Here is a 57,120-nt window from a genome sequence, read left to right as displayed (position 1 = left end):
GCCTGCGGCCCGCTGCGACGGCCCCGGCGGGTGGGTTCCGCGACGACTGCCACGGGGATCTCCTTGCGGTACGGGGGAATTGCGGGGGATCAGGGGGGTATGGCCCCTGGGGGCTGCGGTGCCGGGGTCCGGGTGCGGCCGGCCCCCGGCACCGCGGCGGTTCAGCGGCCGAGCATCGCCTGCGCGGCCTTCTGCGCGGCGTTCAGCGCGTCCTGCGGGCTCTTCTTGCCGAGCAGGGCCGCCTGGATCTCCGGGGCGAGCACGCCCTGGACCTCACGCGCCTTGTCCTGGAGCGGGCCCACGTCCATGCTCGGCAGCGTGGCGCCGACCGCCGTCTGCAGGGCGTCGTCCGGGTACAGGTCGCCGCCGGACTCGCGGGCCGGGAAGTAGCCGGCGGCCTTCTGCAGCCCGGCCACGTTCTTCGACTCGGCCACGAAGTTCAGCCAGTCGCCGGTGTTCTTCTTGTCGGCGCCCTTCAGCATCGCCAGCGCGCCCACGGTGCCGTAACCGACCGACGCGGTGTCCTTCAGCGGCGGCTGGACGACGATGTTCTCCTTGCCCCAGAAGGGCTCGACGTCCGCCGGCGTGTTCTGCCAGGTGCAGGCCACCTTCCCCTTGGCGGTCGGGGTCTGCTCCAGCTTGGGGGTGGTCGTGACCAGGTCACGGTCGGTGTAGCCGTCGTTGACGAGCTTCTTCAGGTACGTCAGGGCCTTGACGCCGGCGGCGTCGTTGAAGGTGACGTTCTTGCCGTCCTCGGAGAAGACGTCGCCGCCGGCCTGCCAGAGCAGCGGGTAGAAGGTCACGTTCAGCGTCTGCTGGGTGTCACCGCTGTAGCTGGTGGCGTAGTAGCCCTTCTTCTTCAGCTTCGGGGCCAGTGCCTCCAGATCCGCCCAGCTCGACGGGTAGGTCTTCTCACCGATCGCGGCGAACACGCGCTTGTCGCAGATCAGCGGGTTGGCGCTGGTCAGGATCGGGGTGGCGATCGGCTTGCCGTCGTACGTGACGGACTTCAGCGCGAAGTCCGTGTAGTCCGACTTGGCGGAGGCCGGCATGTAGTCGTCGGCCGGGACGATGCTCTTGGCGTACTTCGGCAGCTGGTCCGGGATCAGGTAGACCGCGTCGGGGCCCTTGCCGGAGGCGATCGCGGTGGCCAGCGCGGTGTCGCGGTTGGCCCAGGGGAAGGTCTCCACCTTCACCTTGACACCCTCGTGCTTCTTCTCGAAGGCCTTGACCAGGCCGTCCCAGTACGCCTTGTTCTTGGCCTCGTCGAAGATGACCGGGTAGGTCCACATGGTCACGGTGTTGTCGTCGCTGCCGCTGGAACAGCCGGCCAGCACACCGGCGGCGAGCGCGGTGGCCAGAACGGGGGCGGCGAGGGCGCGGACTCTGGAACGGCGGGTGAGGAGACGGGACATGAGGTGGTCCTCCGAGGACGTGAGGGTGTGGCGGGAGAGAAGGGGTGTCACGTGGCCGGGACCGTCTGGACGGTGCCGGTGTGCCGGGCGCGTTCGGCGGCGAACGCCGCGAGGTGGCTGCCGAGCGAGGTGGCGGGACCGGAGCGGACGGCCCCGGCGTCACCGGTGGCGACCGCGGTGACGAACGCCTCGACGAGCGCGGCGTCCCCGCCGCCGTGCCCGTCGGCCGCGTTCGAACCGGACGCGCCGAGTTCGTGGACGGCCGTCTCGCCGGTCCGGAAGTCCTGCACCGTGACCCGCTCACCGTCACCGATGAGCCAGCCGTGCGAGCCGAAGATCCGGGTCTGGCGGTGGGTCTGCTCGGTGAACGCGACCATCTGGAAGGTCGCGGTCACCCCGTCCGTCAACTGCATGGCGAGGACCTGGTGGTCCACCACGTCGTTGTCGCTCCGGTACACGCAGACCCCGTACGGGCCCTCGCGCAGGGCCTGGACGAGACCGGCCTCGTCGGTCGCCTCGGTGACATGGGTGACCGGCCAGACCGCGCCCTTCTCCCGAAGCGTCGGCATGTACAGCTTCAGCGCGCTGTACGGGCAGCCGGACTCGACCGCGCAGTCGAGACAGCGGTCGGCGGACCCGGCCGGGGCGCTCGAAGGCCGGAAGTGCTTCAGCCCGCCGAAGCCGGTCACCCGCTCGATCCGGCCGCCCATGATGTACGTGATCCAGTCCAGGTCGTGGCAGGACTTGGCGAGCAGCATCGGGGAGGAGTCCTTCTCGCTGCGCCAGGGCCCGCGCACATAGCTGTGGGCGTAGTGCCACCAGCCGACCGGCTCCAGATGGTCGAGCGAGACGAGCTGCCCGAGCACCCCGGAGTCCACGACCTCCTTCACCAGGTCGGTGTACGGGGTGTACCGCATGACGTGGCAGACGGCGAACAGCACCCCGGCCCGCTCCACCCCCTCGACGATCCGCCGGGTCTCCTCCTCGGTCGGGGCGAGCGGCTTCTCGGCGAGGATCGCGTAACCGGCCTCGGCCAGGGCCAGCACCGGTTCCACATGGAAGCGGTCCTGGGTGGCGACGATGACGGCGTCGGCGAGGCGGTTCTCCACGAGCGGCCGCCAGTCGTCGAACTCGACGGGTGCGCCGGCGGCCGCCCGCGCCGCGGGGCGCGGATCGGCGACGGCGACGAGCTCGGCGCGCTCCGGGTGCGCCTTGATCCACTCGGCGTACGTGAGACCGCGGTTGCCGGCGCCGACGAGTGCGACGCGTACGGGCCGGCCGGTGATCGGGGTATGCGTGGACACGGGGAATCCCTGGTACTCGATGGGCGGGGTGTTCAGAAGCGCAGCGTGGCTGCGGTGTGGGCGACGCGGTCGCCCTCGTCCGGGAGCGCGGTGCGCTCGGTGCCGTCCTCGACGCAGCCGGTGTGCAGCAGATGGCTGGAGCCGCCGAACGCCGAGGGCCGCAGTTCGAGCCGGCCGCCGGTGAAGGTGGAGCCGGTGGCCCGGTAGCGGTTGGGGCCCTCGGTGAGCAGCACATGGGCGGTGCCCTTGGGCGCGGTCGAGTCGAGGCCGCCGAGCTGCCAGTCGACGGTGCGTCCGGAGCCGGTACGGGCCAGCAGGGCGCCGTCCTTGTTGGTGCCGGACAGCCGCGTTCCGTCGATGCGCAGCCGCTGGTCCTTCGCCGAGGTCAGCATGAGACCGGTGTCGCGGAGCTCGCCGCCCAGGACGGTGACGTCGGTGTGGGCGAGCGAGACCGGGGCGGTGTCCGCGGAGCCGGTCAGCGTGCACTGGTCGACGACGAGCGGCCCGGTGCCGTTGAACACCGCGCCGTCGACGCCCTTCAGCGTGGTGCGCTGGAGGGTGAGCGGGGCGGTGACGCCGGCCTGGGTGATCTCCGCGCCCGCCGTGAAGGCGAAGGAGGAGTCCGCGATCACGTTGGGCCGCGCGGACAGGTCGGAGGCCTGCGAGACGATCAGCGGACCCGTCGCCGTACAGCCCCGCATCTGCACGCCGTCCGCGTTGACCCAGAGCATTCCGGAGCCGTCCAGGGACTTCTTGCCGACGACCAGGACGTCCTCGAGCGTCAGGTCGGTGATCTTGACGCGGGCCACGAACCAGGAGCAGGCGTGCCGGCGCACGGTGATCCGCTTGGCCCGGCCGCCCCAGGCCGCGCCCGAGTTGGCGAAGGTCATCAGTCCGGAGTTGCCGGTGTACGTGAGGTCGTGCTCGAACTGCCCGTGCGTCACGAAGGGGCCCTCGTCGTCACCGTCGCCGTGGCAGTTGGTGACGTAGCAGTAGGCCGAGGCCGTGAAGTCGTTGAGATGGCGCGCGTTGGAGGTGTGGCAGTCCTCCACGTGCCCGTACAGGCAGTAGATCTGCTGGGTGAGGTAGCCCGCGCCGCCGTAGGTGACGGACTTCGGGTTGGTCAGCGAGCACTGCTCGGTGCGGTAGTACGTGCACCAGCGGCGCATCACCACCGGCCAGAACGTGCCGATGGCCTCGATCCCGGAGACGTCGCAGCGCACCGCGTACTCGTAGGCGACCGGGTGCGATCCGGTCATCTCGTCCTCGCCCCAGCCCTCGAAGACCATGTTGCGCACATGGGCGCGGTCCACGGGCTCGATCCGGGTCCAGGTCAGCGTGCGGCCGGCGGCCAGGTCCCAGCCGATCTGGTAGTTGACCCGGATGTGGGCGGCGTCGACGACGTCGGTGACCTGGACGAGCCGCTGGATCTCCTTCTCGTACTGCCCCGACAGGGCGTTGATCTCCACGGACCACCACTGGCCGACCGCGAACCTCGACGAGTCACCGACCTCGAAGAGGTCCGACAGGTCCGGCATCGCCGCACTCAGGCTGTGCTTGACGGTGGTGTGGGTGACGGTGCCGCGGAAGGAGAGGACGGCGCCGAAGGGGTTGTCGTGGGTGTTCTTCTCGATGCCTGTGGTGTGGATGTGGTGGCCGCCGAAGTCGAGTTCGATGTCGGAGCGGTTGAAGAGGTGGCGTTTGGTGAACAGGAGGTCGGTGTGGGCTTCGATGCGGTGGACGGTGGGGTCGTTGACCATGGTGTCGAGTGCGGCGTCGGCGGGGGTTTTTGCGTCGTGGTGGCCGAAGGTGCGGAAGTCGAGGGTGCCGGTGTGGAGTTGGTGCCAGCGGCCGGCCCTGGTGGTGCGGGTGGGGGCGATGACGGTGCCGCCGTTGTGGGCGGTGGTGGACTTCTTGTCCCAGCGCAGGGCCATGGCGCCGCCGTCGCCGGGGGTGTGGTAGCCGGCCAGGAGGATCTGGGTGCCGTGGTCGAGCGGCTTGGTGTTCAGGGCGCGCAGGGCGGCGACGGTGTCGAGGCGCAGTACGTCGCCGGTGTGTGCGGGTGCGGCCTGGGCCGGGGCGGTGGCCACGGCCGAACCGGCCATGACCAGACCGGCGAGACCCGAAGCCCGCAGCACATTACGGCGGGACGACGCGGATGCGTGGTGGTGCGGAACGCTCATGCGGACTTCGCCTTCCGAGAAGCGCGACAAGTGAGGGAGCGTTCCTGCGGTGGACTGCCATGAGGCGGATGGCTGAAAAGGGTCCGGCCGTCGGATGTTCACGACGCGGTGGGCAGGCGTCGGAATCGGACCGGGAGGGGTAAATCGGCGGTGACGGGTGAGTGTCACCGCGGTTGGCAGGGAACCTACGGCGGGTTGTGCCGATCGGTCAAGACCCGATTTCGTCGGAATGCGACGCGGCGGTGTCCGAAGTGTCGTCCTCCGGCTCGTCGACCCAGCCCAGGGAGACGCTGATCCGGCGGGCCGAGTCCCGCACCTGGCCGCCCAGTTCCTGGTAGCGCCAGGCCGGCAGACCGAGCTTGAGACCGGTGATGGAGACGGCCCCGGCACACACCGAGCGGTCGTCGAAGACCGGTGCGCCGATGCAGATGATGCCCTCGGCGTCCTCCTCGTCGTCCAGGGCGTAGCCGACCCGGGCGATGTCGCGCAGATGGGACAGGAAGGTCGCCGGGTCGGTGATCGTGCGGGACGTGCGCCGGGGCAGCCCGAACCGCTCGATGATCGAGGCCGCCTCGCCCGGCGGCACCGCCGAGAGCAGCGCCTTGCCCAGGCCCGTGCAGTGCGGCAGCTCGCGCTGGCCCATCCGCAGATCGAGCCGGACGCGCTGGTCGAGCTCGACCTGGTCCACCACGACCGCGTGGCCGTCCTCGGGCACGGCGAGCCTGGAGGCCATGCCGGTGGCCCGGGAGAGTTCGCGCAGGACGGGGTGGGCGACCCCGCGCAACGAGACCTGGGACCTGGCCCGGTCGCCGAGCCTGGCCAGGCTCATGCCGAGCCGGTAGCGGCGGTTCATGCCCTCGCCGTCGTCCGAGACGAGGCCGTAGGCGCGCAGGGTCTGGAGCATGCCGAATGCGGCGCTCTTGGAGATGGAGCAGACCTGGCCGACCTCGGTGACGCTCAGGCCGTTCCCCTGCGAGGGGGCGGCGAGAGCTTCGAGGATGTCGGCTGCCCTGGCCACGCTCTTGACCCAGTACTTCGGTTCTTCAGGGGCAGCACTGTTCGTCATAGCAGAACAGCTTAGTGCCTTTGGGCCCCCAGAATGTACGTCCGAGCCAAGGAAAGCCCGGAATCAGGGCCTTGAGTGGCCGGAAGGGGGTTGACCGGCTCCGGGGGCGGACGTAATATCCAGGCACTGTTCTGCTCTACAGAACAGTGTTCTGAAAAAGCGAAACGCAGTACCGAGCACCACGGATCACCTCTTCCTGCGGCGACTGCCGGGCGGATGGCGCCAGGGACTCACGGGCCGGGCAGGGCCCGCGAAAACCGACGACTCTCGACGCAAGGAGCAAGCACCATGAGTTCAGGCCCGGTAGGCAACGAATCCGGAGCCCGACTCGCCGAACGCGCCCGCCAGGTCGTACCCGGCGGCGTGAACAGCGGTCAGCGCAGCGTTCCCGGACTGACCGATCTGGTCGTCACCGGAACCGACGGCGCACGGTTCCGTACCGCCGACGGACGCGAGTACACCGACTTCCACTCGGCGTTCGGCCCGCCGCTGCTCGGCCACAACGACCCCGACGTGGCCCGCGCCACCGCGGAGGCCGGCGCCACCCTCGGTCACATGGGTGTCGGCGTCACCGAGGGCGAGGTACTCCTCGCCGAACAGCTCACCGAACTGATCCCCTCGATCGAGAAGGTGCTGCTCACCAGCACCGGCAGCGAGGCCACGTTCCACGCGCTGCGGGTCTCCCGCGCCGCCACCGGCCGCCGCCTCGTCGTCAAGTTCCAGGGCTGCTACCACGGCTGGCACGACTCGGTCAGCCTCAACGTCATCTCCGCGCCCGAGAAGGTCGGCGGCCACGACCCGATCTCGACCGGCATCCTGCCCGAGGTCCTCGAAGCCACCCTCGTCCTGCCGTTCAACGACAGCGAGGCCGTCCGGCGCACGTTCGCCGAACACGGCTCCGACATCGCCGCCGTCATCGTCGAGCCCGTCCCGCACAACGTCGGCGCGCTCCTGCCGTACCAGGAGTTCCTCACCACGCTGCGCGAGGAGACCACGAGGGCCGGCAGCGTCCTGATCTTCGACGAGGTCATCACCGGCTTCCGCCACGCCCTCGGCGGCTGGCAGCAGATCTCCGGCGTCACCCCCGACCTCACCACCCTCGGCAAGGCCATCGCCAACGGCGCCCCCGTCGGCGCGATCGGCGGCCGCGCCGACCTGATGGACCTCTTCTCCACCCGCCCCGGCGCCCCGGCCTTCTTCGCCGGCACGTACAACGGCCACCCCTCCGTCGTCGCCGCCGCCCTCGCCACCCTGCGCAAGCTCCGCGAGGAGCCGGTCCACGACCACGTCTTCCGGCTCGGCGGCCGCGTCCGCAGCGAACTGACCGGACTGTACGAGCGCCTCGGCGTCCCCGCCGTCGTCACCGGCTACGGCTCCGTCTTCGTCAGCTACTTCATGCCCGGCGAGGCCCCCCGCACCTACGCGGACCTGCTGAACAACGACGCCTCGCTGTTCGTCGGCTACCGCCGCAAACTCCTGGAGCACGGCCTGTTCGAGCTGCCGCTCAACCTCAAGCGCAGCCACATCAGCTACGCGCACACCGACGCCGACGTGGACCGCCTCGTCGAGGGCACCGAGGCCGCGGTCAAGGCCGTCCTCGCCGACGGGGGCGCCCGCGACCTGGAGAACACCTCCACCATGGGCGGGGCGACCCGCTGATGCTGACCGTCAACCGCACCCGTCCGCAGGGCCCCGCCGGACGGATCACCCGCGTCGAGACCCTGATGCTCGGCACCTCCTGGCGCGACTTCGGCTACGTCCGGGTCCACACCGACGAGGGCCTGTCCGGCATCGGCGAGATCACCCACCCCTACCGGGTGAGCGAGGTCTGCGCGCTCACCGAGGCCATCGCCGGGCGGCACCTGATCGGCGCCGACCCCTTCGACATCGAGGAACTCTGGCTCCGCGTCTACCAGGGCGACTTCCTGCGCGGCGGGGACATGGGCGGCATCGCCCTGTCCGGCCTCGACCAGGCGATGTACGACCTGATGGGCAAGGCGCTCGGCGTCCCCGCCTACCGGCTGACCGGCGGCGCCTGCCGGGACGACGTCCGGGTCTACGCCAACGGCTGGTACACCGGGGAGCGCGAGCCCGAGACCTTCGCCGCCAAGGCGAAGGAGACGGTCGCGAAGGGCTTCACCGCCCTCAAGTTCGACCCGTTCGGCCCCGGCCTGCACGATCTGGAGCGCGCCGAACTGCGCCGCTCCATCGACCTCGTGGCCGCGGTCCGGGAGGCCATCGGACCCGATACCGACCTCTTCATCGAGGGCCACGCCCGGTTCGCCATGCCGACCGCCGCCCGGCTGGTGCGGGAGCTGGAGCCCTTCGACATCGGCTGGTTCGAGGAGCCGATGCCCTGGACCCACATCGAGCGGTACGCGGAACTGCGCCAGCGCGCGGCGTTCCCCATCTCCGGCGGTGAGCACTTCCACAACCGCTACGAGTACAAGCAGCTCTTCGCCACGAACGCCGTCGACATCATCCAGCCCGACCTCTCCATGGCCGGCGGCTTCACCGAGGTCAGGAAGATCGCCGCGATCGCCGACACCCACGGCATGCTCGTGGCCCCGCACAACTCCAACTCCCCGCTCTGCACCACCGTCTCGGTGCACGCGGCACTCGGAATCCCCAACTTCAAGATCCTCGAAACCTTCGACGGGCTCCTGGAGCCGTTCGTCTTCGACGCCCTGAAGGGCACCCTTGCGATGGAGGGCGGCCGGATCGGCCTGCCGACCGCGCCGGGGCTCGGCGTCGAACTCGTCGACGAGGTATTCGAGGAACACCCGCCCAGCCACCGCTTCTGGAACATGTTCGCGGACGGCTGGGAGAAGCGGAACCGCACATGATCGTCGACGTCCACTCCCATCTCTTCCGGCACAGCCACGACTTCACCGACCCGTTCAGCTCCGACTCCGCCCGCGCCCACGCGGGCGAGGTCGACCTCACGGTGAAGTGGGAGGAGTACGCCGCCACCGCACCCGAGTCCACCCGCACGATCGTCGTCGGCGGCAAGGCGCGGCGCAGCGGGCTCTGGGTGGACGACGCCGCCGTGGCCGCGTACGCCGGAGAACATCCCGACCGGCTCATCGGCTACCTGGCGCTCGACCCCACCCAGCCCGGCTGGCAGGAGGAACTGCGCCACGGCCACCAGGAGCTGGGCCTGCGCGGCATCAAGCTGATGCCGATGTACGCGGGCTTCGACCCGGCCGCCGAGGAGTACGACGAGCTGTACACGTACGCCGAACGGCACGGGCTGCCGCTCCTGGTGCACACCGGCACGACCTTCGTGTCCAGCGCGCCGCTGGAGTGGGCGATGCCCCGCCACCTGGACGCCGTCGCCATCCGCCATCCCGAGCTGCGGATGGTCCTGGCCCACCTCGGCCACCCCTTCGAGGGCGAGTGCATCGCGGTCATCCGCAAGCATCCGCATGTGTACGCCGACCTCAGCGCCCTGCACTACCGGCCCTTCCAGCTCTGGCACAGCCTCCGGCTGGTCCAGGACTACGGGGTCTTCCACAAGGTGCTGTTCGGCAGCGACTACCCGTTCACCACGGTCGACGACTCGGTGAAGGGACTGCGGGAGATCGCCCGCATCCCCGGCATTCCGGGGCTGCCGCCGCTGGACGCGGACGCGATCGAGGAGATCATCCACCGGCCCTCACTCGATCTGCTGGGCCTGAACGGCTGACCGGGCCGTTCCCACGAACCGCCGGTACGGCGCCCGGGTTCACCCCCCTGTCCACGGGCGCCGGCCGGCACCCGGGCCGCCGCGCATCACCCAAGTGTCCCCGCGCGGCGGTCCGGACCCTTTCGTTCCGGACCCGCACCGTTCGGCTCCGCATCCGCGCCATTCGGTTCCGTACGTCTCCGCCTGGAGGATCCCGCCATGACCGCAGCCGTCCCGCCCCGCGGAACCGACCGCTTCGACCTGACCGGCCGCACCGCGGTCGTGACCGGGGCCGCCCGGGGCCTGGGCCGGTCCTTCGCCGTCGGGCTCGCCGAGGCGGGCGCCGACCTGGTGCTCGTCGACCTCCCCGGCGCCGAGGGCGTCACCGAGACCGCGGCGGAGGTCGAGGCCCTCGGGCGGCGCTGCCGCGCCTACGGCCAGGACCTCGCGGACATCGAGGCGCTGGCGGGCTTCGTCGACGCCGTACGCGCCGAGACCGGGCCGCTGCACATCCTGGTCAACAACGCGGGCACGGCGGCGCTGGAACGCTTCAACGAGATCACCCCGGCCAGTTGGTCGCACATCATGCGGGTCAACGTGGACGCGGTGTTCTTCCTCAGCCAGCGCATCGCCGAACACATGACGGCGGACTCCGTCGCCGGCCGCATCATCACCATCACCTCGAAGAACGCCCTGGTGGCCGAGGCCGGACTGGCCCACTACAACGCCTCCAAGGCCGCCGCCCAACTGCTCACCGAGACCCTGGCGGTCGAACTCGCCCCGCACGGCATCACCGCCAACACCCTCGCCCCCGGCATGGTCGAGACCCCCATCGACGGCGAATTCCCCTTCGACCGGGAGGCCTTCGAATCCGCCTACCGGCAGCGCATCCCGCTCGGCCGGTACGCGCGGCCCGACGAGTGCGTGGGCGCCCTGCTGCTGCTCGCATCGGACGCCGGGGCGTACCTCACCGGGGCGCGGATCGTCGTGGACGGCGGGGTGCTGGCCGACCAGATGCCGCGGATGCGCTTCATGCCGCCGTACCGCAACACGGTCTGACCGCGACCGGGCGGCAGCCGGTTCCCTTCGAGTCCCATCGAGCACGCACCGACCACGCGAGGAGCACCTCCGTCATGTCCGCCTCCGCATCGTCCCGTCGCAATGTGCTGCGGGCTTCGGGTCTCGCCGGTCTGGTCATGGCCGGTTCGGCCGTGGCCACCGCCCCGGCCCAGGCCGCACCCGCACACACCGGCGACGTACTGCGCCTCGACACCGTCGCCGCCCTGCGCGCCCTGAACACCAAGCCACTCGACCACGGCACCCAGATCCTCCTCGCCGGCTACCACACCCCCGGCGACGGCGGCGCCATGGCCCTGCGCTGGGACAAGAAGTCCACCACCGCCCACAACGGCGGCACCGTCATCGCCCCCACCCGCACCACTAGGGCCGGCCGCTGGCACCAACTCCACACCGGCACCCTCGACTTCCGCACCTTCGGCCACCACGACGCCAAAACCCCCGCCGACGCCGCACTCGACACCATGGTCAACGACCCCACCGTCCACCGCATCGAAGCCCACACCGACCTCCTGTTCACCAAACGCCACCTCTTCAACCGCTCCGACATCGAACTCGACTTCGGCGGCCACCACATCCACACCACAGGCATCGAGAAAAACACCCACGACAACCCCTTCGGCGCCGTCCTCTCCTTCCGCGGCACCGTCACCCACACCACCGTCAAGCACGCGCTGTCCGGCAAGGTCATCGAACTCACCGACACCTTCCCGGTCCCGGACGCGAAGGCGTTCGCGGTGGGCCAGTGGTGGTCGGTGCAGGTCGACCCGGTCGAGGGCGGCGGCGGTGACGAGCGCGAGCTCCAGAAACTGGTCGAGATCACCGAGATCATCGACGCGGGCCACATCCGGATCGGCTACCTCAACGGCTGGGAACTCGCCGCGGGCCGCAAGCTCACCTGGACCCGCGTCGAACCGGTCCGCAACACCCACATCCGCAACATGGTCTTCGCGGGCGCCGGCCCCGACGAGTACACCGGCTCCCACCCCGTCAGCTTCGAGTACGCAGTCGGCTGCGACGTCTCCGGAATCCACGCCACCGGCACCTTCTGGCCGGTCGTGATGCGCCGCTGGTGCACCCGCTTCCGTACCGAGGACTGCTCGCTGAAGAACCCGCCCACCGTCGAGTACGGCGGCGCGGGCTACCTCACCCAGCAGATCTACTGCCTGTACGGCCGGGTAGCGGACTGCACGACCAGCAATGTGCGCCACCTCAACGACCTCACCGCCTCCGCCTACTGCACCGTCGTGAACTGCCACGGCGACGGCGACGACGCGGGCGGCAACCCCTTCACCACCCACGGCCAGTACGAGCACGATCTGCTCTTCGACGGCAACTCCGGGCTGATGGACATAGCCAACTCCGGTGCCCAGTGGGGTATTTCCGCCAAGCGGATCACCGTGCGCAGACACGTCTGCTCCTGGTTCACCGCCAATACGAAGATCACCGATCTGACCCTCGAAGACGTCACGGTGATCGCGCGCCCCACCTTCGACCAGGCCGGCACCCTCACCGTGAACGCCGACGGGGCCCAGGTGCGCGGCTGCACCGCGAAGACCTTCGCCGTCGCCCAGCGCTCGGACCGCTCCACCCGGCCGACCACCATCAGCGACTGCTCCTTCGAACCGCCCGCCGGCGCAGTCCTCGTCCAGACCCCGGTCACCGCGCCCGTCCACTTCGTGCGCTGCACGTTCAAGGGCGTCGACGGCGTCGTCCTGCGCGGTGCGGGCCCCGTGCACCTCACCGACTGCACCGTCACCGGCGCCGACGACGCGGCCCCCCTCTCGGTGGGGTCGGCGGACCTGCGGCTGGACGGCGGTACGTACCACGACACCGGCATCGAACTCAGCGCCGTGCGCGACCAGCGGATCACCGTCACCGCAGGCACCAGGCTCACCGGCGGCAACAAGGCCAAGGCGCTGCTCGGCCGGGCGGCCGGCTCCGGGAGCACCACCTGGGACCTCACCGGCCTCAGCAGCACCGCCTCCGGGGCGGACACCGCGCATGTCCGTATCGCGGACGGCACCAACCACTACGCGGCGACCGGGAGCCGCTTCACCGGCGGGGTCCTCCACCTCGCCCCGGACGCCCTGGACTCGGTCCTGCACACCGCGTGCGTGGAGGACGGTACGCGGCGCGAAGCGATGCCCGAGGACGGCGACCGGGTGCGCACGGACGGGAACCTGATCCTGTGAGCGCCACCGTCCGCACCGCCACGGCGGCCGACGACCCCGGGCTGTCGGCCCTGTGGAAGCGGTGCTTCGAGTCCCCGCACCTCGCCGCCCTGCACGCGCTCGACCCGGACCGCCACCGGCACACGTTCGTCGCGCGGAACGACGCGGGGGAGGGGATCGACGCGGTCGTCGTCTATGTGCCGAGGCTCATCCGGGACGCGGACGGCACCCCGCGGCGCGTCGGCGGCATCGGCAGCGTGGCGACCCGCCCCGAGGCCAGGGGGCAGGGCCTGGTGCGCCGGCTGCTGATGGCGGCGGAGCGCACCATGACGGCCGAACAATGCGCCTGGTCCCTGCTGTTCACCGGGACGCCGGGCGTCTACCGGGGCTCGGGATGGCAGGAGTTCGCAAGCACCTACACCGAGGGCACGCTCGTCCCCCCGTCCGCCGCCGGGGCGTTCCGGGTCCGCGGCGCCACCGCGCGGGACGCCGCGGAGGTGGCCGCGCTGCACCACGCGTACAACGCGAAGCGGCCGCTCAGCTCGCTGCGGACGCCGCAGGACTGGGCGGTGCGGATCCCCGCCTGGTACGGCCCGGCCGACCGGTCGCTCGTGGCGGAGGACCCCGTTTCCGGCGCGCTCACGGGCTGGATGGTGGCCGGGTACGAGGGGGACCGCGTGGAGGTGCGCGAGTTCGCGGGCGCGGACGCGTGCCTGGGGTCGCTGTTCGCCGCTGTCGGTTCCCGGGGCCGGGCGGCGGGGCTGCCCCGGGTCCGGGTCCGGATTCCCGTCACTCCCGGCGTGCGGGCCGCGCTCCCCACCCTGCTGGCGGACGCCCGGCAGGTCACCGAACACGTGGGGATGGCACGGCCGTTGCACGCCTCGGCCGAGTCGGTGCGGGCCACGGTCACGGCGCCCGGCGCGGTCCACTGGTACGGCGACTGCTTCTGAGCCCCGGCCGGGACCCGCGGGGCGCCGCCGACTCCTCCGGCCGCGCCATGGGAGCGGCCTCCCGCCCGTAGGCGCGCGGTGGCGCCGGCACCTCCAGCCCCGACCACGCGTACCGGCCGGCGACGGGTTGAGCGCTCAGGCCCCGTCGGCCGGCGGCTTCTCGTCGTAGTCGGACGTCCCCGAGTCGAGCAGGGGCTCCTGGGTCTTCAGATGGGCGGGCGCGAAGGCCCGCAGCACGTGGTAGCCGGTGATCACGACGATGGTGCCGAGCGCGATACCGCTCAGCTCGAAGTTGTCGGACACCTTCAGGCTGACCCCGCCGACCCCGATGATGATGCCCGCCGCGGCCGGAACCAGATTCAGCGGGTTGCGCAGATCGACCTTGGCGTTCAGCCAGATCTGGGCACCGAGGAGGCCGATCATGCCGTAGAGGATCACCGTGATGCCGCCGAGGACCCCGCCGGGAATGGCGGCCACGACCGCACCGAACTTGGGGCAGAGCCCGAACAGCAGGGCGAAGCAGGCGGCGGCCCAGTAGGCGGCGGTGGAGTACACCCGGGTCGCGGCCATCACGCCGATGTTCTCCGAGTACGTCGTGTTCGGCGGGCCGCCCACCGCGGTCGACAGCATCGACGCGGCGCCGTCCGCGGCGATCGCAGTGCCCAGCTTGCCGTCCAGGGAACGGCCGGTCATCTCGCCGACGGCCTTCACATGGCCGGCGTTCTCGGCGATGAGCGCGATGACGACGGGCAGCGCGACCAGGATCGCCGACCACTCGAAGCTCGGCGCGTGGAAGCTCGGCAGCCCGATCCAGTCGGCCTTCGAGACCCCGCTCAGGTTCAGCCGCCAGTGGTCCACGGCCTCGGCGCCGCCAGCGGGGGAGTGGATCTTCCCGAAGACCCGGTCCAGGACCCAGGACAGGACGTAGCCGAAGACCAGGCCGAGGAAGATCGCGATCCGGGAGAGGAAGCCGCGCAGACAGACCACGGCCAGTCCGGTGAACAGCATCACCAGCAGGGCCGTCCACTGGTCCTGCGGCCAGTACGTGGCCGCGGTCACCGGCGCCAGGTTGAAGCCGATCAGCATCACCACCGCACCCGTCACCACCGGCGGCATCGCCGCATGGATGATCCGCGCGCCGAACCGCTGCACCGCGAGACCGGCGAGGAAGAGCACCGCACCGACCACGAAGACCGCACCGGTGACCACGGCACTGCTGCCGCCACTCGCCCGGATCGTCGCGGCCACCCCGACGAACGAGAGCGAGCAGCCCAGATAGCTGGGCACCTGCCCGCGTGTGGCGAGCAGGAAGATGGCCGTGGCGACACCCGACATCATGATCGCCAGGTTCGGGTCGAGCCCCATGAGCACCGGAGCGACGAAGGACGCCCCGAACATCGCGACCACGTGCTGGGCGCCCAGCCCGAACGTACGGGGCCAGGTGAGCCGTTCGTCCGGGCGGACCACGGCTCCCGGTGCCGGGGTCTTCCCGTCGCCGTGCAAGGTCCAGCGCACGCCGAGGCCCATGGTCGCTCCCTGTAGGTAGGTGCGGAGGACCGGTGCCTCGCGGGGCACGGCGCTGACCGCGGAAATGATCAGCGTCATGTTAGTGCCGGTTCCTGGCGTTCCCGCGGCCGGGATCCGGGCGCGCGCCGGGCGTCCTCCTCACCGGCCGGCCCGTGGGCCGACCGCTCAGGCGCGCGGCTCGACCGCAGCGGTGCCCGGAACGCCGGCGTCCGGGGACGACACCGTTTTGCGGTCGCCCGCCCGCAGCACACCGGCTCCGAGCACCAGCCCGAAGGCCAGCACCGACACCAGGCCGAAGGAGACGATCAGCGAGGTCGCCTCGGCGAGCGAGCCGATCGCCGACGGGGCGATCAGGCCCGAGGTGTAGGTGATCGTCGCGACACCCGCGATCGCCTGGCTCGGGTTCGGTCCGCTGCGCCCCGCCGCCGCGAAGGCGAGCGGCACGACCACGGCGATTCCGAGGCCCATCAGGCCGAACCCGCACATCGCCAGGGCCGCGTTGGGCGCGGTGACCACCAGCACCCCGCCGACCGTGGCGAGGACGCCGCCGGTCCGTACGGTCCGCACCGCGCCGAAGCGGTCGACGACCCGGTCGCCGGCGATCCGGGCCACCGCCATGGTCAGCGCGAACGCGGTCGTCGACGCGGCCGCCAGACCCGCGGAACTGTCCAGGACGTCCCGGAGGTAGATCGCCGACCAGTCCAGGCTGGCGCCCTCCGCGAACACCGCGCAGAAGCCCACCGCACCGATGATCAGGGCCGACTTGGGCGGCAGGGCGAAGCGCGGCGGTGCCTCCGCGTCCGGCTCGCTGCGCAGGTCCAGCACCCGCCGGCAGGCGATCAGGCCGAGTGCCGTGAGGACGAGCGCGGCGATGGTGTGGTGCAGTCGTGCGTCGGCCCCCAGATGGGCGGCCACCGTGCCCGCCGCCGAACCGATCAGGGCGCCCACGCTCCACATCCCGTGCAGCCCGGACATGATCGACTTGTTGAGGCGGTTCTCCACCTCGACCCCGAGCGCGTTCATCGCCACGTCGGACATGCCCGCCGACGCCCCGTACACCAGGAACGCCCCGCACAGCGTCAGCAGGTTGGGGGCCAGGGCGGGCAGGATCAGCGCCAGGGTCCACAGCATCAGCAGCCCGCGCAGCGCGGTCCGGGCGCCGAAGCGGTGGCTGACCGCACCGGCCAGCGGCATCGCGAGCGAGGCGCCGATCGCAGGGAAGGCCAGGGCGATACCGAGCTGTCCCGCGCTGACCCCGGCGTGGTCCTGGATCCACGGCACCCGGGTGGCGAAGCTGCCGGTCACCGCGCCGTGCACGGCGAAGACCGCGGCGACGGCATACCTGGCGCGCCTCACCTGCTCCGTGCTGAAGACCGTTGTCGTGGAATCCGTCGTCATACCGCCGTGCCCTCCCCTGGGAACTCTCCGATGCCGCGGTTCCGGCGCTCCCCGGCGCCCTTCTCCACGATGCGGGCAGTAAACTATCAGGAACCCTGCCTGATAAATAGGCCGTGCCGGCATCGCCCGCGGCGGCGGTCTGGAAGGATCCCGGCATGCCCGCATCACCGAGCACCGCCAGGGCCATCAACGACCGGCTCGCCCTGCGGCTCCTCCAGCAGGACGGGCCGCTGACGGCCACACAGCTGAAGACCTTGACGGGGCTCTCCCGGCCCACCGTCGCCGACCTGGTCGAACGGCTTCAGGGGGCGGGCCTGGTCCGGGTGGTGGGCGAGGCCGGGGCCGAGCGCCGCGGACCCAACGCCCGGCTCTACGGGATCGTCGCCGACCGCGCCCACCTGGCCGCCCTCGACGTACGTACCGACAGCGTCGCCGTGGTCGTCGCCGACCTCCTGGGCGCGACACTGGCCGAGGCCACCCTGCCGATCGGCAGCGAGACCGCCACCGACGACGCCGTCGAACAGGCCGTCGGCCTCGTGGAACGCACCGCGCGCCGGGCGGGCACCGCGCCACTGCACAGCGTCGGCATCGGCGCCCCCGGCCTGATCGACCCGGTCACCGGGGAACTCCGCGACACCACGGGTCTGCCGGCCTGGCACCGCACCCTGGTCCGGGCGCTCCAGCAGCGGCTGCCCGCGGCCGTGCTGGTCGAGAACGAGACCAATCTCGCCGCCGTCGCCGAACACCGCGTCGGTGCGGCCCGCGACCACGACACCTTCGTCCTGCTGTGGCTCGGACACGGCGTCGGGGCGGCCGTCATGCTGGACGGGAAGCTGCGCCGCGGAGCCTCCGGCGGCGCGGGCGAGATCGGCTTCCTGCCGGTCCCCGGCACCATCGGTATCCCCTCGGCCGTCAACTGCGACGGCGGGTTTCACTCCCTGGTGGGCTCGGTGCCGCTCTGCGAGCTGGCCGCCGCCCACGGCATCGCCGCCCCGGCCGGCGGCCAGGAACCGGGCGCGGCGGTCGCCGTGCGCTCGGCCCTCGCGGGGACGGGCGACAGCGAGGCGTTCCTCGACGCCCTCGCCGACCGGCTCGCCCTGGGCGCGGCAGCCGTCGTCTCGGTCCTCGACCCGGGGTGTGTGCTGCTCTCGGGCGAGGTCGGCCATGCGGGCGGCGACGCGCTGGCCGCACGGGTCGAGGAACGCCTGGCCATGATGTCCCCGCTGCGCACCGAGGTCAGGGCCGGTCTGCTCGGCGGGACGGCGGTCCTGCGCGGCGCGTTGCTCGCGGCGCGGGAGGCGGCGCAGGACGCGTTGTTCGCGCCTGGGCTGTGAGGGGGCGGTGCCCCGGTCCGGGGTGCGGGGTTCCGTCCTCAATCGCCGGACGGGCTTGGTGTGTGCGGGTGCCCCCGCAGGGTGCGCGTTACCCGTGGGTGGGGGTCCGGTGCCCCTCCGGGGCGTCTCCTCGAACGACGAACGTGCGGCGGGTACGCAAACGGACCCGGGTGAACACGCCATTTTTGAGGAGACGCCCCGGAGGGGCACCACCCCCCACCCACCGGACAGGGCGCACCCGGCGGGGCACCCGGCGCCACCCAAGCCCGTCCGGCGATTGAGGACGGAACCCCGCACCACGGACCCGGAAACGTGGCTGAGACAGCCCTTGTCACAGGCTGTCTGTGAGCCACTCCACAGCGTTCACCCGTATGGGTCACGGCGAGTCGTGGCACACTGATCCTGTACCAGCAGCAGCGCACTCCGGGGTCGGTGCAATTCCGAACCGGCGGTTATAGTCCGCGACCCGTCCGCATCCAGCGGCCGGTTGACCAGGTGGGATTCCTGGACCGACGGTTAAAGTCCGGATGGGAGGCAGTGCGCGGCGGGCCGTTTCGCGGGTACGCCGCCGTCGGCGGATGGTTTTCGGGCAACCGATCCATCCGTTTTTCCGGCATTCGGCGTCCCCGTTCCGCGTTCCGCTTCATCTGTCGTCATCGACAGGCCCCGGAGTCCGTGCCCGAAGAGGCAGGAGGACCCGGTGGACACCGCAGCCGACACCACCGCAATGCGCCGAGCCATCGCGCTCGCAGCCCGCGGTCTCGGCTCCACCAGCCCCAACCCGGTCGTCGGGTGCGTCGTCCTCGACGCGGCGGGACGCCCCGCCGGTGAGGGCTTCCACCAGCGCGCCGGAGGGCCGCACGCCGAGATCCACGCCCTGCGCGCGGCCGGCGAGAAGGCCCGCGGCGGCACCGCCTTCGTCACCCTCGAACCCTGTAACCACACCGGACGCACCGGCCCCTGCGCCCAGGCGCTCATCGAGGCCGGGATCGCCCGCGTCGTGTACGCGGTCGGTGACCCGAACCCGCAGGCCACCGGCGGTGCGGACACCCTGCGCGCCGCCGGCGTCAAGGCCGAGCAGGGGCTCCTCGCCGAAGACGCCGAACAGGGCAACGCCGCCTGGCTGACCTCGGTGCGCCTGGGCCGGCCCCATGTCACCTGGAAGTACGCGGCGACCCTGGACGGCCGGGTCGCGGCCGCCGACGCCACCAGCCGCTGGATCACCTCGGCCGAGTCCCGCGCCGACGTCCACCGGCTGCGCGCCGAGGCGGACGCCGTCGTGGTCGGCTCCGGCACCGCCCGCACCGACGACCCCCAGCTCGGCGTCCGGGGCATCGACGGCGCGGTCCAGCCGCTGCGGGTCGTCGTCGACACCGCCGCCACCGCCGTGCGGCCCGGCGCCCGGGTCCTCGACACCAGCGCGCCCACCCTGATCGCGGTCGCCGGCGACGCGGACGTCCGCCACCTTCCCGAAGAGGCCGTTCTGCGGCTGCCGCGCGCCGCGGCCGGCCCCGGACTCGACCTTCCCGCCCTGCTCGCCGCCCTCCACGGGCGCGGCGTCCGCTCCGTACTCCTCGAAGGCGGACCGACCCTGGCCGGGGCCTTCGTCGCGGCCGGAGCGGTCGACCGGATCGTCGGTTACCTCGCCCCCGTGCTCCTCGGCGCGGGCCCCGCGGCCCTCGCCGACGCCGGAATCACCACCATCACCCAGGCGTTGCGCCTCCATGTGACCGAGACCGTGCGTATCGGCCCCGATCTGCGCATCACCGCCGTCCCCGGCCCTGCCACGAAGGGAAACTGAGTGTTCACCGGAATTGTCGAAGAGCTGGGTGAGGTCACCGCCGTCGAGAACCTCGGCGACGCCTCCCGGTTCCGCCTCCGCGGACCCGTGGTCACCGAGGGCGCCAAGCACGGCGACTCGATCGCCGTCAACGGCGTGTGCCTGACCGTCGTCGACCACGGCGAGCAGGAGTTCACCGCCGATGTGATGGCCGAGACGCTGAACCGGTCCAGCCTGGGCACACTGCGGCCCGGCTCCCGGGTCAACCTGGAGCGGCCCATGGCGGTCGGCGGCCGGCTCGGCGGGCACATCGTGCAGGGGCACGTGGACGGCACGGGCCGCATCGTCGAGCGCGAGGCCTCCGAGAACTGGGAGATCGTGAAGGTATCCCTCCCCGCGGAGCTCACCCGGTACGTGGTGGAGAAGGGGTCGATCACCGTCGACGGCGTGAGCCTGACCGTGGTGGACGCCGGACCCGACTACTTCACCATCAGCCTCATCCCCACCACCCTCGCCCTGACCACGCTCGGCCACAAGGAGCCCGGCGACCCGGTCAACCTGGAGGTGGACGTCATCGCGAAGTACGTCGAGCGACTGCTCGGCCACCGCGCGCAGGAGCCCGAGGAGCCGGTGAAGTGAGCGCCCTGCACTGGCTGAACTCGGAGGCGTTCAGCGTCTTCGGACAGCACATCATCTGGTCCGACATGATCGGCAACACGATCGGTCTGGTCGCCCTGACCCTGGGCTGGCTCCGCTCGATCTGGACCTGGCCCGCCCAACTGCTGTCCGGCGCCGTCCTGGTCGCCGCCAACGTCTCCGTGCACCAGGCGGGCAGCGTGGGCAAGCAGGTCATCGTCATCGCCGTGGCCGTCTGGGGCTGGCAGCAGTGGACCAGGGGCCGGCGGCGGGCCCAGGACGGCTCCATCGCCGTACGGTTCGCCACCTGGCGCGAGCGCGGTTACCTGCTCGGCGGCGCCGCGGTCGGCACCCTCGCGGTCGGCGGCCTGTTCACCGCGTTCCCCTCGCTCTCCTGGAGCCCGTGGGCGGACGCGTACATATTCGCCGGCACGCTCGTGGCGATGCTCGCCCAGGCCCGCGGCATGGTCGAGTTCTGGTTCGCCTGGCTCCTCGTCGACCTGGTCGGCGTACCGCTCAACTTCCACAGCGGTCTCGCCTTCTCCGGTCTCATCTACGTCGTCTACGGCGCCCTCGTCCTGTGGGGCATGCGCGACTGGTGGCTGCGTACGCGGACACCCGCTCTGGAAGGAGCCACGGCATGACTGCTCAGCCCACCTGGTTGCACCGGGAACACCACGTGCCCGACGAGGACCTCACCCTCGACCCCGTGGCGCAGGCCGTCCGCGACATCGCGGCCGGCCGGCCCGTCGTGGTCGTCGACGACGAGGACCGGGAGAACGAGGGCGACCTCGTCATCGCGGCCGAGAAGGCCACCCCCGAGATCGTCGCCTTCATGATGAGCGAGTGCCGCGGACTCATCTGCGCGCCCATGGAGAACGACGAGCTGGAACGGCTCGAACTCCCGCAGATGGTCGACCACAACACCGAGTCGATGAAGACCGCCTTCACCGTCTCCGTCGACGCCGCCGCCGCACACGGCGTGACCACGGGCATCTCCGCCGCCGACCGGGCCACCACGCTCCGGATGCTCGCGGGCGGCACCGCGGGCCCCGGCGACTTCGTGCGCCCCGGCCATGTCTTCCCGCTGCGCGCCCGCTCCGGCGGCGTGCTCGTGCGCAACGGCCACACCGAGGCGGCCGTCGACCTCGCCCGGCTCGCCGGACTGCGGCCCGCCGGGGCGATCGTCGAGATCGCGGGCGAGGACGGCGTCATGCTGCGCCTTCCCCAACTGGTCCCGTTCGCCCGCAAGCACGGGCTCACGATCATCTCCATCGAGGACCTGATCGCCTACCGGCGCACCTGCGAGCCGACCGTCCGCCGCGAGGCCGAGGTCCGGCTGCCGACGGACTTCGGCGCGTTCACCGCCTACGGCTACCGCTCCACCGTGGACGGTGTCGAGCACGTCGCGCTGGTCCACGGCGACATCGGGGACGGCGACGACGTCCTGGTCCGGGTCCACTCCGAGTGCCTGACCGGCGACATCTTCCAGTCCGAGCGCTGCGACTGCGGCCCCCAGCTGCACGCCTCCATGCGGCGCATCACGGACGAGGGCCGCGGCGTCGTGGTCTATCTGCGCGGCCACGAGGGACGGGGCATCGGACTCGTCTCCAAGCTGCGCGCGTACGAACTCCAGGAGCGCGGCGTCGACACCCTGGACGCAAATCTGGAGCTCGGACTGCCGGCGGACGCCAGGGACTACGCGGCGGGCGCCCAGATCCTCAAGGATCTCGGCGTCCACAGCCTGCGCCTGATGACGAACAACCCCGACAAGACCGCCGCGATCCTGCGGCACGGCCTGGCCGTCACCGGACGGGAACCGATGCCCGTCCAGGCCGGCGAACACAATCTGCGGTACCTGCGCACCAAGCGCGACCGCATGGGTCACGACCTGCCCTGGCTCGACGCCGCCACCGTGTCGACCTGCGGCAACCAGTAGACCCGGCAGTCCCCAGCAGTCACCCGAGGAATCGAGCGGTAGGAGAGACATGAGCGGCAAGGGCGCACCCGAACTGTCCGTACGCAACTGCGGTGACCTCCGTGTAGCGGTCATCGCCGCGCAGTGGCACGAGAAGGTCATGGACGGACTCGTCGACGGCGCACTGCGCGCCCTGCACGAGCTGGGCATCGACGAGCCGACCCTGCTGAGGGTCCCCGGCAGCTTCGAGCTCCCGGTGGTCGCCAAGGTGCTGGCCGGGCGCGGCTACGACGCGATCGTCGCCCTCGGCGTGATCATCCGAGGCGGCACCCCGCACTTCGAATACGTGTCCCACGGCGTCACCAGCGGCCTCACCCAGGTCGCGGTCGACACCGGTGTGCCGGTCGGCTTCGGCGTCCTCACCTGTGACACCGAGGAGCAGGCACTCGACCGGGCGGGCATCGAGGGGTCCAACGAGGACAAGGGGCACGAAGCGGTCACCGCCGCCGTGGCCACCGCCACCACACTGCGCTCGGTCAGCGAACCCTGGCGCTGAGTGCGGGTCCGGGACCCCGTATTCTAAGGACATCATGGCGAACAAAACCTTCGAAGAGCTCTTCGCCGAGCTCCAGCTCAAGGCCGCCAACGGCGACCCCTCCACCTCCCGTACCGCCGAACTGGTGGACAAGGGAGTGCATGCCATCGGCAAGAAGGTCGTGGAGGAGGCCGCCGAAGTCTGGATGGCCGCCGAGCACGAGAGCAAGGACGCCGCAGCCGAGGAGATCTCCCAGCTGCTCTACCACGTCCAGGTGATGATGGTCGCGCGCGGAATCTCGCTCGACGACGTCTACGCCCATCTCTGAGCACGCGTCCCCGAGCACGGCCTTCGTGTTCGTCCCGCATTCCACCGACCCCTTTCGCAAAGGAACCCGACCTCATGCTGCGCATCGCCGTCCCCAACAAGGGTTCACTCTCAGGGCCTGCGATGGCGATGCTCCATGAGGCCGGCTACCAGCAGCGCAAGGAGTCCAAGGAGCTCGTCCTCGTCGACCCCGAGAACCAGGTGGAGTTCTTCTACCTGCGGCCCCGCGACATCGCGATCTACGTCAGCTCGGGCCGCCTCGACATCGGCATCACCGGCCGCGACCTGCTGCAGGACTCCGGTGCCGAGTCGGAGGAGATCCTCCAGCTCGGTTTCGCCCGCTCGACCTTCCGCTACGCCACCAAGCCCGGCACGGCCGCGGGCCCGCAGGACTTCGACGGCCTGACGATCGCCACCTCCTACGAGGGCATCGTCGCCAAGCACCTCACCGACGTCGGGGTCAACGCCTCCGTCGTCCACCTGGACGGCGCGGTCGAGACCGCCATCGAGCTCGGTGTCGCGCAGATCATCGCCGACGTCGTCGAGACCGGTACCAGCCTGCGCAACGCCGGCCTTGAGGTCATCGGCGAACCGATCATGAAGTCGGAAGCGGTCGTCATCCGGCGCATCGGCGCTCCGGACGACGAGCCCAAGGTGCAGCAGTTCCTGCGCCGGCTCCAGGGCGTCCTGGTCGCCCGCAGCTACGTGATGATGGACTACGACTGCCGCGTCGAGCACCTGGAGCGCGCGGTCGCCCTCACCCCGGGCCTGGAGTCGCCGACCATCTCCCCGCTGCACCACGAGGGCTGGGTCGCCGTCCGCTCCATGGTCGCCTCCAAGGAGGCGCAGCGCATCATGGACGACCTGTACGACCTCGGCGCCCGCGCCATCCTCACCACAGCCATCCACGCCTGCCGTCTCTGACGGCGGGACACGGAAGAAGACCATGTCAGCGCCCGCACCCCGGACCGAACCCCCCGCCCTTCCGGTCACCTTCCGGCCGACCCGCACCCGGGTGGTCCTGCTGAGCGTCGGGGTGGTGATGTTCGCCGTCATCACCGTCGTCGCCTTCACCCTGGAGCAGCTCAGCGCGGGGGAGCGGACCAGTTTCGTCTTCACCGCGCTGGTCTTCCTCGGCGTTCTCGCCCTGCTCAGCCGCCCCAAGATCGTCGCGGACGGCAGCGGGGTGACCGTGGTCAATCTCACCCGTACCAGGCGGTTGTCCTGGGCGGAGATCGTGCGCGTCAACCTGCGGGTCGGTGACCCGTGGGTCTTCCTCGACCTCAGCGACGGGACCAGCATGCCCGCTCTCGGCATCCAGCCCGGAATCGCCAAGGAGCAGGCCATTCGCGACGCCCGTGCGCTCCGCGTCCTCGCCGAGAACCACGGCACGGGCACGGACAACGGCTGAGCCCCTGCCCTGTACGGCCTCTTGTTGTTTACTCTGGAGGGCGGCGGCGCCCTGTGCGCCCCGCCCCCACCAGAGGTCCCCGAGACCTGCGGGGCTTTCCTGCGACCCAAGGAGTGACTCCCTCCAGCAATGGACGGATCTTCCGGTAGTATCTGCGCCGCCCCTTCCGTGGAGGCGGCGGTATGACCACCCCCCTGCTGCTTCTCACTGCGGCATTCCTCCTCATCCTCGCCAACGGGTTCTTCGTGGCAGCCGAATTCGGGCTCGTCACCGTGGAACGGGCGGACGCCGAGCGCGCCGCCGCCGAGGGCGACCGGCGGGCCCGTACCGTCGTCGACTCCCTGCGCGAACTCTCCTTCCAGCTGTCCGGCACCCAGCTCGGCATCACCATCACCTCACTGGTGGTCGGCATGCTCGCCGAGCCGGCCCTCGCCCAGCTGCTGGAGAGCCCACTCACCCTGACCGGTCTCCCCGACGGTGCCCTCCCCGGCATCAGCGTGGTGATCGGCATGCTCCTCGCGGCAGCCGTCCAGATGGTGATCGGTGAACTCGTACCCAAGAACTGGGCGGTCTCCAAGCCGCTCCAGGTCGCCCGGTTCGTCGCCGGTCCCCAGCACCGGTTCACCATGGCCTTCCGCCCGGTGATCGGCCTGTTGAACACCGTCGCCAACCGGCTGGTGCGGCTGCTCGGCGTCGAGCCGACCGACGAGCTGGCCTCCGCCCGCACCCCGGGGGAGCTGGTCTCCCTGGCCAGGCACTCCGCCGAGGCCGGCACCCTCGAACAGGACACCGCGGATCTCTTCGTACGGACCCTGTCGCTCGCCGGCCTCACCGCCCAGCACGTCATGACCCCGCGGGTGAAGGTCAGCGCCCTCCAGACGTCCGCCACCGCGGCCGACGTCCTCAACCTCACCCGGGCCACCGGCCTCTCCCGCTTCCCCGTCTACCGGGAGCGCATCGACGAGGTCGTCGGCATGATCTACCTCAAGGACGCGCTCGCCGTTCCGTCCAGGGACCGGCCGCGCACCCCGGCCGGCCGGATCGCGGTGCCCCCGTTGCTGGTGCCCGAGAGCCTGCCCGTCGAGCAGCTCCTCCAGCGGCTGCGCAAGGAACAGCCGATCGCCGTCGTGGTCGACGAGTACGGCGGCACCGCCGGTGTCGTCACCCTTGAGGACATCATCGAGGAACTCGTCGGCGAGGTCAGGGACGAGCACGACGCCGAAGGCGCCGACCGCCCCGAACTGGCCCCCGCCGCCCCCGAGGACGGCAGGCCCGCCTGGGACGCCGAAGGCAGCTGCCGGGTCCTCACCCTGCGCCGGATAGGGCTCGACGTACCCGACGGGCCGTACGAGACGGTGGCCGGTCTGGTCGCCGATCTGCTGGGCCGGATCCCCGCCCCCGGCGACCGGGCCGAACTGCCCGGCTGGCGGATCTCGGTCCGCCAGGTCGGCCACTACCGGGCCGAGAAGGTCCGCTTCGTGCGGCTGGCCGGAGTCCTGGACCCGGTCACCGCCGAACCGGCGGCCCGCGGTGTCCTGGAGGCCGCGCGATGAGCCTGGTCCAGTTGCTCTTCGCCGGACTCCTGGTCCTCGCGAACGGCTTCTTCGTCGGCGCCGAGTTCGCACTCGTCTCCGTACGCCGCAGCCAGATCGAACCGCTCGCGGCAACCGGGTCCAGCCGGGCCCGGCAGGTGCTGTACGGCCTGGAGAACCTGCCGCAGATGATGGCGGCCGCCCAGTTCGGCATCACCATCTGCTCACTGACGCTCGGCGCGGTCGCGGAACCGACCGTCGCCCGGTTGCTGGAGCCGGTCTTCCACGCCGTGCACCTGCCCGCGGGGCTGATCCACCCGCTCGGCTACGTACTGGCGCTGGTCTTCGTCGTCTTCCTCCATCTCGTCATCGGCGAGATGGTCCCGAAGAACCTGGCGATGGCGGCCCCGGAGAAGACCTCGCTGTGGCTCAGCCCCGGCCTGGTCGGCTTCGCCCGCCTCTGCCGTCCGGTCACCTCCGCGCTGGGCGCCTGCGCCCGGCTGGTGCTCCGGCTCTTCGGCGTCGAACCGAGGGACGAGGTGGAGGCCGTCTTCACCAGCGAGCAGCTCAACCGGCTGGTCGAGGACTCCGGGCAGGCCGGGCTCCTGGGGCCGGACGCGCAGGAACGGCTGGAGGACGCACTGGAGCTGGGCAGCAGGCCCGTCACCGATGTGCTGCTCCACCGGGCCACCCTGGTGACGGTCGACCCGTCCGTCACCCCGCACCGGATCGAGGCGCTCACGGTGCGGACCGGCTACTCGCGGTTTCCCGTCTGCGCGGAGGGCGGCGGCCCGTTCATGGGCTACCTCCACGTCAAGGACGTCCTCGACCTGGAGGACGGCGAGCGGGCGGTCCCGCAGCACGTGTGGCGCCCGATGGCGACGGTGCGGGCCGAACTCCCGCTGGACGACGCCCTGACCGTGATGCGCCGCGCGGCGACGCACCTGGCCCAGGTCGCCGACGCGTCGGGCCGGGTACTCGGCCTGGTCGCCATGGAGGACGTCCTGGAGATGCTGGTCGGTGAGGTACGCGACCCGGCCCACCGGGTCTCGGAGCCGCGCCGCACCGAGGAGGAGAAGTCCGGCTCGGACGAACTCACGGCCCTGGTCGGCTGACCCGGCCGCCCCTCGATCGCCGGACGGGAAGCTCTCCCCGCGGGAGAATCAAGCCCGTCCGGCGATCGAGGACGTCTTCCCGCCCGTCCGGCGTCGGGGGCGAAGCGTCAACCCGGACTCCCCGGCCCACGCGCCCCTGTGGCCCCTCACCCCGCCGGCGGCCGCCGCCCCGACAGCACCTCGCCGTACGCCTGCATCAGGTCCGGCAGCCGCAGCGTCGCCAGATCGTCCCGCGTCGGCACCGTCGTATAGCCGGAGAGCCGCAGATCGCGGTAGGCGCAGCTCTTCTCGTACAGCGTGCGCAGGAACCGGCCGTTGCCCAGCTCGTCGAGCCAGCCCTGGTCGACGACATGGCCGCTGATGGAACGCAGCTCGTCGAGCGACTCCTCGTCCCACGCGTCCCCGTTCTCCGCGGCCAGCACCTCACCGATCGAGGTGAGTTCCAGCGGGCGGTAGCTGGGGAAGTCCACCCGGGTGGTGAACCGCGAGGACAGCCCGGGGTTGGTGGCCAGCAGCCGGTCCATGCCCTCCGGGTATCCCGCCAGGATGACGACGAGATGGTCCCGGTTGTCCTCCGCGCGCTTGAGGAGGACTTGCAGGGCCTCGTCCCCGTACGCGTCGCCCTTGCTGTACCCCGTGTTGGAGAGGCTGTACGCCTCGTCGACGAACAGCACCCCGCCCAGCGCGGAGTCGATCAGCTCATTGGCCTTGACCGCAGTCTGACCCAGGAACTCGCCGACCAGGTCCGCCCGCTGGGCCTCGACCAGATGGTCCCCGCCGAGCAGACCCAGCGCGTAGAACACCCGGCCCAGAATGCGGGCCACCGTGGTCTTCCCGGTGCCGGACGGTCCGGAGAAGACGAAATGCCGCTTCGGCGGCTGTACGGGCAGGCCCTGGCCGGCCCGCAGCCGCGCCATGTTCAGCTGCGCGGACAAGGCCTTGACCTGCCGCTTCACCGGTTCCAGCCCGACCATCCGCTCCAGCTCCGCCAACGCCTCGGCCAGGAGCACCGGATCGCTGGGGCCGGCCGGGAACGGCTGCGGCGCCGGCTGGCCCGGTACCGCGGTCTTCTCCCGCGCTCCGCCCGGCGGCGGTGACACCCCGACCCCGGGCAGGTCCTGCGGCTCACCGCCGGGGCGCAGCTCCCGCCCGTCCACCAGATCGGTGCCCAGCATCGAGTCGCCGTCCGGCTGGGTTTCCGCGAAGGTGCCGTCGACGCCCAGACCGGTCAGGGACACGGCGGCCAGGCCCGACACCTCGTCGGAGCCGTCGAGACCGTCGTAGTCCGCGATCGCGGCCAGCCGCGCCGAGGTGTCCATGAACGCCGGATCGATCCGGTGCACCGCCCGGTACAGGGGCAGCGCCGCCGCACTGCGGCCGGTTCCCTCGTGCGCGCGGGCCAGCCAGTAGCGCAGCTCCTTGCGCTGCGGCTGCTCGCTGCGGCAGCGCATCAGCGCGGTGGAGAGCAGCGGCTCGGCCTGCCCGTACATCTCCAGCCGCACCCGGGCCATTCCGCCGAAGAGGCCGGCCTCGATGCCGAGCAGCGGATCGTCGATCAGCTGCTCCGTATGGCGTACGAGCTGCTCCCAGTCCTTGACCAGGTAGGAGCGGCAGGCGTGCAGGAAGCGGACCTGCGCGTCGGCGTCCACCGGCGGGAGCCCGGCCAGTGCCCGGTCGAGCTCCGGCACATGGCGTCCGTCCAGCCAGTGCGAGGCGTGCGCCAGCAGCAGGTCGCGCGGGCTCTCCAGCACCGGCTGCACCCACCAGCCCAGCCAGTACCAGGAGTTCAGCGTGCGGCGATGGCGGCCGCGCTGCTCGCCGAAGCGGTCGCGATGGCGGTACATGTGCAGCAGCGCCGTCGTGGTGTCGACCCGCAGGGCATGAAGCCCCAGCCAGGCGTCCGCCATGCCGGGATCGAGCCGCACCGCAGTGCTGAATTCCTCTTCGGCCTGCGGATAGGCGCCCATCGTGCAGGCGTCCACGCCGCGTAGCCAGGCGAGGTCGGCCGGGGCCTGTGCGCCCTGCGTGCCGATGTCCATCTGGTCCCCCACAAACCGTGCCCCCAGGATGTCCCGCCGCACGACCGCCCGCCGAGGCGCGCCGAATCACTGTGCCGTGGACGGGAATTGACCGCACCGAGAGGCATCGTACCTGCGCAGGGAGTGTCCGACTAAGGGCGCCGCAGGCCGAAGGAAGACCGTGACCCACGGTAAGCGGAATGAGGTGAACGGCGGCCGGAAACCGGCGCCGGGCACAGAACGAAGCCCCCGATCACGGGGGAACAACCGGGGGCTTCGCGTCTGCGGGGGCTCCGAAAAGCCGCACATTGAGAACGTAAGACCTGTACCGCCCCGGGTCAAGCAGAGTTGAGGCACTTCCGGGCCGATTTCCGACTGCTCAGTATGGCGGCGCGAAATGATCACGGTGGGTGACGGAGTGGTTCACTCCCGCTGTCGCACCGGATCCCTTCAGCCACTCGTACCCCGCAGGCAACTGCCGTACCAGCACATCGGCCGAGGGGCGGGAGGGATCGGCCGAGAAGTGAGCCATTTCGGCGGCGGTCCAGTCGTCCCAGAACGCCGTCAGGGCCGGCCCGTCCCGACGCCGGCCCCGCTCCCAGGACTCGGCGGCGGGCAGGTCCATCCACAACAGGTGGGCGAGGAGGGGGCGCAGGGCCCGCCGGCCGGCGCCGACCCCCTCGACCAGCACCACCGGGGCGGGTTCCAGGACGCGCGGCGGGCCGAAGCTCCGGGCCGTCCAGTCGTACGGCTCGTAGCGTGCGGGTGTCCCGTGCGACAGCGGTCCGAGGACCTGCTCCCGGAGTCTGTCCGTCCAGTCGAAGAACTCCTCGTGGGTGGCCAGATCGTCCAGGTGCAGTACGGGCGCGTCGTCGAGCACCGCCGCGAGCCGGGCGGCGAGGGTGCTCTTGCCCGATCCCGCGTGGCCGTCGACGCCGATCAGCCGGACGGGTCCGCAGGACGGCGGCAGGGTGCGCAGCCGCGCGGCGTGGAGCGCGAGGTCGTTCATCCGTCCAGCCTACGAGCCGGTGGGGAGCCGCCGCAGGTCACGCCAGCGGTCGAGACCAATATTGGTCGGGCGGCACGAGGCGAATCGCTGGCCGAACCGGGGGACGACCCGCAATAGTTGGCGCACTGTCGTGCACCCGCAGCCCCATTCCGCTTACGACCGGGGGTCTCGCCCATGCCCAGTCCGACCTCACGCAGAACAGTGCTCACCGCCGCCATCGCGGCGGCGGCCGGCGCCGGAGCGGTGTCGTCCACCGCCTCCGCCGCTCCCTCTCGGGTCCCGCACCACGCGCCTTCGGCGGCAGCCTCTCCCGTGGACAACCACTCCTGGAGTACGTACACCGACTGGCGCTGCGGCTCCGGCGCCGGAACCCGTGCCGCCGCGGGCCGCCGGGCGGGCCTGGTGATCGGCCACCCACTGGGACGTACCGACTACACCGACCCGCACACCGGTACGACGTCGGCCTGGGAGTACGCGACCTGGACCTCACCCGTCCACCGCTCCGCCGTCCCGGCCACCGAGGTGATCGCCTCCTGGAACGCGCACACGCCGGCCGGCACCTGGATCCAGATCGAACTCCAGGGCGGCTACTCGGACGGCACCGGCACCCCCTGGTACGTCATGGGCCGCTGGGCGGCGGGCGACGGCGACATCCGCCGGACCTCCGTCGACGACCAGAGCGACGGCAAGAGTTCCATCTGGACCGACACCTTCTCGGTGGACGACGCGGCGAGCGGCCTGCGGCTCCTGACCTACCGGCTGCGGCTGACCCTGTACCGCACCCCGGCAACCCGGCTCACCCCCACGGTGTGGCGGGTGGGCGCGATGGCCTCGGACATCCCCGACCGCTTCACCGTGCCCGCCTCCGTCCCCGGCCTGGTCCGGGAGCTGACGGTGCCGCGCTACTCGCAGAACGTGCACGTGGGCCAGTACCCCGAGTACGACAACGGCGGCGAGGCGTGGTGCAGCCCCACCTCCTCGCAGATGATCATCGAGTACTGGGGCCGCCGGCCCAGCGCCGAGGACCTCGCCTGGGTCGAACCCGGACTCCAGGACCCACAGGTCTGCCACGCGGCGCGCTTCACCTACGACAACCAGTACGAGGGCTGCGGCAACTGGCCGTTCAACGCCGCCTACGCGGCCACGTACGAGGACATGAGTGCCGTGGTGACCCGACTGGGCTCGCTGAAGGACCTGGAGACCCTGGTCCGGGCGGGAATCCCGGCCATAACGTCGCAGTCGTTCCTCAAGGAGGAGCTGACGGGCGCGGGGTACGGCACCTCGGGCCACCTGATGACCGTGATCGGCTTCACCGCGGACGGCGATGTGATCGCCAACGACCCCGCGTCACCGAGCGACGAGGCGGTCCGCCGCGTCTACCGGCGCCACGAGTGGGAGACGATCTGGCTGCGCACGAAGCGGTACGACGCGAACGGGCAGGTCAAGGGTGGTACAGGCGGGGTCTGCTACGTCTACTGGCCGTCTGACCCAGCACCGGCTCAGCACCGTGCTCTGCGGTCACTCGGCCTGCTGTGAGCATGTAGGGCCCACGGCCACCTCGACCACCTGGCGGCAGCGCTCATGGCCGTCCTGCGTGAGGTGGCCGTCGTCCTGGAGGACTTCACCGCCAACGGCCTGCCGCCAGTGGAGGAGCGCACGCCCCGGGAGGAGCTGCGCGAGAAGCACCTCACCCGCCTCGACGCCCAGCCCAACCGAAACGGCGAGGTCAACAAGGCACTCCCAGCCGGTCAGCTGCCGAGGATCGACCTCAGTACGGCCACGTAGTCGGGGCCGGTGTTCAGGGGGCCGTACGCGGGCGGGCACGTCGGGCCGGTGAGAGCGTCCAGGGGCCTGACGACCACGCCGTAGTTGGGCCGGTGCTTGTACTGGATCGACATCCGGTCGCGGCGTACCGTCCTGACCCGGTGCGGCGGTCCGCCCGCCAGGTAGGGGGCGAACGCGTTCTCCTCCAGCCCCAGGTCCAGAGCGCAGGCGGCAAGGACTGCGTCTCCCAGGTGAGTCAGGTGGCTGAAGAGTTCCAGGGACTTCGGGAACGGTGCGTGGAAGAGATCCGCGGCCGTCGGCAGGGGGAGTTCGTCGGTGGTATTGCCGACCCGGTACTGCTCGCACCCCTCCGTGCCTCCGTGGGTGCGGCTCCGTTCCCGGCCGAGCCCGCGGTACCCCAGGAACTGGGACTGCTCGGTGGCGTCGTACCGGCTCTTCTCCGCCGGGGGCAGCCGATAGAACCGCTGCGTCTCCCCGTACACGTCTCTGATCAAGCCGGTAGGGATGCCGTGGTTGTGAACGAAGAGGAACCCCTCACGCCGGAGGGCGCCGCCGATACCGGCGGCAACTGCCGCCCGGTCCCTCGAAGTCCAGTCCGCCGCATGTCCTGGCAGCTGCACGTGCGGTATCACCCGTGTCCTCCTGTGCGATCGCCGATCGAAATGCGCCGAGCCCAGCTCCCCGACTACCGGAGGACCTCCGAGGCATGTCCGGACCCAGACACCCGAACCGGTGTCATCTTGAACGGCCCGGCTGAATTCGTACAGCCCGCAGGATCGGCTTCCGGCCAGCTCACCGGGGCCGGACGACGCCAGGGCCCCTGCCCCGCCGAACCGGAAGAGACCCTGCGGGAGACGCGAGCGGGATACCGGCAGGCTCTCGCCGCTCACGGTGCCGCCAGGATCTCGAAGCCGTTCACCCGCCCGCCCGCGCTTTCATCGGCTGCTCTCGCCCTTGTGCACCGTGGGGGCCGGTGCCGGTGCCGGTGCCGGGCGGGGTGTGGGTGCCGTCCACGCGTAGGCGCCGGGGTCGAAGCGGCTCAGCCGGCGGATGAGGTTTCCGGTGGACCAGGGCCATACGAAGGTGTTGCGGCCCCCGGTGGAGAAGTAGTAGCTGCTGCAGCCGCCGGAGTTGTAGACCGTGGTTGCCAGCGCAGCCTGGAGCGCTGTGTTGTGGGCGGCCTGTGCCGTCGCGGTGACGTCCAGCGTGCGGTGGCCGCCGCGGTCCAGGTGATCGAGCGCGGAGATCAGGTGGGTCAGCTGCGCCTCCAGGACGGAGATCGCCGAGGTCGAACCACCGAGCAGATTGGGTCCAAGCAGCAGGAAGAGGTTGGGGAAGCCGCTGACGGTGGTGCCCAGATAGGCTCGGGGTTCGCCTTCCCATGTCTCGTCCAGGGTCCGGCCATTCGCGCCGTGCAAGCTCCGTGCCAGCGGTAGCTCGCCGACGCGGAAGCCCGTGGCCTCCACGAGTACGTCGGTCCGCACCGCGGTGCCGTCGGCGCCGATGACCTCGTTGCCGCGTACCTCGGCCACCGCGGTGGGGTGCAGGTGGACATGCGGCTGCCTCAGAGCGGGGTAGAAAGTGCTGGAGGTCAGCAGACGTTTGCAGCCGAGCAGGTAATTCGGCGTGAGGTCCTGCCGCAGCTGCCGGTCGTGGACGGCGAGGCGGAGATGCGCGCGGGCCCCGACCTGTAGGAGACGGGCGACCCGAGGGTGGCGGAAGGCATAGCCGAAGCCCTCCTGGAGTGCGTACTGGCCGGCGCGTAGGGCGCTGCGGGCGCCGGGTAGGTGATTCAGGGCCCGGTTGAACACTGGAGACAGTGGCATATCCGGTTTGGGCAGCACCCACTGCGCGGTGCGTTGGAAAAGGTGTACGGCGCCGGCCCGGCCCTGAATGGCGGGGACGACCTGCACGGCGGACGCTCCGCTCCCCACCACGGTCACCCGGCGGCCGGCGAGGTCTACGTTGTCGTCCCAGCGGGCAGTGTGGAGCACGGTCCCGTCGAAGTCCTCGATCCCCGGTACCTCAAGGCGGCGTGGGATGTGCCAGGGCCCGGTGGCCAGGACCAGCACCGCGGCGCGGTAGGACCCCTCGCTGGTCTCCAGCAGCCAGCGTCCGGCCATCTGATCCCACCGGGCTGCGAGCACGTGGACTCCACAGCGCAGAACAGGCCCGAGACCGTAGCGTGCGGCTGTCGCCCGCAGGTATGCGTAGATCTCGCGCTGCCCGGCGAACAGGCGGGTCCACTCGGTGCCGCGGGTGAAGGAGTAGCTGTAGAGCGTCGAAGGCACGTCGCAGGCACAGCCGGGATAGGCGTTCTCTCTCCAGGTGCCGCCCAGCTGTTCACCCTTCTCGAAGACAAGCACATCGCGAATACCTGCTTCGCGCAGCCGGATGGCAGCGCCGATGCCCGAGAAGCCGGCACCGACAACCGCGACCCGTACATCCTTCGGAGGCCGGACGGCCTGCGCCGGGATCACAGTGCGGCCCCGAACGTCGTGCCGGTGCCGGTGAACGTGCTTCCTTTACCCGGGTACGGTGGCGTCGGTCGCGATGCCCCTCGGGGATACGCCGGCCGGCCGACTACTCCCGCCGCTCGCTCCCCGGCCCGTGCCACGGTCAGCAAGGCCGACTCGTTCGGGGACGGTGGCCTTGGCGTGGCCAGCACGCCCTGCGAATGGCCTACCTGCATCAGTGTCCACTTTCACCCGTGCCAGCTGCGCTTCGCGGCGGGGTGCCGCGTCATCGCGTCCGTAGCGGCGTGGGTGCCTGGGCGACGGGACCCCGTACCCCAACCACCCGCGCTGCGGAACTTGCGAGCACTGCATGGTCCCGGACTGATCACATTCGCAGAGCGGGTCCTCTGCGTTGACGACTGTGAAGAAACCTCACACGCTGCGGTTTCTCCCCGGTCCCCGCCGCTGCCGCGTCACTCGAATGAGGTATGGCCGGCGCACGGGGCCGCCCGTCGGCGGCGTCGAGGCGCTCGGTGAGACAACTCGTCACCGCTCCGAGCCCGCACGGACTGACGAGGTTTCCACCGCGCTGAAGGTGCGGCGGGTCACGCTCAGCGAGCGGGACTCCGGCTGGACCGAGCCCGGCCGCCGGAGCAGTCGACTCCTCTCCTCGCAACTACCGCTGCATGACAGCGATTTGACGTCGCACTGAAAGCGCGAGGTCAGGTCCCGGGCAGGGTCTGCGCCAGCGCGTCACGGTGTCCCGGGATGTTCTGCGTGGTGCGCATGTCGATCAGAGCGGACCAGGCCAGGGTCGTGTCGCTCATGTACTCCCCGTTGCGATCGTGCATCCGGAGCTTGAGTTCGGCCTGGGCGTCCACCGCGGAGAAGGCCTCGAGCAGGGGGCGCAGTTCGGCCCAGTTGCGGCGGACGTTGTCGACGCGCTGTGCATGCGTGGTCGTGTTGATCATCAGTGTGATGCGGTCGGGGTCCATCGACGGCTGGTTGTCGACGGTGGCGGTGCGGCCGTTGATCTGGTCCCGTGCCGCGTTGGCGATGATCCGGTCGGCCAGGGCGATGTGGCACAGCCGCCAGTCGACATCGGCGCGCGCCGGGGCATCCATCGGCGTCTCATCGGTGGTGGCCTCGGCGTTGGCCAGCAGTTCTGCGTACACGGCGGCGAGGGTGGTGACATCCATGTGAGGTGGTCCGTTGTTCTCGAGAGGGAGGGCAGGGGGCAAGGGAACGCGGGCTCGTCCGTTTCAGGCGAGTTGGCGGGGCTTGCGGGCCAGCGCCAACGTGTCCAGCAGGCAGAGCGCGGCCACGACGGCGGCGAAGATCTGTACCGCGGTGAGCAGGCCGGTCGCGGTGGCCAGCAGGCCGACCCCGATGACGGGGACCCCGACACCGAGGTAGATGACGACGTAGAAGCTGGAGAGCACGTCCGCGTGGCGGTCTTTCGGGGCCACTCGGTTGATCTCGGTGATGCCGCCGAGGAAGGTCAGTCCCTGGCCGGCCCCGCCGACCACCGTGGAGACCAGCAGCAGCGGCAGGGAGGCGATGCCGCCGGCCACGGCGAGCAGGATCAGCCCCGTCGCGAGCAGGAGCAGACCGGTGATCTGGATACCGAGTGCCTGCCGGCCCGAGGCCGCGACCTGGGCGAGCACGGAGCAGGCGAGCATGAGGGCTACGGCGCCGCCCGCCAGGGCGAGGTTGTCGTTGCCGGACAGCTTGGTGACGTAGGTCGGCACCAGGGCGAGGAACAGTCCGATCACGGAGAAGGCCAGGAAGCCGGCCGTGCCGCTGGAGACGAACACCCCGCGCGCCGACGCGGGCAGGGAGGGGCGGCGGGGGCGCCACTTCGTCGTCGGCTGTGAGGTGGGCAGGGTGGCCATGGCGACGGCTGCCGGGATCAGCAGCGCGATCTCCACGACGAACGGCAGCACGTACGGCGAGGGGGCGTACTCGGCGAGCAGACCCGCGATCAGGGGGCCCGCGCCCAGGCCGCCGACCGAGGCGACGGTCGACACCAGGGCCGCCCGGCGCCGGTCGCCGCGCGGTTCGAGTTCGCTCAGTGCCGCGGTCAGTGCTCCGGAAGCGGCGCCCACGGCCAGTCCCTGCAGCAGGCGGGCGGCGAAGAGCCAGCCCACGCTGTCGGCGAGCGCGAAAACCAGCGAGCCGAGCGCGGCCAGCACCACGGCCGGCAGCAGCACCTTGCGCCGGCCGACGGAGTCGGAGAGCGGCCCCGCGATCAGCAGGGAGGGAATGAGGGAAGCCACGTACACCGCGAAGATCAGCGTCACCATCAGCGGGGAGAATCCGAACGACTGCTGGTATCCGCGGTACAGGGGAGTGGGCAGGTTCGTGCCGGTCAGCAGGAAGAGCAGCGTGTAAGCGGTCGCCCAGAAGCGGGCCGGGCTTGCCCCGGAGGCTTTGGCGCCGGCCGGAACTGCCAGTCGTTCCGTTGTCATCTCGTCCTCGAAGCTGTCGTGCGGGTGGATCGCGGCTCACGGAACCGCAACAATGACCGACGGTCAGTCAAGCAAATGACCGACGGTCAGTCAACATGCTGACCGACCGCCGGTCAGATATGCTGAGCGTTCAACGGCACAGCTGGAACGGAGGTGGGCATGCCGGCGAAGGCACGAAGGAAGCGGGTCACCAAGAGCCCCGACGACCGCAGGGATGACATTCTGCGCGCGGGGGAGAGGGTGTTCGGTGCGACGGGATTCGAGCGGGCCACCATCTCCGAACTCGCCGACGCCGCCGAAATCGGCAAGGGCACCTTCTACCTCTACTTCGAGTCGAAGGACCACCTGCTCGGCGCGATATGGGAGCGCTACGTCGATGCCATCGTCTCCACGGCGCAGGAGATCCTCGCCGAAAGCGCCGCCTGGTGGCCCACGATCGACCGGGTCATGACCGCACTGATCGGGCATGCCGTGAAGAACGCCGAGCTCCACCGGCTCGTCTACGGATCGGCGAACGCCAAAGCCCTGGAGCTGTGCCGCCAGGCCAACCAGCGCGCCATTGACCTGATGTGCGACTTCGTCGGACAGGGCACACGTGCCGGAGCGTTCCGGGCGCTCGATACCCGCCTGGCTTTCCGCATGGCCTACCACGCCGCGGACGGCCTGCTCGACGACCTCATCGCCCAGCACGAGACCGTCGACGAGACGCAAGTGACCGCAGCGGTACTCGAGTTGATGCATCGTGCTCTCGGCGATGCGGACTACGTCACCGAGGCGGGGAAGGCCTGACGCAAGGAATCCCTCAGCCGGCCGAAGGGTGGGCGGTGCGGCCCCGGCGGGGGCCGCACTGTGGTGCGTGGCGACGTCAGCAGCCCGACATGGCCGCCCTCGGTGTCAGGGCCGCCCAGGGCATCGATCGCACCGTCCCACTGATGCTCTGCCGGCGTGCCCAGGTCCGGGGATCCGGCCGGCTGCCGCAGGCCACGCACCAGCTCGTCCACGAGTTCGCGCGTCAGGTGCGGTACCGCGTACAGATGGACGTACGTCCGTTCCTCGCCGCCCTCGTAGACGGAGGGCGGGGGGCATGCGGAAGCGGACGATGCGCTCGGACGAGTTCCCTGACCTGTGTCGCGCTGGAAAGTTCTGACGCGCCTGTGCGGGGGCGAGAGGCCGGTCCAGGGAGCGTGCGTCACTCTCCTCTTGTCTTTACATACGCCCGTCCGTATTCTTTTCTCATGACCCTGGCGCAGCTCACCGAAGAGTCCGATCCGTACTGTCTGCAGTCCCTGGACGCGGCAGCGCTTCTGTTCGACGCTCCGTGGAGCCGATTCGCGGTGATCGGCGACAGTCTGTCGGCCGGCACCGGGGACCCGAGCCCCGGATACGCGGACGCGGGCTGGTCCGACAGATTCGCGGAGATCCTTCGCCGGGTGCGGCCGGATCTGAAGTACCTGAATACGGCCGAGATCGGCGCCACCACGGAGCAGACCCTCGACAATCAGATCGACGCAATGCTGGAGTTCGGACCGGACCTGGTGCACCTGCCGTGCGGGGCGAACGACATCGTGCGGCGGAAGCCGGACTTCGACGCGATCGAACAGCGGCTGCGGCGCATGTACGCCCTGGCATCCGGGACCGGGGCCCAGTTGACCACTTTCACCCTGGGCAGGGCCTATCTCATTCCGGCGTTCCCGGACTGGACGGAGCGAGTGGCGAGGGTCAACGGCATCACCCGTGCACTGGCCGCCGAGTACCGGGCCGTTGTCGTCGACATGTGGGACCACCCCGTCAACGCCCGGGAAGACCTGCTCAGCGAGGATCGCATCCACTTCTCGACCTCGGGGCAAGCGGTGATGGCGACCGAGATGGTCAAGGGGCTGGCGCAGGTGCTGAGCCGTACGGAACGGGACTGACCAACGGCCTCGTCTGCGACTGCCGGGGCGGCTGTCCCGGTTCGGCGACGGTGCGGCCGTCGCGGCGACCACATGGTCGCGCCGCGACGGCCGAATCGGCGTCCGGGGATCCCTTACCGCATGGCCCCGGTCATGATTCGTTCGCGCCGGGCGCCATTGCTCGAAGCGGGAATGAACCGGATGGTGGGATCGGATGCGGCCCGGAGTTCGGTGCCGGGCTTTATGCCAAGCTCCTGGCTCAGTACTCGCTCGGCACTGTTGTAGGCCTCGACTGCTTCGGCGTGCCTTCCCATACGTTGCAGCGCGATGATATGGCGCGCGCGCATCGATTCGTTCAGCGGGTCCTCAGAAATGAATTTTTGGGCGTTCAGGACGACCTTTTGGTTGCAATCGAGTTCCAGCCATGCGTTGATCAGTGTTTCCCGCGCGGCAGCCCGCCATTGGCGTAGATCATCGGCTGCCGTAGCCGCCATCGGGCCCTCCAGGGCGTCAAGCAGAGCGTCGCCCCGCCACAGGGAAAGCGCGTCCTTCAGGATGGTCGCGACGACGGAAGGGGTGCCGGGGGCCAGGTTCAGGGCACGCTCCACCAGGCTGACGAAACGGTGGGCGTCGACCGCCTCCCGATCGATGTTGAGCCGGTATCCGGAGTTGACCGTTTCCAGCAGGTCAGCACGTCCGCCATGCCGTTGGAGCCAGCGGCGCAGTCTGGCGACGTGGGCGTGCACCGCATTGACCGCGTCCCCCGTGGTCCGCATCAGATCCAGTTCTTCGATCAGCTCGTCACGGCGGACCTCGCCGTCGGCGCGGAGCGCGAGGATGGCGAGAATGCTTCTCAGCTTTGCCCCGCTCAGCACCACTTCAGTGCTTCTGAGCTCGACTCGCAGTGGTCCGAGGAGACCTATTCCAACGCTGATCACTGTGCACTTCCCTAAATCCAGGCGAGCAGGACACATCGGCGTGGCGCTTTCCCATAGAGTTTTCTATTGAACTAATTCTCCTTACGGCGACCAGATGTGATGCTAACGAGATGTGGCCCGCCTCCGCATCCCGCACGTTCGAGTAGGGGCCCTCTTGGCCTGCGGAAATGCGCCAACAGATGGCATTCGGCCAAAGGCCGAGGCTTGATCGTGTGTGGCTGACATCTTCTCCGCCGTAACCGAAAGAGGTATTTCTCGCCATTGGCGATTGCGGGGCCGCCGCAGAGATCCGCTGCTAGAACATGCCCTTATCCGGTCGAACAGGGTACGATCGACCGTATGGGCAGTACTGTGGAGTCGATCGCCTCCCGAACCGACGGCGCCGGATCGCGCGTGCCCCTGGCGCCGGAGGGGATTCAGCCGGAGGTCACGGACAAGCGTCTCCTGCGCGGCGCGCGGACGCGCAGGACGGTCCTGCGCCGGGCTGTCGACATCGCCTCGCTGGAGGGCCTCGGCGGAGTCAGTTTCGGTCGGCTCGCCGTCGATACGGGGCTCAGCAAGGCAGGGATTCAGACTCTCTTCAAAACGAAGGAGACCCTGCAGCTCGCAACCGTCGAGTTCGCGCGCGAGATGTTCATCGACGCAGTCATCCGCCCGGCGAGGGCGGCCCCCGCAGGCGTGGCCCGTCTGCGCGCACTGCTGGACTGCTGGGTGGTCTACGCCGAGACGCCCCTGTTCGCCGGCGGGTGTTTCAGGGTGGCGAATCTCGCCGAGTTCGACAGCCGGCCGGGGTCGGTCCATGACGCGCTGTTCCACGATCAGCGGGAGTGGCGCGAAGTCATCGCCACCGAGCTGCGCAAGGCTGTGGATTCCGGTGAGGTCGCCGGACTCGACGTCGAGCTCGCCGTCTTTCAGATCGATGCCCTGCTCTGCGCCGCCAACACGGCCCTGCAGTCGGGAGACGTGGAGGCCGTGGGCAAGGCCCGCCGCATCATCGACGGGATCCTCGCGACCCCGCGCTGACACCACCGCCCCGCTCCACGCGGTGCGTTCGCGGCCTTCGCACGCCGGTGCGGCGGACACATGGTCCGCCGCACCGGCGTGCGAAGGCTTTGCGCGAGGCGGCTCCAGCGGCCGGCCCCGTCGCCCCTACCCGTGCCTCGTCACTTGCCGGTCCTCGCCTGTTTGGGGAGCAGGAAGACAAGCGCGGACGCCAGAACCGCGATCCCGAACGTGGTGAGCGACGACATGGCGAAGGCGTGTCCCGCCGCGTCGACCTTCCCGCCGTCGGCAGGGTCGAACGAGTTGAAGAACACAGCACCGATCACGGCCACCCCGAGCGCTCCACCTACCTGCTGCGCGGTGGAAAGCGCCCCGGAGGCCATGCCCACGGTCTCCGCGGTGACCCTGCTGAGCACGGTGTTCAGGAGCGGCGTGATGAGCAGCCCGCCGCCGACGCTCTGCAGCATCAGGGTGGGAATCACCAGCAGCGGGGTCAGCCTCGGCCCGGAGAGCAGGACGACCGCGGTGGCCAGGTACCCGAGCGCCAGCACCACCGAGCCGACCTCCAGTACGCGACGGCCGTACTTCGGGACGAGGCGGCCGGCGATCAAGCTGAAGACGAAGAAGGTCACCGCGGCCGGCGTGTACACCAGGCCCGAGCCGAGCGCCGACATCCCGAGACCGTCCTGCATCGCGATAGACAGCGCGAGGTAGTACGAGGTCAGCAGCGCGTACACGGCGAGAACCAGGACGATTCCCAGTGAGAAGGACCGCTGGGAGAACAGGGCCAGCCGCATCAGCGGATCGCCGCCGCGCCGGTCGAGGTTCCGCTCCAGCACCACGAACAGGGCGAAGGCGGCGGCACTCGCCACGAAACAGGCCCACGTCCACCACGGCCACCCCTCCTCCCGCCCCTGGATCAGCGGGTAGGTGAGAAGCAGCAGCGCGGCGCTCAGGGCCGCCACGCCCGGGAAGTCCAGCTTGCGCGCGCCTGCGGAACGCGACTCCGGAACGAACTTCATGGCGAGGACGAGTGTGGCGATCCCGATCGGCACGTTGACCCAGAACACCGACCGCCAGTCGGTGCCGAACAGGTTCGCGCCGATCAGCAGGCCGCCGACGAGCTGCCCGCTGATGGTCGCCATGCCGATCACCATGCCCAGGACACCGAAGACGCGGGGGCGGCCCTTCTCGGGGACCGTGAGCGTGATGACGGCGAAGACCTGGGGGACCATCAGTGCCGCGCCCAGGCCTTGGGCGATGCGGGCGGCGATGAGGGTCCCGGGGCTCTGCGACATGGCGCAGGCGAGCGAGGACAGTGTGAAGAGCGCGGTGCCGATGACGAAGACACGCTTGCGCCCGTACAGGTCCGCGAGCCGGCCGCCGGTGATCATGAATACCGCGTAGCTCAGCTGGTAGCCCGCGAGGATCCACTGGAGCTGGCCGACGGTCGCTCCCAGATCGTCCTGGATCGCGGGGCCCGCCACGACGACGATGAACGAGTCGAGAATGGCCATGAACATGCCGACCATGACGGTCGACACGGTGGGCCAGGGCAGGGCGGGGCGGTCCTCCGGTGCCGCTGCGGTCGCGAGAACTTCTTCCTTGGCATTCGTCACGAATGCATCCCCTTCTCGTTGTTCACACACTCTGTGCCGGATGCGAAGACCGGGGCGCCGGGCAACACGGCCCGCCGGGCCCATGGGTCCGCTCCCGCCAGGGCCGCAGGTCCGAGCACGACAGTTGAGTGTACGCACGACCGTATGTGTACTGCAATCGGGCTTCAGCTCACTTGGAGTCAGTGGGTTGCGGGACAACGCGCAGCGGCCGCTTGCCGGCGTTGCTTGTCAGGTTGAACGCCAGCGGGTCGGGGCGCCGGGTGGCCCGCCAGTAGGACGTACCGGTTCCGGGCCAGGACTGACGGTTCTGCCCCTTGTCGTCCAGGAACCAGCTGTGGCAGCCGCCCGAGTTCCACACGGAGCCGGCGAGCCGGCGGTGCAGACGGCTGTTGAACGCGCGCTGGACCTCCGCGCGCACCTCCAGCCGGCTGGCCCGCCGCGTTCGCATCATGCGAAGGCACTCGACGATGTAATGGAGCTGCGCCTCGATGACGAAAAGGATCGACTGGGCGCCGCCGCCGGAATTGGGGCCCATCAACATGAACATGTTCGGAAATCCCGACACGGTCGTACCGAGGTGCGCGGTCATGCCGTCGCGCCACGCCTCCTGGATCGTCATCCCGTCCCGCCCCACGATGTGTTCGGTGGCGCAGCGGTTGTCCGTGGAGAACCCGGTCGCCAGGATCACCACGTCGGCTTCGTGGCTCTTCCCGTCCGCCGTCGTGAGTCCTGTCTTGGTGAACTCCGCGATGGGGGAGGTGATCAGATCGACGTCGGGGCGCTGGAGCGCGGGGTAGTAGTCGTTCGTCAGCAGGATGCGCTTGCACCCGATCTTGTAGTCCGGCGTCAGCTGCGCCCGGAGAAGGGGGTCCGTCACCTGCTTGGCGAGCATGCGCCGGGACGCCAGTTCGAGCAGCTTGACGAACTTCGGGTTGAGGAAGGCGAGCACCGGCACCTCGTGCGTCCAGTAGGCCGTGAGCCGGTACAACTGCTGGACGAACGGCAGAGCCTTGAAGAGCTTGCGTTCGAAGTCCTTCAGCGGCCGGTCGGCCTTCGGCAGCACCCAGTGCGCGTTGCGCTGGAAGACGTCGACATGGGCGGCCGTGCCGGCGATCTCCGGGATGAACTGCGCCGCGCTGGAGCCGGTACCGACGACCGCGACCCGCTTGCCCGTCAGGTCGACGGAATGGTCCCACTGCGCCGAGTGGAACATGGTCCCCTTGAACCTGCCCATGCCGGGCAGGTCCGGGATGTTGGGCTGGTGCAGTGCTCCATGGGCCAGGACGACGATCCGCGGCCGGTACTCCTGGCCCGACCGGGTCCGCACGGTCCACCGGTCGCTGTCCTCGTCGAACTCGTACGAGGTCGCCTCCGTGTTGAACCGGATGTGAGCCCCGACGCCACGGGCCTCCACGACGTGCTCGATGTAGTCCAGGATCTCCGGCTGCGCCGCGTACATGCGACTCCAACTGCGGTTGGGAGCGAAGGAGTAGGAGTACATGACGCTCGCTACGTCGCAGGCGCAGCCGGGGTAGGTGTTCTCCCGCCAGGTGCCGCCCACGCCGTCGGCCTTCTCCAGGATGACGAAGTCGGAATGTCCCGCGTCGAGCAGCTTCATTGCCATGCCGAGGCCGGCGAACCCCGTTCCCACGATCAGCACGTCCGGCGTTTCGACGGCCTCTGCTTGCGCCGGTGTGGAACCCATCAGATGTCTCCTTGCCTGCTCGGTCGATGAGGGAGCGGAATGCGCAGGACGTGACAGACGTCGAGGCAGCGATTTCGACGGCTCATCATCCGCAGACGCTCTGAAATCGCCCTGCCCTGTACGCAGGGTCACTTCAGGGGCATGTCAGAGCAGGTCTGGGAGTATCCGGGGGCCCACCGTCCGGGACAGACGCGACGGGAGATCTGATCCCCCTTGAGTGCTGAGAACCAGAGAGACAAGAACCCGAAGAAGACGGCGGACGTCCGGGGGAGAGCGTCCGAGAGGCCCGAGCCCCCGGCCCGGCCGCCCCGCCGCACACACGTCCTCATCATCGGAGGCGGCCTCGCGGGGCTCGCCGCCGCGATCCGCTTCCGGCGGGAAGGGTGGAACGACTTCCTGGTCCTGGAACGGGGCCACGACGTCGGCGGAACGTGGCGCGACAACACCTACCCCGGCGCAGCGTGCGACGTGCCGTCGCACCTCTACTCGTACTCCTTCGCCCTGAACCCGGAGTGGAGCCGTTCGTTCTCCGGGCAAGCGGAGATACAGGGCTATCTGACCCAGGTGGCCCGCCGGTACGGTCTGCGGGACAAGCACGTCTTCGGCTGCGAGGTGCTGAGCGCCAAGTGGGCCGAGGAGCACGCCCATTGGGAGGTCGAGACCTCCCGTGGCCACTTCGTGTCCGACATCCTGGTCGGCGGGTTCGGAGCGCTCTGTGAGCCGTCGCGGCCGGACATACCGGGGATCGGGGATTTCGCGGGCCAAGTCTTCCACTCCGCCCGGTGGGACCACGACGCCGACCTGACCGGCAAGCGGGTCGCGGTCGTAGGCACCGGCGCCTCCGCCATCCAGATAGTGCCCGCCATCGCGTCGAGCGTCGCCGAACTTCAGGTGTACCAGCGCACTGCGGCATGGGTCCTGCCCCGCATGGACCGCCGCTACTCCAGGATCGAACGCCTCGCGTGCAGATACGTGCCGGGCTACCAGCGGCTCGTCCGCTCGGGCATCTACTGGGCGCACGAGGCGCAGGCGATCGCCCTGGCGAAGCATCCCGTGCTGATGAAGCCGGTGGGGGTGCTCGCACGGGCGAGGCTGCGGCGGGAGATTCCCGACCCGCAGCTGCGCCGGCGGCTCACTCCGGACTACGGGATCGGGTGCAAACGGATTCTGCTGTCCAACACGTACCACCGCACCTTCCGGCAGGACCACGTCAAGCTCGTCACGTCGGGCATTGCCGAGGTACGCGAGAAGTCCGTGGTCACCGACGACGGCGCCGAGCACGATGTGGACGCCATCATCCTGGCCACCGGCTTCCACGTCACTGATTCGCCCACCTACCGCAAGCTCTTCGGGAAGGACGGCCGGAGCCTCGGCGACGTGTTCGACGAGGTGGGCCGCCAGTGCTACAAGGGCACGGCGATCGCGAACTTCCCCAACATGTTCCTGCTGGTCGGCCCCAACACCGGTCTCGGCCACAACTCCATGATCTTCATGATCGAGTCGCAGGTGAACTACCTGGCCGATGCGATCGCGACCATGAAGCGACGGAACCTGCGCTCGGTCGAGGTGCGCGCGGTGGCGCAGGAGAACTTCTCGCACGCGCTGCAGCGCAAGCTGTCGCGGACCATCTGGAACGTCGGCGGCTGCGCCAGCTGGTACCTGGACAAGCGCGGGGCCAACACCACGATGTGGCCGGGATTCTCATACGAGTTCCGCCGGATCACGCGGTTGTTCGACATCGACGCCTACCACGTCTCGACCGGAGGACCGGAATGAACAAGCAGTCGGACAGGAACAGTTTCGCCGGCAAGGTCCTTGTCATCACCGGCGCGGGATCGGGGATCGGCCGGGCGCTCGCCCTGCGTCTCGCCGGACTCGGCGCCGATCTCGCCCTGTCCGACATCGACGGCGACAGCGTCGAGGTGACAGCCGCGATGTGCGGCGAAGCCGGGGTGAGGGTGAAGACCGACGCGCTCGACGTGACCCAGCGGGAGAAGGTCCTGGCCTACGCCGACGACGTCCGTGCCCATTTCGGCACCGTCCATCAGGTATACAACAACGCGGGCATCGCCCACTACGGCGAGGTGACGCACGAGTCGTTCAAGGACATCGAACGCGTACTGGACGTCAACTTCTGGGGCGTGGTGAACATGACCAAAGCCTTTCTGCCTCATCTGATCGCGTCAGGCGACGGCCATGTCATCAACGTCTCCAGCCTCTTCGGACTGATCACCTATCCCGGACAGAGCGCCTACAACGCCTCCAAGTTCGCGACGCGCGGATTCACCGAGTGCCTGCGCCAGGAAATGCTGCTGTCCCGGCACCCGGTGCACGTGACCTGCGTACACCCCGGAGGCATCAAGACCGCGGTCGCCCGCAACGCCACTGCGTCCCGGGGACTCGACGCGGCCGGTATCGCGCGGGCCTTCGACAGGCGACTGGCGCTGCACAGTCCCGAGATGGCGGCGGACACCATAATCGCAGGGGTCCGCAGGCGCCGCGCGCGCGTTCTCGTGGGGGCGGAGGCCAAGGCGCTCGATCTGCTGGGCCGCGTCACGCCCTCGGGCTCCCAGCGGTTCGGCGCCTGGATGTCGCGCCTCATCAGGATCGCCCCGCGCCCGGGATCGACGGCATGAGGCCCCCACCGATGCTGCCGCTGCCGCTCGTCCGCGCGGCACTGCACCCGTTCTACCGGGCCACCTTCCACCACCGCATGCCGTGGCGGGCGCAGCGCGCCCTGCTGAACGCGGCCGCGAGATTGCAGCCCCTTCCGCCGGACACCTCGGTCGGCACACTGCTTCTCGGCGGCCGCCCGACCGAGCGGATCGACGTCGGAGCGGGGCCGGTCGCGGGGGCGGTGCTCTATCTGCACGGGGGCGGGTACACGGTGGGATCGCCTGCCTCGCACCGGTCGCTGGCCGCGCACCTCGCCCGGCACACAGGCCGTCCCGTCTACCTCCTCGACTACCGGCTGGCCCCCGAACACCCCTTCCCAGCCGCGCTGGAGGACACGCTCGCCTCGTTCGCCGCGCTGACGGCCACCGAGGGCCACGCCCCCGGATCGATCGTGCTGGCCGGAGACTCGGCGGGCGGCGCCATCGCGCTCGCCGCAGCGCAGCAACTGGTCGCCGGCCAGGGGCAGCGGCCATCCGCCCTCGCCCTGATCTCGCCGTGGGCGAACCCGGCGGAAGTGGCCGAACGGCGCCGCGACCTGGTGGTCAGCCGTCAGTGGGGCCTGGCCTGCGCCGCCGCCTATCTGGGCGACGGAGATCCGTCCGATCCCCGGTATGTTCCGCACGCGGGTCCGCTCGCCGGACTGCCGCCGACCTACCTCCACACCAACACCCGTGAGCTGCTGTACGGGCAGTGCCGGGACCTGGCGGTGTCCCTGCGGCGTTCGGGCGTGCCACTGCGCTACGTGGAGAGCCCCTCGCTGTGGCACGCGGCCCAGGCTCAGGCGGGATTGGTCCGGGAGGCCGCGGAGTCACTGCGCGACATCGCGGCCTTCCTCACCGAGAGCTGGTCGGCTGAACCATCCGCACCGCGAAAGCGGCCTTCCCAGACATGACGCTCCCGTCGTGGGGGGGGGGGGGGGGGCCGCCCGGCCCCGCCCCCCGCGGCCCCCCGGGGGCCCCGCGCCCCCCGCCGCGGGGGCGGCCCCCCCCCCCCCCCCCCCCCCCCCCCCCCCCCCCCCCCCCCCCCGCCCGCGGCCCGCCCCGGCCCCGCCCCCCCCCCCCCCCCCCCCCCCCCCCCCCCCCCGGGGAGCACGTCTCCGAGTCCGGCGCGTCCTTCGCCCGGCTCGGCGGCCGGGAGTCCCAGGTTCGCCGCCCACACCGCGGCGAGCTGGGAGGCCATGCCGGCCGCCGACGCGCCGCCCAGGCGTCTGTACGAGGTGGGCGTGCGCATCGGACGTTCCGGGGCCGCGGTCCGCTCCAGCAGGATGCCGCCCGTCGGGGTGAACCGGCCGCGAGCACCTGTGTCCACCCAGGCGGTGCAGTCGGCCCCGGCACCGCCGCGGACCTCCAGGTGGAGCGCTCCGGTCAGGCCGGCCGGCAGGACCGCGCAGTCGGGCCCGTCGATGATCCGGGCCCCCGTCGCCCTGCCCCCGGCGAGGTCGGGCAGTGCCCGGACCAGTTCGGCGAGCGCTTCCGGCGATCGCAGGACCGCCGCGGGAGGCGCGAAGGAGATCGAGCTGACGGCTGTGGACGGATCTGCGACCACAGCGGTGAGCAGCGCACCGTAATAGGGCGCGAGCAGCGGCACCGACGCGGCGTCGGACGACTCCTCGGCGTAGCGGAGCACGACCTCCGCCGCCGACACGTCGACGGACAGCTCACACTCGGCCGCCAGGGGCCGGGGACTGTCCGCCGCGATTCCTGCGGAAGCGGGAGGGCAGGCGTCGTCGACCGTACGGAAGAAGAGCCGAGGCGGCGCCGTCCGGCTGACGCCGTGGGCATGCCGGCTGTGTGCGACGCGGTCGCTGAGTGCGATGTCCCCGCTCTCCGCTCCCGGTGCGGGCCGAGCGGCCTCCCGCACGACCAGGTCGAGGAACGATTCGTGTGGACGGTAGTCGCGGAGCAGCAGCAAGGGGCCGGACCCGTCCGGGGGACTGACACCCGTCGTCCTGGCGGACCGGTCGTGCGGTGAGGTGAGGACACCGACCTCGCGGCGCCCCGACCAGCGGGCGATCAGCACCTCGGCCGCGGCGAGCAGGACGATGGCAGGAGGTACCCCGCAGCGCTTCGCCAAGATCCCGGCCTCCGCCGGCACCGAGGGGTCCAGCGCGTGGCGCACGGTGGCGACGGGCGGCCGGCGGGCCGCGGGGGCCGACGGGCCGGAGACGGGGCGCGGTCGGCCCGGGTGCGGGCCGGCGTATTCGAGCATGTGGGGCTCCCTTCCGCCGAGCGCCGGGGCAGGGCAGCCCGACGGCCGAGCGTTCGCGGAACCGTGGGAGGGACACCGCGCGGTGATGACGGTGCCGTCCCACGAGGTCCTTCCGTCCTTCAGCTCTTCGGGAGATCAGCGGACCCCGGGGCGGAATCGGCGCGTCCGGCCGCGTAGTACTCGGCGACCTTTTTCGAGATGTTCGCCGCCGTGTTCCTGGCGGTAGTGCTCACGAACGGCTCCAGGGTCTTCTCCAGCGCTCTGCCCGCTATTCCGCCGGCGAGCTTGAACTCGATGGAGAACTCCACCGTGCAGTGGGACTCGTCGATGGCGGTGAATGCGAAGCGCGTGGACGAATCCATCCCGGATACCGAGCGGTAGAAGACGCGGACGTTTCGCTCCCACTCCGTCGTCCTGATGGTCGACTTCAGGGTGGAGGGGCCCACCTTGGCGACGGCCTCGAAGACCGAACCAAGGCCCTGGTCCGGATCCCCCACCGGCCGGTAGCTCGACATCCCGTGCCAGTACTGCGTGACATTTCGATAGTTGTCGAGATACTCGAAGGCGACGCCGACCGGAGCGTCGCAGGCAGCGACGAAACGGACTTCGGTCATAACGTGATCCGTTCTGCTCGATTCGAGAGGAGATGCGGCATTGCGGAGAGAGGACGCAGCGGTGGTGCGTCTGATGGGGCTGTGCGGAAGGGGCAGGATTCGAACCTGCGTGGGCGTGAACCCGACCGGGTTTCCCCGGACCTCGTTAGGCCGCTTCGAGTACCCTTCCCGGATTGTGCTGTCACAGGATGTTCGTCACACGTACAACACTCCACAGGGAGCGCATGGATATCCCGCCGTCGAAGGCGAAGTACTCGGGAAGAACAGCTGTCGGATGCCACTTCGACTTGTATTCCAGCTGGCTCTTCGCCGGATAGACCCGGTCACCGTGCTCCGCGATCAGCCTGACCATCCGTGAGGTGCCGCGGCTCGCGGTCGCGAGCCGGTGGCTGTCGTCCAGGCTGGTGAACGGGGTGAAACCGAAGTGCAGCCAGGGCGCGCCCAGTTCCCGCATTCGCTCGATGGCGTGCGCGTTGATCGCCTCCATGACGCCCGGTGGGCAGTCCGGAAGCCGCCGGCTCAGATCGTGCAGCCATCCCGGGGACGACCCGTACACGGGAGCGTACGAGACGTACGCGATCGCCGCGCCGTCGATTCTGCCGACGAAGAGCCTGCGCGACGACTGCCACGGTCCGCCGATCTCACCGATCAGAAACTTCAGCTCCTTGGTGTGCCTGCCTTTCTTCCGAAGCCATTGTGCATCGATGTCACCGATCTCTCCGGCCACCTTGTCGGCGTCCACCTCGGATATCTCCAGGCCGGCACGCATGGCGCGAGAGATCTTGTTCCGCAGGCGTACGAAGCGTTTTCCCCGTAGGGTGAAGTCTCTGAGGTCAACAGCGTAGGAAGCGCCGACCTGATTTACGGTGAGACCCAACTCGGCCATCAATTCGGCGTCCGCGCGCTGCAACTGCACGCCCACGATTCTGCGCCCGCTGCGGTGTGCGTGCTCCAGGAACCTGGACTGCAGTTCCTTCCGGCTCTCGGAGTCCGTGAACGGGCCGCCGAACTGTATCCAGCGCCGACCGTGCGGACGGTAGCAGACGAAGCCCTCCACGCCCGAGCAAGTGAAGTACTCATTACCGCTGTTGAGGGCAAGGAACGCGCTCGGGTTGTCCGCATACAGTTCAAGGGCGGACATCATCGACGCATTGCCCTCAGGATGGATCGAATCGGGCACCTTCATTCCCTGTCCCTACGTTCGGCGATTCGGTAGGAACGACGTTAGCGCCCTCCCCTGACGTCCGGCCTACGCCACTGTCCAACGCGCGTCAGGGAGGTTTCAGAGCCGCAGTCAATACTCCGATAACGCATCACTGACGTGGGCGGCTCACCTACACCGGGCTGTCATCGGAATCGAGATTGCGGGGTCACTTTGACAGCGAACGCTGAGGTCCATCGAATCCCCTCACTGAGCAGTTACGTGCGCGGAAAGGACGTGGAGAGCGGCCAGTGGGTGTACGTGCTCTCTCCCCGTGCGGTCCTGGACGACTCGTTCGCCAGCCTCAGCCTCAAGCGCAAGCTGGAGGCCGGCCGGCTCTCTCCCGACGAGGCTCCCGAGGGGGTCGTCGTCGGCCGGGTCGCCGTCGCGGAGAACGAGACCACGCAGGACGCGCTGGTCGCCGCGGCCGAGGCGGCCGCGATCTGGCGGACCGTACCGCTGTCGACCCGGTTCGACGGCTGGATGGAGCTGCTGCGCGGCGTCATTGACGAGCACGGTGACGAACTGGTCCGCCTCCTCACTCTGGAGGGACACCCACTGGAACTCGCGAAGTGGGAGATCTCGGGGATGCGCGAACTGGCCAGGAAGGAGACGGCGGAGTACCTGCGCCGGCAGATGTGGCAGGAGTTCTCCATCGACGGCCGACGCAACATCGTCCGCCGCCAGGCCGACGGGGTGGTCTGCATCACCCCGCCCGCGAACGCGCCCCTGGTCAGCGCTCTCCTGGGCACCATGTGCATCCCCGGGGGCAACGCGGCCGTCGTACGGGCACCGCGCACCGCCCCCTACGGAGTCACCTACACGCTGCGCAACCTGATCGCACCCATCCTGGAGGAGCTCGGGGCCCCGCCCGGCGTGCTCAACATCGTGTGCGGCCATCCAGGGCCGATGCTGGATGCCTGGATCAACAGCCCGCTGGTCGACGACATCCTGTACTTCGGTGACGTACCCAGCGGTCTCAAGCTGGAGCGCCGGTGTGTCGAGGCGGGCAAGAAGCCGATCCTCGAACTGGCGGGCAACGACGTCGTCCTGGTCTGGAAGGACGCCGACCTCGACCGGGCCTCCGACGCCCTGGTGGAGAGCTTCTACGGCTCCGGGCAGCTGTGCATGATTCCCAACCAGGCGCTCGCGCACCCGGACATCGCGGACGACCTGATCGCCCGCGTCACCGAGAAGGCTCAGGCGCTGCGCACCGGCTACCCGGACGAGGAAGGCGTGCTGCTCTCCCCGGTCCTGCGCCACGACAAGTTCAACCAGTTCCTGTCCGACGCCGTCGAGCGCGGCGCGACCGTCGTCACCGGCGGCCATGGCGTGCAGATCGACGGGACCAGGGACAGCTCAGGGTTCTTCCTGGAGCCCACGGTCCTGCGCATCGACGGTCTGCACGGCGCACGTGAGCTCGACGTGGTGAAGCACGAGACGTTCTTCCCGCTGCTGCCGGTCATCGTGCCCGAGCCGGCCGACGACGAGGTCCTGTTCGACAGCTTCGTCGACTTCGTCAACTCCAACATGTACGGGCTGAGGAACTCGCTGTGGGCGCGGGACGAGTCGGTGACGGACCGGTTCGTCGCGGAGACCGTCAAGGGCGGGCTGCTCAAGGTGAACGACTCGCACATAGCGTTCACCGCCCCGCTGCCCTCGCACGGGGGGACCGGCCTGACCGGCGGAGTCTTCGGTGAAGCCAACTACCCCGTGCTGCGGACCACGCACCTGCAGGGGGTCTCCATCATCGCGGACCGCTCCTCGCGGCCCTCACGGAAGGAAGAGCGCGATGCGAACTCTCGTTGAGGCACGTGAGGTCTGCGAGACCTATCTCCCCGGCCTGCTTGGCAAGCTCTCCGACATTCCGCTGGCCGACCTGGAGAAGCCCGGCAACAGCGGGCTGGAACTCTTCCGGGCGAGCGGCGGCCCGGCACTGGTCATTCCGAAGGCCTACTCGGGTTCCGGCGCCACACCGAAGGAGGCCATCCAGGTCACCCGCGCCATCGGGGCCGTCGCGCCGTCCCTGGCCGTGGCTTCCACCATGCACCACTTCTCGGTGGCGACCGTCTTCACGCTCGCGTCGAGCCTGAGTTCCAGCGGTCTCGAATGGGCACTGCTCGAAGGCATCGCCACACAGAATCTCCTGGTTTCCTCGGGGTTCGCCGAGGGCAACCCCGGTCAGGGCATCCTGTCGCCCACCGTCGGCGGCGTCCGCAAGGACGGCGGAGTCCTCGTCAACGGGTCCAAGCGTCCGTGCAGCATGTCGCGTTCCATGGACCTGCTGTCGGCCAGCCTGTCGGTACCCAAGGAGGGCGGGGGATCCGAGACGCTCCTGATGCTCCTGCCGTCGGAGACCCCAGGCGTGTCCGTGCACCCGTTCTGGCGCAGCAACGTACTGGCCGGCGCCGAGAGCGACGAGGTCCGGCTGACCGATGTCTTCGTCGACGACATGCTGCTCGTGCCCACGAAGGCAGGCGAGCAGGGCGAACTGGACGAGTTGCAGACCGTCGGGTTCATGTGGTTCGAGATGCTGATCACGTCCTGTTACCTGGGCATGGCCAGCGCTCTGGTCGAGCGGGCCTTCGCGAGCAAGAAGCTCGGCGCGCAGCTGGTGGCGGACCTCGGGGTGCGCATCGAGACCGCGGCCCAGCTCCTTGAGGGCATCGCCGGTCAGCTCGCCGCCAAGGAGGGCGACAACGCCGCGCTCACCAAGGCGATGATCGCGCGGTACGGCGCTCAGGAGGCGATTGTCGACGTCGCGAAGCGGGCTGTCGAGGCGCTCGGCGGCATGGCCTTCATCGGGTCGCCCGACGTCGCCTACTTTCTCGCCGCCTGCCAGTGCGTCAACTTTCATCCGCCGTCCCGGTCCAGTACGAGCGGTGCGCTGGCAGCGAACTTCTCCGGCGACGTCCTTCGGTTCGAATGAGGTCCGGACATGCATGAGCAAGCAGTGACAGACGACGAGCGTGTGTCGGCGGCCTACCGGCGCACCATGAGCTCGGGCCGGGCGCGCCTGGCCGACGTCCTGGGCGGCCAGATCGAGGTCGAGTCGTCCGGGGCATGGCTCACCACGAGCCGGGGCGAAAAATACCTCAACGTCGGCGGCTACGGGGTCTTCATCACGGGCGCCCGCCACCCCACCGTGGTGCGCGAGGTCGAGCGGCAGCTGCACACGCACCCGATCGGCACCCGCATCTTCCTCGATCCGGCTGCCGCACGAGCGGCCGAGCTGCTGACATCGGTGACGCCGCCGGGGCTTGAGCGCGTGCACTTCTCGGGATCGGGGACGGAAGCCGTCGAAGCGGCGATCAAGATCGCCCGTCTCAACGGGCGCCGCCGTCTGGTGTCCATGGTCGGCGGCTACCACGGCAAGACCATGGGCGCGCTCTCGGTGACCGCCAAAGAGACCTTCCAGGCGCCGTTCCGGCCTCTGCTGCCGGACGTCACCCACGTGCCGTTCGGCGACACCGCCGCGCTGGCCCGGACACTTCGGCAGCACCCCGACGAGGCGTGCGTGATCGTGGAACCGGTCCAGGGTGAGGGCGGGGTGGTGATCCCGCCGCCCGGCTACCTCCGCGAGGTGCGCGCGCTGTGCTCGGAGCACGGCGCACTGCTCGTGGTCGACGAGGTGCAGACGGGCCTCGGCCGGCTCGGCGAGTGGTGGGGCTGTGACGCCGAGGGTGTCCGCCCCGACATCCTGCTGTCCGGTAAGGCACTGGGCGGCGCGGTGATGCCGGTCGCCGCGACCATCGCGACCGACGAGGTCTTCTCGGTCCTGGACCGGGACCCGATCCTGCACACCTCGACCTTCTCGGCCGCGCCGATCGCCATGGCGGCGGTGTACGGCGCGATCCTGGCCATCCAGGAGGACGACCTGGTCGCCAGGGCCGCCGCACTCGGCACACGCCTGACGCCGGAGCTGGAGCGGATCATCGCCGCGCACCTGCCGCATCACCCCTACGAGGTGCGCGGAGCCGGTCTGCTCATCGGCATCGAGTTCGCCGACCCCGCGATGGCGGTGGAGCTGTTCATGGCCCTGGTCGCCAACCGCGTCGTCGCGAACCTCTCCCTCAACTCGGACCACGTGGTGCGGCTCACACCGCCGGCGACGCTCAACGAGTCCGAAGTGACCTTCCTTTTCGAACGGTTCGAGCGCGCGGCCAGGCAGGTCGGCGAGCGGAACCCCGAGTACGAGGTGCTGGCAGATGCGTAGTCTGGAATTGAAGTTGCAGTCCGCCGCCGACGCGGACTTCGCGTACGGGCGTATCGCCAAGTTCGAGAAGTACCCCGACTTCGTCGACGAGGTCCGCTCCGTCGTCGTGCACGAGCAGGCCGGGGACGAACCGCTCGTCAGCGAGTGGGACATCTTCTTCCGCAACGGCCCGCTGCGCTGGGCGGAGGTCGACTACTTCCAGCCCGAACAGCGCCGCATCGTCTTCGAGCAGACCAGCGGCGACTTCGATGTGTTCCGGGGCTCCTGGCGGGTGGAACCCCTCGACGGCGGCTGCGAGGTCACGTTCGAGGCGTCCTTCGACTTCGGGATTCCGAGCCTGGCGGGAGTCCTGGAACCGATCGCGACCAAGGTGCTCAAGGAAGCGATCGCGACCATCGTGTACCGGCTGCTCGGGGAGGCGCACGTCGTGGGCGACCCGGCGACCGCCATGGCGGTGATGGCGCGGCTCGGGGTCGAGCGCGAGCCCGACACCGCGCTGACGGCGTGACCGGGAGGCGACGATGGATCACCTGAACCGCTTCGAGAGCAGAGTGACCTTCCAACTCCTGCGGCTGGAGTACGGCGTCGCGCTCCTCGTGTGCTCGGCGCTGATGCTCCACCACCTCTCCGAGGTGCGCTGGTGGCCCGCGGTGCTGCTCTTCGTCTACATCGACCTGATCGGCTACCTGCCCGGAGCCATCGCGTTCCGCAGGGCCGGGGGCGGACGGATCCCCAAGGTCTACTACGTCCTCTACAACACGATGCACAGCTTCGCCACGCACGCCGTTCTGCTCGGCGTCTGGGCCGCGGTCGGCGGTTTCGAGTGGGCCTTCCTCGCCGTGCCGATCCACCTGTGCGGCGACCGCGCGATCTTCGGGAACTTCCTGAAGTCCTTCAGAGTGCGGTTCGAGCCGGTGCCCGTCCCCGCGTTCGTGGAGTTCGAGCAGCACGTCATCGCACATGACACAGCAGAAAATCCGATGCCCGAGCGCGTCTGAGGTGAGGAACTCATGTCCGACAGCAGTGAACGCCCGATCATCATCGGCGCGGGCCCGGGTGGCCTCGCGGTGGCCTGGACGCTGAAGGAAGCCGGCCTGAACCCAGTGCTTCTCGACAGGGCGGAGATCGCCTGCTCCAGCTGGCACTCGTACTATCCGTCGCTTCGGATGAACTCGTGGCGCCGGCTGAGTTCGCTGCCCGGTATGCGGCTCTCCCCGGAGTACGGCCCCTGGCCCATGCGCGACGACTTCCTCACCTACATGAAGAAGTACATCGAGGTCCTCGACCCCGATGTCCGTTGCGAGACGGAGGTCCACCGCGTGGACCGCGAGTCCGGACGCTGGGTCGTGCGCACATCGTCCGGGGACCTGCGGGCGAAGAACGTCGTCGTGGCCACCGGCCTGCATCGCAAGCCCTTCGTGCCGGACTGGCCCGGACTGGACACGTACGAGGGCGAGTTCCTGCACGCGAGGTCCTACACGGTCCCTGATCCATTTGTCGGAAAGGACGTCCTGGTCGTCGGTTGCGGGCCCACCGGCATCGATATCGCGGTCGCCGCCGCGAACGCCGGCGCTTCCCGTGTGCGGATGTCGATACGGAACATGCCGGTGCTCTTCAAACTCAGTGCGACCACCTCGCTGCTGTGCCAGGCCATCAAACACGGGCCGCTGCCGCACTGGCTGGTGAACCGGGTCAGCCTGCTGATGCACCGGATGCAGTGGGGCGATCTGTCGCCGTACGGCCTCGCCGCCCCCACCGAGGGCACCATGGCGGGCACCGCCCGCATCGGGCACTCCTACGGCGCCATCGACCGCGGTCTGATAGCCGCCGTCCGTGAGGGAACGATCCAGGTCGTCCCGGGTGTCCAGGGCTTCGACAAGAAGGCGGTGCTGCTCGAGGACGGCTCGGCCATCAAGCCGGAGGTCGTGATCGCGTCCACCGGACAACGGCCGGACATGGAA

General features: G+C 70.0%; 49 protein-coding genes, 1 tRNA gene and 1 riboswitch (2 of these 51 running past the window's edge). Of the genes, 31 read left to right on the top strand and 19 right to left on the bottom strand.

Features of this window, described 5'->3' with window-relative positions; all coding sequences use genetic code 11:
• From ACZ6S6_RS33020 to ACZ6S6_RS33000, 5 genes are all read right to left on the bottom strand, one after another.
• A protein-coding gene (locus tag ACZ6S6_RS33020; RefSeq protein ID WP_362967315.1) for a carbohydrate ABC transporter permease crosses the window boundary here: on the bottom strand, window positions 1-53 show its 5' end (the start). It extends 853 nt beyond the left edge of the window; only the first 53 of its 906 coding nucleotides appear in the window; it begins with the start codon at window positions 51-53; the stop codon falls past the left edge of the window.
• Window positions 54-161: 108 nt separating this feature from the next.
• Window positions 162-1,415, bottom strand: a complete 1,254-nt coding sequence (locus ACZ6S6_RS33015) for an ABC transporter substrate-binding protein (RefSeq protein ID WP_362967515.1) — start codon at window positions 1,413-1,415, stop codon at window positions 162-164.
• A gap of 47 nt (window positions 1,416-1,462) precedes the next feature.
• Complete coding sequence (locus tag ACZ6S6_RS33010) at window positions 1,463-2,719, bottom strand: Gfo/Idh/MocA family protein (protein ID WP_469708563.1); 1,257 nt, start codon at window positions 2,717-2,719, stop codon at window positions 1,463-1,465.
• A gap of 32 nt (window positions 2,720-2,751) precedes the next feature.
• Window positions 2,752-4,902 carry a peptidase C14 gene (locus tag ACZ6S6_RS33005; RefSeq protein WP_469708561.1) on the bottom strand — a complete coding sequence of 717 codons (2,151 nt, stop codon included), beginning with the start codon at window positions 4,900-4,902 and terminating at the stop codon, window positions 2,752-2,754.
• Between the two features lie 208 nt (window positions 4,903-5,110).
• The gene (locus ACZ6S6_RS33000; RefSeq protein ID WP_362967453.1) at window positions 5,111-5,968 is read right to left on the bottom strand and encodes an IclR family transcriptional regulator; all 858 of its coding nucleotides are present in this window, start codon (window positions 5,966-5,968) and stop codon (window positions 5,111-5,113) included.
• 288 nt (window positions 5,969-6,256) lie between these two features.
• Between ACZ6S6_RS33000 and ACZ6S6_RS32995 the strand changes: the two genes are divergently transcribed.
• From ACZ6S6_RS32995 to ACZ6S6_RS32970, 6 genes are all read left to right on the top strand, one after another.
• Window positions 6,257-7,627, top strand: a complete 1,371-nt coding sequence (locus ACZ6S6_RS32995) for an aspartate aminotransferase family protein (protein WP_362967451.1) — start codon at window positions 6,257-6,259, stop codon at window positions 7,625-7,627.
• Complete coding sequence (locus ACZ6S6_RS32990; protein ID WP_469708559.1) at window positions 7,627-8,814, top strand: mandelate racemase/muconate lactonizing enzyme family protein; 1,188 nt, start codon at window positions 7,627-7,629, stop codon at window positions 8,812-8,814. Before ACZ6S6_RS32995 ends, ACZ6S6_RS32990 begins: the two co-directional genes overlap by 1 nt.
• Entirely contained in the window at window positions 8,811-9,656 is an 846-nt protein-coding gene (locus ACZ6S6_RS32985; protein WP_362967447.1) for an amidohydrolase family protein, read from the top strand. Before ACZ6S6_RS32990 ends, ACZ6S6_RS32985 begins: the two co-directional genes overlap by 4 nt.
• A 198-nt stretch (window positions 9,657-9,854) precedes the next feature.
• Entirely contained in the window at window positions 9,855-10,694 is an 840-nt protein-coding gene (locus ACZ6S6_RS32980; protein ID WP_469708557.1) for an SDR family NAD(P)-dependent oxidoreductase, read from the top strand.
• Between the two features lie 74 nt (window positions 10,695-10,768).
• On the top strand, window positions 10,769-12,907 hold the full coding sequence (locus ACZ6S6_RS32975) for a peptidase C14 (RefSeq protein WP_469708555.1): 2,139 nt from the start codon (window positions 10,769-10,771) through the stop codon (window positions 12,905-12,907).
• Window positions 12,904-13,836: a GNAT family N-acetyltransferase gene (locus tag ACZ6S6_RS32970; RefSeq protein ID WP_469708553.1), complete on the top strand. Its 933-nt coding sequence runs from the start codon at window positions 12,904-12,906 to the stop codon at window positions 13,834-13,836. Before ACZ6S6_RS32975 ends, ACZ6S6_RS32970 begins: the two co-directional genes overlap by 4 nt.
• 135 nt (window positions 13,837-13,971) lie before the next feature.
• On the opposite strand, the gene ACZ6S6_RS32965 is transcribed toward ACZ6S6_RS32970, so the two are convergent.
• Both ACZ6S6_RS32965 and ACZ6S6_RS32960 read right to left on the bottom strand, forming a co-directional pair.
• Window positions 13,972-15,363: a uracil-xanthine permease family protein gene (locus tag ACZ6S6_RS32965; protein ID WP_469708576.1), complete on the bottom strand. Its 1,392-nt coding sequence runs from the start codon at window positions 15,361-15,363 to the stop codon at window positions 13,972-13,974.
• A 165-nt stretch (window positions 15,364-15,528) separates the two neighbouring features.
• On the bottom strand, window positions 15,529-16,761 hold the full coding sequence (locus tag ACZ6S6_RS32960) for an MFS transporter (RefSeq protein WP_469708551.1): 1,233 nt from the start codon (window positions 16,759-16,761) through the stop codon (window positions 15,529-15,531).
• A gap of 155 nt (window positions 16,762-16,916) precedes the next feature.
• Between ACZ6S6_RS32960 and ACZ6S6_RS32955 the strand changes: the two genes are divergently transcribed.
• From ACZ6S6_RS32955 to ACZ6S6_RS32905, 11 genes are all read left to right on the top strand, one after another.
• Window positions 16,917-18,095: an ROK family transcriptional regulator gene (locus ACZ6S6_RS32955; RefSeq protein WP_469708549.1), complete on the top strand. Its 1,179-nt coding sequence runs from the start codon at window positions 16,917-16,919 to the stop codon at window positions 18,093-18,095.
• A gap of 414 nt (window positions 18,096-18,509) precedes the next feature.
• Window positions 18,510-18,640, top strand: a riboswitch (FMN riboswitch).
• A 155-nt stretch (window positions 18,641-18,795) separates the two neighbouring features.
• Window positions 18,796-19,896 (top strand): bifunctional diaminohydroxyphosphoribosylaminopyrimidine deaminase/5-amino-6-(5-phosphoribosylamino)uracil reductase RibD, encoded by a 1,101-nt coding sequence (gene ribD / locus ACZ6S6_RS32950; RefSeq protein WP_469708547.1) that lies wholly within the window; start codon window positions 18,796-18,798, stop codon window positions 19,894-19,896.
• Window positions 19,897-20,514, top strand: coding sequence for a riboflavin synthase (locus tag ACZ6S6_RS32945; RefSeq protein WP_362967041.1), 618 nt, complete (start codon window positions 19,897-19,899; stop codon window positions 20,512-20,514).
• On the top strand, window positions 20,511-21,155 hold the full coding sequence (locus ACZ6S6_RS32940; RefSeq protein WP_362967039.1) for a nicotinamide mononucleotide transporter family protein: 645 nt from the start codon (window positions 20,511-20,513) through the stop codon (window positions 21,153-21,155). Before ACZ6S6_RS32945 ends, ACZ6S6_RS32940 begins: the two co-directional genes overlap by 4 nt.
• On the top strand, window positions 21,152-22,450 hold the full coding sequence (locus ACZ6S6_RS32935) for a bifunctional 3,4-dihydroxy-2-butanone-4-phosphate synthase/GTP cyclohydrolase II (RefSeq protein WP_469708545.1): 1,299 nt from the start codon (window positions 21,152-21,154) through the stop codon (window positions 22,448-22,450). Before ACZ6S6_RS32940 ends, ACZ6S6_RS32935 begins: the two co-directional genes overlap by 4 nt.
• 49 nt (window positions 22,451-22,499) lie before the next feature.
• Window positions 22,500-22,985: a 6,7-dimethyl-8-ribityllumazine synthase gene (gene ribH, locus ACZ6S6_RS32930; RefSeq protein WP_469708543.1), complete on the top strand. Its 486-nt coding sequence runs from the start codon at window positions 22,500-22,502 to the stop codon at window positions 22,983-22,985.
• Between the two features lie 34 nt (window positions 22,986-23,019).
• Window positions 23,020-23,292 (top strand): phosphoribosyl-ATP diphosphatase, encoded by a 273-nt coding sequence (locus tag ACZ6S6_RS32925; RefSeq protein ID WP_018524273.1) that lies wholly within the window; start codon window positions 23,020-23,022, stop codon window positions 23,290-23,292.
• 74 nt (window positions 23,293-23,366) lie between these two features.
• Window positions 23,367-24,215, top strand: a complete 849-nt coding sequence (gene hisG / locus ACZ6S6_RS32920; RefSeq protein ID WP_362967034.1) for an ATP phosphoribosyltransferase — start codon at window positions 23,367-23,369, stop codon at window positions 24,213-24,215.
• A gap of 22 nt (window positions 24,216-24,237) precedes the next feature.
• Window positions 24,238-24,702: a PH domain-containing protein gene (locus ACZ6S6_RS32915; protein ID WP_469708541.1), complete on the top strand. Its 465-nt coding sequence runs from the start codon at window positions 24,238-24,240 to the stop codon at window positions 24,700-24,702.
• 182 nt (window positions 24,703-24,884) lie between these two features.
• Window positions 24,885-26,255: a hemolysin family protein gene (locus ACZ6S6_RS32910; RefSeq protein ID WP_362967030.1), complete on the top strand. Its 1,371-nt coding sequence runs from the start codon at window positions 24,885-24,887 to the stop codon at window positions 26,253-26,255.
• Entirely contained in the window at window positions 26,252-27,349 is a 1,098-nt protein-coding gene (locus tag ACZ6S6_RS32905; protein WP_469708539.1) for a hemolysin family protein, read from the top strand. Before ACZ6S6_RS32910 ends, ACZ6S6_RS32905 begins: the two co-directional genes overlap by 4 nt.
• A 146-nt stretch (window positions 27,350-27,495) precedes the next feature.
• On the opposite strand, the gene ACZ6S6_RS32900 is transcribed toward ACZ6S6_RS32905, so the two are convergent.
• On the bottom strand, window positions 27,496-29,388 hold the full coding sequence (locus tag ACZ6S6_RS32900; RefSeq protein ID WP_469708537.1) for an AAA family ATPase: 1,893 nt from the start codon (window positions 29,386-29,388) through the stop codon (window positions 27,496-27,498).
• Between the two features lie 358 nt (window positions 29,389-29,746).
• Window positions 29,747-30,376: a uridine kinase family protein gene (locus tag ACZ6S6_RS32895; RefSeq protein ID WP_469708535.1), complete on the bottom strand. Its 630-nt coding sequence runs from the start codon at window positions 30,374-30,376 to the stop codon at window positions 29,747-29,749.
• Between the two features lie 174 nt (window positions 30,377-30,550).
• Between ACZ6S6_RS32895 and ACZ6S6_RS32890 the strand changes: the two genes are divergently transcribed.
• Together ACZ6S6_RS32890 and ACZ6S6_RS32885 are read left to right on the top strand one after the other, a co-directional pair.
• On the top strand, window positions 30,551-31,912 hold the full coding sequence (locus ACZ6S6_RS32890; RefSeq protein ID WP_362967021.1) for a peptidase C39 family protein: 1,362 nt from the start codon (window positions 30,551-30,553) through the stop codon (window positions 31,910-31,912).
• A gap of 45 nt (window positions 31,913-31,957) precedes the next feature.
• Window positions 31,958-32,161: a hypothetical protein gene (locus ACZ6S6_RS32885; RefSeq protein WP_469708533.1), complete on the top strand. Its 204-nt coding sequence runs from the start codon at window positions 31,958-31,960 to the stop codon at window positions 32,159-32,161.
• Here ACZ6S6_RS32885 and ACZ6S6_RS32880 read toward each other — a convergent pair.
• From ACZ6S6_RS32880 to ACZ6S6_RS32865, 4 genes are all read right to left on the bottom strand, one after another.
• Window positions 32,125-32,781: a 2-oxoglutarate and iron-dependent oxygenase domain-containing protein gene (locus ACZ6S6_RS32880; protein ID WP_469708573.1), complete on the bottom strand. Its 657-nt coding sequence runs from the start codon at window positions 32,779-32,781 to the stop codon at window positions 32,125-32,127. The genes ACZ6S6_RS32885 and ACZ6S6_RS32880 overlap by 37 nt on opposite strands.
• 315 nt (window positions 32,782-33,096) lie before the next feature.
• Entirely contained in the window at window positions 33,097-34,641 is a 1,545-nt protein-coding gene (locus ACZ6S6_RS32875; protein ID WP_469708531.1) for a flavin-containing monooxygenase, read from the bottom strand.
• Window positions 34,642-35,339: 698 nt separating this feature from the next.
• Window positions 35,340-35,816 carry a hypothetical protein gene (locus ACZ6S6_RS32870; RefSeq protein WP_469708530.1) on the bottom strand — a complete coding sequence of 159 codons (477 nt, stop codon included), beginning with the start codon at window positions 35,814-35,816 and terminating at the stop codon, window positions 35,340-35,342.
• Window positions 35,817-35,879: 63 nt separating this feature from the next.
• A complete protein-coding gene (locus tag ACZ6S6_RS32865; RefSeq protein WP_469708528.1) occupies window positions 35,880-37,088 on the bottom strand; it encodes an MFS transporter in 1,209 nt (402 codons plus the stop codon).
• 159 nt (window positions 37,089-37,247) lie between these two features.
• Between ACZ6S6_RS32865 and ACZ6S6_RS32860 the strand changes: the two genes are divergently transcribed.
• Window positions 37,248-37,877: a TetR/AcrR family transcriptional regulator gene (locus tag ACZ6S6_RS32860; protein WP_362967012.1), complete on the top strand. Its 630-nt coding sequence runs from the start codon at window positions 37,248-37,250 to the stop codon at window positions 37,875-37,877.
• Between the two features lie 446 nt (window positions 37,878-38,323).
• A complete protein-coding gene (locus tag ACZ6S6_RS32855; RefSeq protein ID WP_362967010.1) occupies window positions 38,324-39,001 on the top strand; it encodes an SGNH/GDSL hydrolase family protein in 678 nt (225 codons plus the stop codon).
• Between the two features lie 113 nt (window positions 39,002-39,114).
• Here ACZ6S6_RS32855 and ACZ6S6_RS32850 read toward each other — a convergent pair whose 3' ends face one another.
• A complete protein-coding gene (locus ACZ6S6_RS32850; protein WP_362967008.1) occupies window positions 39,115-39,858 on the bottom strand; it encodes an AfsR/SARP family transcriptional regulator in 744 nt (247 codons plus the stop codon).
• A 399-nt stretch (window positions 39,859-40,257) separates the two neighbouring features.
• Between ACZ6S6_RS32850 and ACZ6S6_RS32845 the strand changes: the two genes are divergently transcribed.
• Complete coding sequence (locus ACZ6S6_RS32845) at window positions 40,258-40,941, top strand: TetR/AcrR family transcriptional regulator (protein ID WP_362967006.1); 684 nt, start codon at window positions 40,258-40,260, stop codon at window positions 40,939-40,941.
• Between the two features lie 140 nt (window positions 40,942-41,081).
• On the opposite strand, the gene ACZ6S6_RS32840 is transcribed toward ACZ6S6_RS32845, so the two are convergent.
• On the bottom strand, window positions 41,082-42,539 hold the full coding sequence (locus ACZ6S6_RS32840) for an MFS transporter (RefSeq protein ID WP_362965658.1): 1,458 nt from the start codon (window positions 42,537-42,539) through the stop codon (window positions 41,082-41,084).
• 169 nt (window positions 42,540-42,708) lie between these two features.
• Entirely contained in the window at window positions 42,709-44,244 is a 1,536-nt protein-coding gene (locus ACZ6S6_RS32835) for a flavin-containing monooxygenase (protein WP_469708524.1), read from the bottom strand.
• A 213-nt stretch (window positions 44,245-44,457) separates the two neighbouring features.
• On the opposite strand from ACZ6S6_RS32835, the gene ACZ6S6_RS32830 reads away from it, so the two are divergent.
• From ACZ6S6_RS32830 to ACZ6S6_RS32820, 3 genes are read left to right on the top strand one after another with little or no spacing between them, the layout of a single operon-like run.
• Window positions 44,458-46,020, top strand: coding sequence for a flavin-containing monooxygenase (locus tag ACZ6S6_RS32830; protein WP_362965654.1), 1,563 nt, complete (start codon window positions 44,458-44,460; stop codon window positions 46,018-46,020).
• Window positions 46,017-46,880 (top strand): SDR family NAD(P)-dependent oxidoreductase, encoded by an 864-nt coding sequence (locus ACZ6S6_RS32825; protein WP_362965652.1) that lies wholly within the window; start codon window positions 46,017-46,019, stop codon window positions 46,878-46,880. Before ACZ6S6_RS32830 ends, ACZ6S6_RS32825 begins: the two co-directional genes overlap by 4 nt.
• A complete protein-coding gene (locus tag ACZ6S6_RS32820) occupies window positions 46,877-47,812 on the top strand; it encodes an alpha/beta fold hydrolase (RefSeq protein ID WP_469708521.1) in 936 nt (311 codons plus the stop codon). The genes ACZ6S6_RS32825 and ACZ6S6_RS32820 overlap by 4 nt, the downstream gene beginning before the upstream one ends.
• A 1,435-nt stretch (window positions 47,813-49,247) precedes the next feature.
• On the opposite strand, the gene ACZ6S6_RS32815 is transcribed toward ACZ6S6_RS32820, so the two are convergent.
• The 3 genes from ACZ6S6_RS32815 to ACZ6S6_RS32805 all read right to left on the bottom strand — a co-directional run bounded on the left by ACZ6S6_RS32815 (window position 49,248) and on the right by ACZ6S6_RS32805 (window position 50,886).
• The gene (locus ACZ6S6_RS32815) at window positions 49,248-49,742 is read right to left on the bottom strand and encodes an SRPBCC family protein (protein ID WP_362965647.1); all 495 of its coding nucleotides are present in this window, start codon (window positions 49,740-49,742) and stop codon (window positions 49,248-49,250) included.
• An 84-nt stretch (window positions 49,743-49,826) separates the two neighbouring features.
• Window positions 49,827-49,911, bottom strand: a tRNA-Phe gene (locus ACZ6S6_RS32810).
• A 12-nt stretch (window positions 49,912-49,923) separates the two neighbouring features.
• Window positions 49,924-50,886, bottom strand: a complete 963-nt coding sequence (locus tag ACZ6S6_RS32805; RefSeq protein ID WP_362965661.1) for a bifunctional lysylphosphatidylglycerol flippase/synthetase MprF — start codon at window positions 50,884-50,886, stop codon at window positions 49,924-49,926.
• Between the two features lie 279 nt (window positions 50,887-51,165).
• Here ACZ6S6_RS32805 and ACZ6S6_RS32800 point away from each other — a divergent pair, with 279 nt between their 5' ends.
• The 6 genes in view from ACZ6S6_RS32800 to ACZ6S6_RS32775 are tightly spaced (at most 13 nt apart) and all read left to right on the top strand, a layout consistent with a single transcriptional unit that may run on beyond the window.
• Window positions 51,166-52,752, top strand: coding sequence for an aldehyde dehydrogenase family protein (locus ACZ6S6_RS32800; protein WP_469708519.1), 1,587 nt, complete (start codon window positions 51,166-51,168; stop codon window positions 52,750-52,752).
• A complete protein-coding gene (locus ACZ6S6_RS32795) occupies window positions 52,736-53,872 on the top strand; it encodes an acyl-CoA dehydrogenase family protein (protein ID WP_362965644.1) in 1,137 nt (378 codons plus the stop codon). The genes ACZ6S6_RS32800 and ACZ6S6_RS32795 overlap by 17 nt, the downstream gene beginning before the upstream one ends.
• 9 nt (window positions 53,873-53,881) lie before the next feature.
• Window positions 53,882-55,159 carry an aspartate aminotransferase family protein gene (locus ACZ6S6_RS32790; RefSeq protein WP_362965643.1) on the top strand — a complete coding sequence of 426 codons (1,278 nt, stop codon included), beginning with the start codon at window positions 53,882-53,884 and terminating at the stop codon, window positions 55,157-55,159.
• A complete protein-coding gene (locus tag ACZ6S6_RS32785) occupies window positions 55,152-55,667 on the top strand; it encodes a type II toxin-antitoxin system RatA family toxin (RefSeq protein ID WP_362965642.1) in 516 nt (171 codons plus the stop codon). The genes ACZ6S6_RS32790 and ACZ6S6_RS32785 overlap by 8 nt, the downstream gene beginning before the upstream one ends.
• Window positions 55,668-55,680: 13 nt before the next feature.
• Window positions 55,681-56,157 (top strand): hypothetical protein, encoded by a 477-nt coding sequence (locus ACZ6S6_RS32780; RefSeq protein ID WP_362965640.1) that lies wholly within the window; start codon window positions 55,681-55,683, stop codon window positions 56,155-56,157.
• A gap of 12 nt (window positions 56,158-56,169) precedes the next feature.
• On the top strand, window positions 56,170-57,120 hold the 5' portion of the coding sequence (locus ACZ6S6_RS32775) for a flavin-containing monooxygenase (protein WP_362965638.1). 216 nt of this gene lie beyond the right edge of the window; only the first 951 of its 1,167 coding nucleotides appear in the window; it begins with the start codon at window positions 56,170-56,172; the stop codon falls past the right edge of the window.

It is taken from the genome of Streptomyces sp. NPDC048671 (genome assembly GCF_055587045.1).
This window is presented reverse-complemented; position numbering and strand designations above follow the sequence as displayed.

Excerpts from the sequence above, each read along its gene's own strand:
- ACZ6S6_RS33015 (WP_362967515.1), bottom strand. The coding sequence starts at position 1,415 with ATGTCCCGTCTCCTCACCCGCCGTTCCAGAGTCCGCGCCCTCGCCGCC.
- ACZ6S6_RS33005 (WP_469708561.1), bottom strand. The coding sequence starts at position 4,902 with ATGAGCGTTCCGCACCACCACGCATCCGCGTCGTCCCGCCGTAATGTG.
- ACZ6S6_RS33000 (WP_362967453.1), bottom strand. The coding sequence starts at position 5,968 with ATGACGAACAGTGCTGCCCCTGAAGAACCGAAGTACTGGGTCAAGAGC.
- ACZ6S6_RS32995 (WP_362967451.1), top strand. The coding sequence starts at position 6,257 with ATGAGTTCAGGCCCGGTAGGCAACGAATCCGGAGCCCGACTCGCCGAA.
- ACZ6S6_RS32990 (WP_469708559.1), top strand. The coding sequence starts at position 7,627 with ATGCTGACCGTCAACCGCACCCGTCCGCAGGGCCCCGCCGGACGGATC.
- ACZ6S6_RS32985 (WP_362967447.1), top strand. The coding sequence starts at position 8,811 with ATGATCGTCGACGTCCACTCCCATCTCTTCCGGCACAGCCACGACTTC.
- ACZ6S6_RS32980 (WP_469708557.1), top strand. The coding sequence starts at position 9,855 with ATGACCGCAGCCGTCCCGCCCCGCGGAACCGACCGCTTCGACCTGACC.
- ACZ6S6_RS32975 (WP_469708555.1), top strand. The coding sequence starts at position 10,769 with ATGTCCGCCTCCGCATCGTCCCGTCGCAATGTGCTGCGGGCTTCGGGT.
- ACZ6S6_RS32965 (WP_469708576.1), bottom strand. The coding sequence starts at position 15,363 with ATGGGCCTCGGCGTGCGCTGGACCTTGCACGGCGACGGGAAGACCCCG.
- ACZ6S6_RS32960 (WP_469708551.1), bottom strand. The coding sequence starts at position 16,761 with ATGACGACGGATTCCACGACAACGGTCTTCAGCACGGAGCAGGTGAGG.
- ACZ6S6_RS32955 (WP_469708549.1), top strand. The coding sequence starts at position 16,917 with ATGCCCGCATCACCGAGCACCGCCAGGGCCATCAACGACCGGCTCGCC.
- ACZ6S6_RS32935 (WP_469708545.1), top strand. The coding sequence starts at position 21,152 with ATGACTGCTCAGCCCACCTGGTTGCACCGGGAACACCACGTGCCCGAC.
- ribH (WP_469708543.1), top strand. The coding sequence starts at position 22,500 with ATGAGCGGCAAGGGCGCACCCGAACTGTCCGTACGCAACTGCGGTGAC.
- ACZ6S6_RS32925 (WP_018524273.1), top strand. The coding sequence starts at position 23,020 with ATGGCGAACAAAACCTTCGAAGAGCTCTTCGCCGAGCTCCAGCTCAAG.
- hisG (WP_362967034.1), top strand. The coding sequence starts at position 23,367 with ATGCTGCGCATCGCCGTCCCCAACAAGGGTTCACTCTCAGGGCCTGCG.
- ACZ6S6_RS32915 (WP_469708541.1), top strand. The coding sequence starts at position 24,238 with ATGTCAGCGCCCGCACCCCGGACCGAACCCCCCGCCCTTCCGGTCACC.
- ACZ6S6_RS32910 (WP_362967030.1), top strand. The coding sequence starts at position 24,885 with ATGACCACCCCCCTGCTGCTTCTCACTGCGGCATTCCTCCTCATCCTC.
- ACZ6S6_RS32905 (WP_469708539.1), top strand. The coding sequence starts at position 26,252 with ATGAGCCTGGTCCAGTTGCTCTTCGCCGGACTCCTGGTCCTCGCGAAC.
- ACZ6S6_RS32900 (WP_469708537.1), bottom strand. The coding sequence starts at position 29,388 with ATGGACATCGGCACGCAGGGCGCACAGGCCCCGGCCGACCTCGCCTGG.
- ACZ6S6_RS32895 (WP_469708535.1), bottom strand. The coding sequence starts at position 30,376 with ATGAACGACCTCGCGCTCCACGCCGCGCGGCTGCGCACCCTGCCGCCG.
- ACZ6S6_RS32890 (WP_362967021.1), top strand. The coding sequence starts at position 30,551 with ATGCCCAGTCCGACCTCACGCAGAACAGTGCTCACCGCCGCCATCGCG.
- ACZ6S6_RS32885 (WP_469708533.1), top strand. The coding sequence starts at position 31,958 with ATGGCCGTCCTGCGTGAGGTGGCCGTCGTCCTGGAGGACTTCACCGCC.
- ACZ6S6_RS32870 (WP_469708530.1), bottom strand. The coding sequence starts at position 35,816 with ATGGATGTCACCACCCTCGCCGCCGTGTACGCAGAACTGCTGGCCAAC.
- ACZ6S6_RS32865 (WP_469708528.1), bottom strand. The coding sequence starts at position 37,088 with ATGACAACGGAACGACTGGCAGTTCCGGCCGGCGCCAAAGCCTCCGGG.
- ACZ6S6_RS32860 (WP_362967012.1), top strand. The coding sequence starts at position 37,248 with ATGCCGGCGAAGGCACGAAGGAAGCGGGTCACCAAGAGCCCCGACGAC.
- ACZ6S6_RS32855 (WP_362967010.1), top strand. The coding sequence starts at position 38,324 with ATGACCCTGGCGCAGCTCACCGAAGAGTCCGATCCGTACTGTCTGCAG.
- ACZ6S6_RS32845 (WP_362967006.1), top strand. The coding sequence starts at position 40,258 with ATGGGCAGTACTGTGGAGTCGATCGCCTCCCGAACCGACGGCGCCGGA.
- ACZ6S6_RS32835 (WP_469708524.1), bottom strand. The coding sequence starts at position 44,244 with ATGGGTTCCACACCGGCGCAAGCAGAGGCCGTCGAAACGCCGGACGTG.
- ACZ6S6_RS32825 (WP_362965652.1), top strand. The coding sequence starts at position 46,017 with ATGAACAAGCAGTCGGACAGGAACAGTTTCGCCGGCAAGGTCCTTGTC.
- ACZ6S6_RS32820 (WP_469708521.1), top strand. The coding sequence starts at position 46,877 with ATGAGGCCCCCACCGATGCTGCCGCTGCCGCTCGTCCGCGCGGCACTG.
- ACZ6S6_RS32815 (WP_362965647.1), bottom strand. The coding sequence starts at position 49,742 with ATGACCGAAGTCCGTTTCGTCGCTGCCTGCGACGCTCCGGTCGGCGTC.
- ACZ6S6_RS32805 (WP_362965661.1), bottom strand. The coding sequence starts at position 50,886 with ATGATGTCCGCCCTTGAACTGTATGCGGACAACCCGAGCGCGTTCCTT.
- ACZ6S6_RS32795 (WP_362965644.1), top strand. The coding sequence starts at position 52,736 with ATGCGAACTCTCGTTGAGGCACGTGAGGTCTGCGAGACCTATCTCCCC.
- ACZ6S6_RS32790 (WP_362965643.1), top strand. The coding sequence starts at position 53,882 with ATGCATGAGCAAGCAGTGACAGACGACGAGCGTGTGTCGGCGGCCTAC.
- ACZ6S6_RS32785 (WP_362965642.1), top strand. The coding sequence starts at position 55,152 with ATGCGTAGTCTGGAATTGAAGTTGCAGTCCGCCGCCGACGCGGACTTC.
- ACZ6S6_RS32780 (WP_362965640.1), top strand. The coding sequence starts at position 55,681 with ATGGATCACCTGAACCGCTTCGAGAGCAGAGTGACCTTCCAACTCCTG.